The sequence below is a fragment of the Cupriavidus sp. FW305-27 genome (assembly GCF_058787995.1).
This window is the reverse complement of sequence record NZ_JBYTAG010000064.1, coordinates 1-42,392: the sequence shown is the minus strand read 5'-3', so window position 1 is coordinate 42,392 and position 42,392 is coordinate 1. Positions and strand designations below refer to the sequence as shown.

The 42,392-nt window shown below is 66.6% G+C and carries 41 protein-coding genes and 1 pseudogene; 15 read left to right on the top strand and 27 right to left on the bottom strand.

The genetic code is table 11. From position 1 onward, the window contains the following. Nucleotides 1–179, bottom strand: a 179-nt coding sequence (locus tag AC3WRI_RS25930; RefSeq protein ID WP_492294343.1) for a citrate/2-methylcitrate synthase, incomplete at its 3' end; no start/stop codon positions are given. A gap of 87 nt (nt 180–266) precedes the next feature. Further along, nucleotides 267–1,175, bottom strand: coding sequence for a methylisocitrate lyase (gene prpB / locus AC3WRI_RS25925; RefSeq protein ID WP_010812107.1), 909 nt, complete (start codon nt 1,173–1,175; stop codon nt 267–269). Between the two features lie 281 nt (nt 1,176–1,456). Here prpB and prpR point away from each other — a divergent pair, with 281 nt between their 5' ends. After that, on the top strand, nt 1,457–3,430 hold the full coding sequence (prpR, locus tag AC3WRI_RS25920; protein WP_492294341.1) for a propionate catabolism operon regulatory protein PrpR: 1,974 nt from the start codon (nt 1,457–1,459) through the stop codon (nt 3,428–3,430). A gap of 13 nt (nt 3,431–3,443) precedes the next feature. Here prpR and AC3WRI_RS25915 read toward each other — a convergent pair whose 3' ends face one another. Beyond that, complete coding sequence (locus tag AC3WRI_RS25915; protein ID WP_010812105.1) at nt 3,444–4,445, bottom strand: cysteine synthase A; 1,002 nt, start codon at nt 4,443–4,445, stop codon at nt 3,444–3,446. 115 nt (nt 4,446–4,560) lie between these two features. Then, nucleotides 4,561–4,854, bottom strand: coding sequence for a putative quinol monooxygenase (locus AC3WRI_RS25910; protein WP_010812104.1), 294 nt, complete (start codon nt 4,852–4,854; stop codon nt 4,561–4,563). A 223-nt stretch (nt 4,855–5,077) separates the two neighbouring features. On the opposite strand from AC3WRI_RS25910, the gene AC3WRI_RS25905 reads away from it, so the two are divergent. After that, complete coding sequence (locus AC3WRI_RS25905; protein WP_037024475.1) at nt 5,078–6,295, top strand: HD-GYP domain-containing protein; 1,218 nt, start codon at nt 5,078–5,080, stop codon at nt 6,293–6,295. A 16-nt stretch (nt 6,296–6,311) separates the two neighbouring features. Here AC3WRI_RS25905 and AC3WRI_RS25900 read toward each other — a convergent pair whose 3' ends face one another. Next, nucleotides 6,312–7,220 (bottom strand): LysR family transcriptional regulator, encoded by a 909-nt coding sequence (locus AC3WRI_RS25900; protein WP_492294339.1) that lies wholly within the window; start codon nt 7,218–7,220, stop codon nt 6,312–6,314. 115 nt (nt 7,221–7,335) lie between these two features. Between AC3WRI_RS25900 and AC3WRI_RS25895 the strand changes: the two genes are divergently transcribed. After that, the gene (locus tag AC3WRI_RS25895; protein WP_010812101.1) at nt 7,336–7,653 is read left to right on the top strand and encodes a DMT family transporter; all 318 of its coding nucleotides are present in this window, start codon (nt 7,336–7,338) and stop codon (nt 7,651–7,653) included. A gap of 24 nt (nt 7,654–7,677) precedes the next feature. Here the strand turns inward: AC3WRI_RS25895 and AC3WRI_RS25890 are convergent. The 6 genes and pseudogenes from AC3WRI_RS25890 to AC3WRI_RS25865 form a co-directional block, all read right to left on the bottom strand. Continuing rightward, a pseudogene (locus AC3WRI_RS25890) lies at nt 7,678–7,803 on the bottom strand (acyl-CoA dehydrogenase family protein); the annotation flags it as partial. Nucleotides 7,804–7,957: 154 nt separating this feature from the next. Continuing rightward, on the bottom strand, nt 7,958–8,557 hold the full coding sequence (locus tag AC3WRI_RS25885) for a 2-hydroxychromene-2-carboxylate isomerase (RefSeq protein ID WP_011615384.1): 600 nt from the start codon (nt 8,555–8,557) through the stop codon (nt 7,958–7,960). After that, nucleotides 8,554–9,861, bottom strand: coding sequence for an MFS transporter (locus AC3WRI_RS25880; RefSeq protein WP_492294338.1), 1,308 nt, complete (start codon nt 9,859–9,861; stop codon nt 8,554–8,556). Before AC3WRI_RS25880 ends, AC3WRI_RS25885 begins: the two co-directional genes overlap by 4 nt. A 356-nt stretch (nt 9,862–10,217) precedes the next feature. After that, on the bottom strand, nt 10,218–10,970 hold the full coding sequence (locus tag AC3WRI_RS25875; protein WP_010812098.1) for an aldolase: 753 nt from the start codon (nt 10,968–10,970) through the stop codon (nt 10,218–10,220). A gap of 199 nt (nt 10,971–11,169) precedes the next feature. Then, nucleotides 11,170–12,042: a LysR family transcriptional regulator gene (locus tag AC3WRI_RS25870; RefSeq protein WP_058698774.1), complete on the bottom strand. Its 873-nt coding sequence runs from the start codon at nt 12,040–12,042 to the stop codon at nt 11,170–11,172. A 173-nt stretch (nt 12,043–12,215) separates the two neighbouring features. After that, nucleotides 12,216–12,452 (bottom strand): hypothetical protein, encoded by a 237-nt coding sequence (locus tag AC3WRI_RS25865; protein WP_439671755.1) that lies wholly within the window; start codon nt 12,450–12,452, stop codon nt 12,216–12,218. A 152-nt stretch (nt 12,453–12,604) separates the two neighbouring features. Here AC3WRI_RS25865 and AC3WRI_RS25860 point away from each other — a divergent pair, with 152 nt between their 5' ends. Beyond that, entirely contained in the window at nt 12,605–13,936 is a 1,332-nt protein-coding gene (locus AC3WRI_RS25860; protein ID WP_492294336.1) for a mechanosensitive ion channel family protein, read from the top strand. Between the two features lie 14 nt (nt 13,937–13,950). On the opposite strand, the gene purT is transcribed toward AC3WRI_RS25860, so the two are convergent. The 6 genes from purT to AC3WRI_RS25830 all read right to left on the bottom strand — a co-directional run bounded on the left by purT (nt 13,951) and on the right by AC3WRI_RS25830 (nt 20,746). Then, on the bottom strand, nt 13,951–15,156 hold the full coding sequence (gene purT / locus AC3WRI_RS25855; protein WP_010812094.1) for a formate-dependent phosphoribosylglycinamide formyltransferase: 1,206 nt from the start codon (nt 15,154–15,156) through the stop codon (nt 13,951–13,953). 262 nt (nt 15,157–15,418) lie between these two features. Further along, the gene (locus AC3WRI_RS25850; protein ID WP_010812093.1) at nt 15,419–16,663 is read right to left on the bottom strand and encodes an MFS transporter; all 1,245 of its coding nucleotides are present in this window, start codon (nt 16,661–16,663) and stop codon (nt 15,419–15,421) included. A 181-nt stretch (nt 16,664–16,844) separates the two neighbouring features. Beyond that, complete coding sequence (locus tag AC3WRI_RS25845; RefSeq protein ID WP_492294334.1) at nt 16,845–17,837, bottom strand: Bug family tripartite tricarboxylate transporter substrate binding protein; 993 nt, start codon at nt 17,835–17,837, stop codon at nt 16,845–16,847. 118 nt (nt 17,838–17,955) lie between these two features. After that, a complete protein-coding gene (locus AC3WRI_RS25840; RefSeq protein WP_010812091.1) occupies nt 17,956–18,720 on the bottom strand; it encodes a crotonase/enoyl-CoA hydratase family protein in 765 nt (254 codons plus the stop codon). A 43-nt stretch (nt 18,721–18,763) separates the two neighbouring features. After that, nucleotides 18,764–19,528: an SDR family NAD(P)-dependent oxidoreductase gene (locus AC3WRI_RS25835; protein ID WP_010812090.1), complete on the bottom strand. Its 765-nt coding sequence runs from the start codon at nt 19,526–19,528 to the stop codon at nt 18,764–18,766. Between the two features lie 39 nt (nt 19,529–19,567). Further along, nucleotides 19,568–20,746 (bottom strand): thiolase family protein, encoded by a 1,179-nt coding sequence (locus tag AC3WRI_RS25830; RefSeq protein WP_010812089.1) that lies wholly within the window; start codon nt 20,744–20,746, stop codon nt 19,568–19,570. 216 nt (nt 20,747–20,962) lie between these two features. Between AC3WRI_RS25830 and AC3WRI_RS25825 the strand changes: the two genes are divergently transcribed. Further along, on the top strand, nt 20,963–21,778 hold the full coding sequence (locus AC3WRI_RS25825; RefSeq protein ID WP_010812088.1) for an IclR family transcriptional regulator: 816 nt from the start codon (nt 20,963–20,965) through the stop codon (nt 21,776–21,778). Between the two features lie 32 nt (nt 21,779–21,810). Here the strand turns inward: AC3WRI_RS25825 and AC3WRI_RS25820 are convergent, their stop codons facing one another. Beyond that, nucleotides 21,811–22,608, bottom strand: a complete 798-nt coding sequence (locus AC3WRI_RS25820) for a crotonase/enoyl-CoA hydratase family protein (RefSeq protein WP_010812087.1) — start codon at nt 22,606–22,608, stop codon at nt 21,811–21,813. Nucleotides 22,609–22,906: 298 nt separating this feature from the next. Between AC3WRI_RS25820 and AC3WRI_RS25815 the strand changes: the two genes are divergently transcribed. Then, complete coding sequence (locus tag AC3WRI_RS25815; protein ID WP_058698768.1) at nt 22,907–25,066, top strand: PQQ-dependent dehydrogenase, methanol/ethanol family; 2,160 nt, start codon at nt 22,907–22,909, stop codon at nt 25,064–25,066. Nucleotides 25,067–25,081: 15 nt separating this feature from the next. Here AC3WRI_RS25815 and AC3WRI_RS25810 read toward each other — a convergent pair whose 3' ends face one another. The 3 genes from AC3WRI_RS25810 to AC3WRI_RS25800 all read right to left on the bottom strand — a co-directional run bounded on the left by AC3WRI_RS25810 (nt 25,082) and on the right by AC3WRI_RS25800 (nt 28,082). After that, nucleotides 25,082–26,035, bottom strand: a complete 954-nt coding sequence (locus AC3WRI_RS25810) for a Bug family tripartite tricarboxylate transporter substrate binding protein (RefSeq protein ID WP_011615374.1) — start codon at nt 26,033–26,035, stop codon at nt 25,082–25,084. Nucleotides 26,036–26,103: 68 nt separating this feature from the next. Then, on the bottom strand, nt 26,104–27,531 hold the full coding sequence (locus tag AC3WRI_RS25805; protein ID WP_439669001.1) for an amidase: 1,428 nt from the start codon (nt 27,529–27,531) through the stop codon (nt 26,104–26,106). 158 nt (nt 27,532–27,689) lie between these two features. Further along, nucleotides 27,690–28,082: an EAL domain-containing protein gene (locus tag AC3WRI_RS25800; RefSeq protein ID WP_081645133.1), complete on the bottom strand. Its 393-nt coding sequence runs from the start codon at nt 28,080–28,082 to the stop codon at nt 27,690–27,692. 93 nt (nt 28,083–28,175) lie between these two features. Here AC3WRI_RS25800 and AC3WRI_RS25795 point away from each other — a divergent pair, with 93 nt between their 5' ends. The 7 genes from AC3WRI_RS25795 to AC3WRI_RS25765 all read left to right on the top strand — a co-directional run bounded on the left by AC3WRI_RS25795 (nt 28,176) and on the right by AC3WRI_RS25765 (nt 34,922). Beyond that, nucleotides 28,176–30,980, top strand: a complete 2,805-nt coding sequence (locus AC3WRI_RS25795; RefSeq protein ID WP_439669000.1) for a monovalent cation/H+ antiporter subunit A — start codon at nt 28,176–28,178, stop codon at nt 30,978–30,980. Then, nucleotides 30,980–31,348 (top strand): Na+/H+ antiporter subunit C, encoded by a 369-nt coding sequence (locus AC3WRI_RS25790; RefSeq protein ID WP_011615371.1) that lies wholly within the window; start codon nt 30,980–30,982, stop codon nt 31,346–31,348. The genes AC3WRI_RS25795 and AC3WRI_RS25790 overlap by 1 nt, the downstream gene beginning before the upstream one ends. Beyond that, entirely contained in the window at nt 31,345–32,886 is a 1,542-nt protein-coding gene (locus tag AC3WRI_RS25785) for a monovalent cation/H+ antiporter subunit D (protein ID WP_492294332.1), read from the top strand. Before AC3WRI_RS25790 ends, AC3WRI_RS25785 begins: the two co-directional genes overlap by 4 nt. A 3-nt stretch (nt 32,887–32,889) precedes the next feature. Continuing rightward, entirely contained in the window at nt 32,890–33,393 is a 504-nt protein-coding gene (locus tag AC3WRI_RS25780; protein WP_010812079.1) for a Na+/H+ antiporter subunit E, read from the top strand. Next, entirely contained in the window at nt 33,378–33,650 is a 273-nt protein-coding gene (locus tag AC3WRI_RS25775; RefSeq protein ID WP_010812078.1) for a K+/H+ antiporter subunit F, read from the top strand. Before AC3WRI_RS25780 ends, AC3WRI_RS25775 begins: the two co-directional genes overlap by 16 nt. A gap of 10 nt (nt 33,651–33,660) precedes the next feature. Then, nucleotides 33,661–34,005 (top strand): Na+/H+ antiporter subunit G, encoded by a 345-nt coding sequence (locus AC3WRI_RS25770; RefSeq protein ID WP_010812077.1) that lies wholly within the window; start codon nt 33,661–33,663, stop codon nt 34,003–34,005. Between the two features lie 89 nt (nt 34,006–34,094). Further along, a complete protein-coding gene (locus AC3WRI_RS25765; RefSeq protein WP_439671751.1) occupies nt 34,095–34,922 on the top strand; it encodes a class I SAM-dependent methyltransferase in 828 nt (275 codons plus the stop codon). An 84-nt stretch (nt 34,923–35,006) separates the two neighbouring features. On the opposite strand, the gene AC3WRI_RS25760 is transcribed toward AC3WRI_RS25765, so the two are convergent. Beyond that, nucleotides 35,007–35,261: a hypothetical protein gene (locus AC3WRI_RS25760; protein ID WP_492294331.1), complete on the bottom strand. Its 255-nt coding sequence runs from the start codon at nt 35,259–35,261 to the stop codon at nt 35,007–35,009. An 85-nt stretch (nt 35,262–35,346) separates the two neighbouring features. On the opposite strand from AC3WRI_RS25760, the gene AC3WRI_RS25755 reads away from it, so the two are divergent. Next, complete coding sequence (locus tag AC3WRI_RS25755) at nt 35,347–36,975, top strand: c-type cytochrome (protein ID WP_246840221.1); 1,629 nt, start codon at nt 35,347–35,349, stop codon at nt 36,973–36,975. A gap of 6 nt (nt 36,976–36,981) precedes the next feature. Here AC3WRI_RS25755 and AC3WRI_RS25750 read toward each other — a convergent pair whose 3' ends face one another. The 5 genes from AC3WRI_RS25750 to AC3WRI_RS25730 are packed head-to-tail and all read right to left on the bottom strand — an operon-like array spanning nt 36,982 to nt 42,161. Then, a complete protein-coding gene (locus AC3WRI_RS25750; protein WP_492294329.1) occupies nt 36,982–37,989 on the bottom strand; it encodes a nitroreductase family protein in 1,008 nt (335 codons plus the stop codon). A 4-nt stretch (nt 37,990–37,993) separates the two neighbouring features. Further along, nucleotides 37,994–39,103: a GNAT family N-acetyltransferase gene (locus tag AC3WRI_RS25745; RefSeq protein WP_492294328.1), complete on the bottom strand. Its 1,110-nt coding sequence runs from the start codon at nt 39,101–39,103 to the stop codon at nt 37,994–37,996. Further along, nucleotides 39,100–40,323, bottom strand: coding sequence for a hypothetical protein (locus AC3WRI_RS25740; protein ID WP_011615364.1), 1,224 nt, complete (start codon nt 40,321–40,323; stop codon nt 39,100–39,102). Before AC3WRI_RS25740 ends, AC3WRI_RS25745 begins: the two co-directional genes overlap by 4 nt. A gap of 3 nt (nt 40,324–40,326) precedes the next feature. Continuing rightward, entirely contained in the window at nt 40,327–41,211 is an 885-nt protein-coding gene (locus AC3WRI_RS25735; protein ID WP_492294326.1) for a HesA/MoeB/ThiF family protein, read from the bottom strand. Next, nucleotides 41,208–42,161: a hypothetical protein gene (locus AC3WRI_RS25730; RefSeq protein WP_492294324.1), complete on the bottom strand. Its 954-nt coding sequence runs from the start codon at nt 42,159–42,161 to the stop codon at nt 41,208–41,210. Before AC3WRI_RS25730 ends, AC3WRI_RS25735 begins: the two co-directional genes overlap by 4 nt. On the opposite strand from AC3WRI_RS25730, the gene AC3WRI_RS25725 reads away from it, so the two are divergent. Then, on the top strand, nt 42,141–42,392 hold a 252-nt coding region (locus AC3WRI_RS25725; protein WP_492294322.1), incomplete at its 3' end, for a hypothetical protein. The two genes, AC3WRI_RS25730 and AC3WRI_RS25725, sit on opposite strands and share 21 nt — an antisense overlap.

Here is a 42,392-nt window from a genome sequence, read left to right as displayed (position 1 = left end):
AGGTGGGCGATTTCCTCGAACTCGCAGGTCTCGGCGATGTCGAGGATGTCGTAGCCGCGGTAGTGCAGGTCGTTGCCAGTGCGGCCGACGGTGCACAGCGCGGTATTGCCGGCGGTCACGCCCGACAGGGCGACGGATTTCTTGGGCTTGGGAGTGACGAGCGGTTGCGCTTCGGACATCTGGGTCTCCTTTATGTGATGCCTGGTATTGCCTGTCTGTTGTCGTGCAAGCGGCCGGGACAAAGCCCGGCCGCGCGTGAGTCTTGCTTACTTGCCCTTGCCTTGTGCGAAGAGCGCGTCAAGCTTCTGCTCGAAGTCATGGTAGCCGATGCTCTCGTAGAGCTCGGCGCGGGTCTGCATGGTATCGACCACGTTCTTCTGCGTGCCGTCGCGGCGGATGGCCGCGTAGACGTTTTCCGCCGCCTTGTTCATGGCGCGGAAGGCCGACAGCGGGTACAGCACCATCGACACGCCGGCGCCGCCGAGTTCCTCGGTGGTGAACAGCGGCGTGGCGCCGAATTCGGTGATATTGGCCAGCACCGGCACCTTCACCGCATCGACAAACTTGCGGTACATGGCCAGGTCGGTCATGGCTTCCGGGAAGATGGCGTCGGCGCCGGCTTCCGCGCACGCGACGGCGCGCTCGATGGCCTTGTCCAGGCCTTCGACGGCGAGCGCGTCGGTGCGGGCCATGATGACGAAGTTCTCGTCGGTGCGGGCGTCGACGGCGGCCCGGATGCGGTCGACCATTTCACCCTGCGTGACGATTTCCTTGTTGGGACGGTGGCCGCAGCGCTTGGCGCCGACCTGGTCTTCGATGTGCATGGCCGCCGCGCCGAACTTGATCAGCGACTTGGTGGTGCGGGCCACGTTGAAGGCCGAGGCGCCGAAGCCGGTGTCGACGTCCACCAGCAGCGGCGTGTCGCACACGTCGGTGATGCGGCGGATATCGGTCAGCACGTCGTCCAGGTTCGAGATGCCCAGGTCCGGCAGGCCCAGCGAGCCGGCCGCAACGCCGCCGCCCGACAGGTAGATGGCCCGGTAGCCGGCGCGCTTGGCCAGCAGGGCATGGTTGGCATTGATGGTGCCGACTACCTGCAGCGGATGCTCGTCGGCAAGCGCCTGGCGGAAGCGGGCGCCAGCGGAGCGCGCGAGGTCGGAAGCGGAGTAGGTCATGGCGTATGCGTTGGTGAACAGGACGGGCCCAATACAGCAAGGGGTGTGCCAAGCCCTTGGACGGGATCTCGGAAAATCCGCCAGCCCTTGTCAGCGCTGGGCTGGCGGGCAGGGTGGCTGACCTCGCCGCCGATTTCATGTCATCTTTTCAGCACAATTGAATTTCAAAATCCCAAGTTTGGAATTCAAAGTTGAAATCCCGGGCTGCGTGGCGGACAATGTGCCAGCACTGTACGCCTGTTCGTCCCGGGTTTCATCACGCATTCCTTCCGCATTGCACCATGGCTCCTCCCGTTTCCACGCAAGCCCGTCCGCGCATCTGGGCCATCGGCATCAGCCGCCTGGCACGCGCCTTTGCCGACCTGATTCCGGCCTACGCCGACCGGGCCGAATTCCGCATCGTCGGCAAGGGTTTCGAGGCCGCCGCCAGCGCCGTGGCGCGCGAGGCGCGCGAGGGCCGGCTCGACGTGGTGGTGGCGGGCGGCTCCAACGGCGCCTACCTGCGCCAGCACGTGGACGTGCCGGTGGTGCTGGTCAAGGTCACGGGCTTTGACGTGATGAGCGCGCTGGCCACCGCGCGGCGCATCTCGCCGCGGGTGGCGCTGGTCACGCACGCGTCGACGTATGCCGAGGTGGATGAATTCGTGCGTGCGTTCTCGCTGTCGGTCCCGGCCTATACCTACCTGACCGAGGACGATGCCGTGGCGCGCGTGAAGGCGCTCAAGCAGGAGGGCATCCAGGTCGTGGTCGGCCCCGGCCTGGTGACCGACCTGGCCGACCGCTATGGCCTGACCGGCGTGTTCCTGTACTCCGGCAACTCGGTGCGCATGGCGCTCGAAGACGCGATCGAGGCTGCGCGCCTGCGCCGCATCGAGGCCACCCGGCGCGACTACGTCAACACCATCCTGGCGCACCTGAACGAGGGCGTGGCGGCCGTGGATGCCGAAGGGCGCATCCAGTCGTTCAACCCGGCGATGGAGCGTTTTCTCGGCACTTCCGTTGCTGCCGCGGTCGGGCGCAAGCTGCAGACGCTGGCGCCAAACCTGGCGCTCGAAGGCGTGATGCAGAGCGGCGACAAGGAGCTGGAAGCGATCCACAAGCTCGGCGACAAGATGGTGGTGGTCAACCGCATCCCCATTATCGGCGAGGCCGGGACCACCGGCGCGGTGCTGACCATCCAGGACGCCAGCGCGATCCAGCGCGTGGACCGCAACCTGCGCTCGCGCGCGCGCACGCGGCCAGCCGGGGTGCGCTACAGCCTGGACGACCTGGCCGGCACCTCCGCGGCCATGACCGAGCTGCGCGAGCTGGCGCGGCGCTATGCGGCGGTGGATTCCACCGTGCTGATCGGCGGCGAGAGCGGCACCGGCAAGGAGGTGCTGGCGCAGGGCATGCACGACGCCAGCCCGCGCCGCGCCTTCCCGTTCGTGGCGGTCAATTGCGCGGCCTTCCCCGAGGCGCTGCTGGAGAGCGAGCTGTTCGGCTATGAAGAGGGCGCCTTCACCGGCGCGCGCCGCGGCGGCAAGGCCGGCCTGTTCGAATCGGCCCACAACGGCACGCTGTTCCTCGACGAGGTGGGCGACATGCCGTCCGCGCTGCAGACGCGCCTGCTGCGCGTGCTGCAGGAAAAGCAGGTGCTGCCGATCGGCGGGCTCGACGCGGTGCCGGTCAACGTGCGCGTGATCGGCGCCACCCACCGCGACCTGGCCGCGATGGTGCGCGATGGTTCCTTCCGGCAGGACCTGTACTACCGCCTCAATATCCTGCGCATCGAGATGCCGCCGCTGCGCGACCGCTCCGAAGACCTGCAGGAGCTGGCCGAGCTGCTGTACCGGCGCGCCCAGGAGCGCCTGGGCATGGACCGGCCGCAGCGCCGCCTGCCCGCCGCGGCCCGCGCGCGGCTGGCGCGCTACCGCTGGCCGGGCAATATCCGCGAGCTGGAAAACGTGACCGAACGGATCGCCGTGCTGGTGGCCGGGCGCCGGCTGGACAGCGAGGCGCTGCAGCGCGAGCTGCAGGCGGCCGTGCCGGAGCTGTTCGGCGATGGCATGCTGGCGCCGGCCGAGGCCGAGGCCGACGCTGAGCCCGCCGCGCCGGCAACACGCCCGCGTCGTTCACTGGCCGGCGTGAAGCAGTCCAGCGAAGTCGAGCATATCCGGCGCGTGCTGGCCGAGTGCGGCGGCGACCGCGCCGCGGCCTGCCATATCCTTGGCATCAGCCCGACCACACTGTGGCGGCGGCTCAAGGCAGCGTGAACCGCGCTGGCATTTACCCGGCTGGGCCGGCGCGCCGGAACGGAATCGGCTGCAACCCCTTGCCCTCCAGCCAGGTTTCATTGAACAGCCGTGCCATGTACAGGTCGCCGCGGTCGCAGAGCAGCGTGACGATGGTATGGCCCGGCCCCATCTCGCGCGCCAGCGCCACCGCGGCGCCGACGTTGATTCCCGACGACCCGCCCAGGAACAAGCCCTCCTCGCGCAGCAGGCGGTAGACCATGTCCACGCAGGTCTGGTCGTCGATCCGCACCGCATCGTCGATGGGCGTGTCCTGCAGGTTGGCGGTGACGCGGCTGGTGCCGATGCCCTCGGTGATCGAACTGCCCTCGGCCTTGAGCTCGCGGTGTTTGACGAAGTTATAGAGAGCGCTGCCGTGCGGGTCGGCCAGCACGATGCGCACGCCGGGCTTGTGCTCTTTCAGGCAGCGCGCGATGCCGGCCAGCGATCCGCCGGTGCCGGTCGAGCAGGTGAAGGCATCGATATGCCCGCCGGTGGCGTGCCAGATCTCGGGGCCGGTGGTCTCGTAGTGGGCCTGGCGGTTGGCCAGGTTGTCGAACTGGTTGGCCCAGATCGCGTTGTCGGTCTCGTCGGCCAGCCGGCCGGCAATCTTCTGGTAGTTGTCCGGATCGGCGTAAGGCTTGGCGGGCACCGCGCGGACCTCGGCGCCGAGCATGCGCAGCCGCTCCATTTTCTCGGGCGACTGCGTATCGGGTATCACGACGATGCAGCGGTAGCCGCGCGCCGCGCACAGGTGGGCCAGGCCGATGCCGGTATTGCCCGCGGTGCCTTCGATGACCGTGCCGCCGGGCGTCAGCAGCCCGCGCCGTTCGGCATCACGGATGATGTAGAGTGCCGCGCGGTCCTTGACCGAGCCGCCAGGATTGAGGAATTCCGCCTTGCCGTAGATATCGCAGCCGGTCTCGGCGCTCAGGCCGGCCAGCCGGATCAGCGGGGTGTGGCCGATGGTGCCGGCAAATCCATCCCTGACTTCCATGGTGCACTCCTGCCGTGCCCGCTGCGGGCGTCACATTGAGTGATAGATCGGTGCGGCGGGAATGACAAGCAGGGGGATGGCCGAAAGTGATCGGGATTGCCCGTGGCCGGGCGGATCAGGCGGCGTTGAGCCAGCGGAAACTGAAATCGCCTTCGACGAAATCCGCGCGCGATGCGTGGAAATCGCGCATATAGGGCCGGTTCAGGTGCGATTCGAGCGCGCGCTTGGAGTCCCAGACCATGTAGATCACGAATACCCGCGCATCTTCGGCGTCTTGCCCGACGTGGTAGTCCAGGCAGCCGGGCTCGGTCAGCCCGCGCGAGCGCAGCGTGGTGAGCTGGGATACCAGCGCCTCGCGGCGGTGGGTCTTGGCACGGGCGATGCCGACTAGCGTGTACGTTCCGGACATGGGTGAACGGGGGCGACTGGCTGGCGTCTGTGAGCACTGGGCAGGCCATTGTAGCGCCGGCGGTACCGCCCCCGGCAATGCCCGAGGACGCCGTCCGGGCATTCGGGCAGCGCTTGACAAGGGCGGGCGGCACGGTTCTCCCCGCAACGGGGGCTAAAGTCCTGCCGGCGGCTGCCGATATCCGGATCGAAAACAAGAAAACCATCATCCGAGGGGGTAGCGCATGTTGAGACGCATACGGTCGGAACAACTGCAGGTCGGGATGTTTGTCGCCAGGCTTGGCGGCCCGTGGATCAGCCATCCGTTCTGGCGCGCCAGGTTCCTGGTCGCCAATGAGGAGCAGGTTCGGCAGATACAGTCGGCAGGGGTGCAGGAGGTCTGGATCGACATCCTGAAGGGCCGCAACGTAGCCGCGCCGGACACGCCGGAAATGCCCGGACCGGTCCCGCAGTCCGCGCCCGACCCCATGGACCCGGCCACCGCGCCGCCACCCGCCGCCACCCTTGATGCCGAGATTGTCCGCGCGCGCGAGCTGCTGCAATCCGGCAAGGCCGTGATCGGCTCGATGTTCGCCGACATCCGCATGGGCCGGGCGCTGGAGGTCAACGGCGCGCTGCTGCTGGTCGATTCCGCCTCACGTTCGCTGTCGCGCCATGGGCAGGCGTTGCTGGCGCTGGCGCGGCTCAAGGCGCGTGGCGACGAAAACTACCTGCACGCCTTCGCCGTCTGCGCGCTGATGATCGCCGTCGGCCGCACGCTGGGCCTGCCCGACGACGAGGTGCGCGAGCTCGGCCTGGCCGGCCTGGTCCACGACATCGGCAAGCTGACGCTGCCCGATACTCCGGTGCACAAGGCCAGCGAACGCACGCCCGAGGAAGAGGAGATCTACCGCCGGCACCCTTCGGCTGGCTACCGCATCCTGAACGAGGCCCGGCTCTATTCGAACATCCCGCTCGATGTCTGCGTCCACCATCACGAACGCGTGGACGGGCGCGGCTTCCCCTACGGCCTGGCGGGGAGCGAACTGAGCGTGCACGCCAAGATCGGCGCAATCTGCGATGCCTATGACTCGCTCACTTCCAGCCGCCCGGGCCACCAGCCGTGGTCGCCGGCCCGCGCCATGGAATACATGGCCGTGCGTGTCGACACGCTGTTCGACCGGCGCGTGTTCAAGGCCTTCACCCGTACCGTCGGCATCTACCCGCTCGGCACCGTGCTGCGGCTGCGTTCGAACCGGCTGGCGGTGGTCTGCGCGCAGAACGAGGCCGATCCGCTGCGGCCGAAGGTGATGGCGTTCTATTCCGTGTCGCAGTCAAGGCCGACTCCCACCGAACTGATCGACCTGCGCCACAGCGACGAAACGGTGGTGGCGTTCGAGAATGCCGCTGACTGGGGGTATGCGGATGAGCAGCTGATGGAGATGTATGCGGCGGCGGCATGAACCGGGGGGCAAGTCTTCAGCCCGCCACCCATTCCCCTTGCCTGAGCCGCTCATACAGGAAATCGCCCAGCACCCGCACGCGCGCGCTGTGCCTGAGATCCGGATGCGTCAGCACCCATAAATCGGTATCCATGGCTACATCGACTGGCGCCAGCCGCACCAGCTCTGGGTCGGCCCCGGCCAGCAGGCACAGCAGCATGCCGGCGCCCATGCCGTGCCGCACGGCATCCGCCATCGCCACCAGGCTGTCGGCGCTGACGGCGCGGCGGGGTTCGGGCACGTGGTCGCGTATCCAGCGCGCCTGGGCAAGGTGTGACAGCGCTTCGTCCGGCACGACCCAGTCATAGGCCGACCAGTCCGCCAGCCGCGGATGGTCGGCTTCCGTTGGCAGGCCGAGCTGCTGCAGGTAGCGCCGCGCCGCGTATGGTGCCGTCTGCAGCCGCCCGATACGGCGGCCCACCAGGTACTCCGGCGGCGCATTCGCCGGCCGGATCGCCACATCGGCCTCGCGCCGGCTCAGGCTCAGGAAGCTGTTGTTGATGACGATCTGCAGCTGGATGCGCGGGTGCATCGACCGGAATTCCGCAAACAGGGGCATCAGCAGTCCACCCAGCAGCGTGTCGGTCGTGGTCACGCGCAACGGGCCGCTCAGCTGGCTGTCGAGGCCGGACAGCTGGCGCTGGGCCGCATCGATCTGCTCGCCGACGCCGGCAAGGCGGTGCGCCAGGGCCTCGCCGGCGGCGGTCATGGCGTAGCCGGTGGCATGGCGTTCGAAGAGCAGGGTGCCCAGGGTCTCTTCCAGCCGCGCCAGCCGGCGCAGCACCGTGGAATGGTTGACATGCAGGGCGCGCGCGGCGCCGGCGAGCGAGCCGGACTGGCCCACGGCAAGGAAATACTTCAGGTCGTCCCAGTCTGCTTCCTGCATGTTTGCATAGCCCCTTTGCGGAATTCGCCAGTTCTCGTGCTGATCTGCACAGCCTACAGTGGCGTGGCGTGCCCGGCAATGGGTCGGGCCGCAGACCTGGACGAAAGACATGGCAATGGCGTGGATGCTGCTGGTGCTGGCGGGCCTGATCGAGATCGTGATGGCGCTGGCGCTCAAACATACCGACGGCTGGACGCGGCCCGGGCCGACGGCACTGGGCATCGGGGCGGCGCTGGCCAGCATCTTCCTGCTCAGCGCGGCGCTGCGGCACCTGCCGGTCGGGACGGCGTACGCAATCTGGACCGGGATCGGGGCGATCGGGGTGACGGTGGTTGGCATCCTGTTCCTGGGCGAAAGCGCGGCGCCGATGCGGCTGGTGTTGATCGGGCTGATCTTCGTCGGGATTGGCGGCTTGAAGCTGCTGCCGGCCTGAGCCCCGGCCCTGGCCGTGCCGCGCTCAGGCGTGTTGTGCCCCAAGGCTGGCGCCCGGCCTGAGCACCTCGCGGGCGATGATCAGCTGCTGCACTTCGGTGGCGCCTTCGCAGATGCGCAAGGCGCGGATCTCGCGATAGAGGCTTTCCAGCCTGGAAGCCCCAGCTGATGGGGCGCGTCAACGAAGAGCAGCGGGCCCGCCTAACGACATGATCCAGCTGCGCGACCGCTAAGAAAAGCTGTTCGTGCGGCAGATCACCCAGCCTGGAGCCCATCGTCTGCCTTGCACTTAAGCCGCCCCATTCTTAGGTGCAGGCCAGGGTGTCCTCAAGGAAATCGAGGCGATCCTGGCCCCAGAACACTTCTCCACGGTAGACGTATGCAGGCGAGCCGAAGACACCGGCTGAGATAGCGTTGTCGGTGTATTGTCTGTACTCCGCTTTGATTACTGGAGATGCGGCTTGGCAGAGAAGCGCCTCGCCATCCAAGTCCAGCGAGCGGGCGATGGTTTGCAGCGTCTCTGGTGAGGAGATGTCCTGGTCCTCCAACCATTCGGCATGAAGAATCGCTTGGGCCAAGGTGCCTTCGCAAAGTCCCGCGTGCTTCGCAGAAATGACCATGCACGAAGCGAGATCACCGTTCGGGCACATGTATCTAGGCTGCGGATTGACCGGAATCCCTAGCCGCTTGCACCAACGGGCGAGTTCGGTGATCCGGTAAGCCTGCCTTTCCTGAGAGCGCTGCCCAAGCAAAATGCCCCCCGTCTGCGAGTAAACGTACGGCAGGTCCACAGGCATATAGTTGATCGCGGCGCCTTGGCGTTTGGCAAGTTCCACAAGACGGCCGTGTCCGAGATAGGCCCAGTCCGAATTGATCCAAAAGTAATAGTCAATTGCCTTGGTCATTGCTCAGTTGCCTTCATGCGAGATACACAGAAGATCGACAAGCACCCCAGGGCAGTGAGGTAGCCGGCGAGATACAGCGGACTACCTTGGCCGAGCTTAAGCAGCCAGGTCGCCACCAGCGGGGCCAGTCCGCCACCGATAGCACCCGAGACTTGCACGGCAAGGGAAATACCACTGTAGCGAACTTCCGGGGGAAATTGCACAGAGAATAGGCTACCTTCGGGGCCGTACAGCACGGCGTAGATAAGGCCGATGGCGATCACCATGGCGAGATATACCGCGCCGACGCTTCCCGAGCCAAGAAGCTTAAAAAACGCGAACCCGAAGAGGCAAATTCCGACCGATCCGACCACAAAGATCTTCCTATGCCCGATCTTATCCCCGAGCAAGCCAGTGAGAGGCATTGTGAACAGTGCGACGGCAGCACCCGCGATCACGGCATTCAGCATCATCGTCTTGGGTAAGCCAAGTGTTACCGTACCGTAGGTCAGGGCAAAGGTAGCGACCGTGTAGAACCACGTGACTTCCGCCATCCGCGCGCCTGATACCTTGAGCAACGACAACCAGTGGTGTTTGACGACATGGACCACCGGCACCTCGACCTCATGGCCTCTTTGCTTGACCTTTTCAAAGTCGGGGGACTCGGCGACGCGGATGCGGATGAACCATCCGACAGCCAGAAGCAACACACTGGCCAGGAACGGAAGGCGCCAGCCCCAACTCAACATATCCGCCTCAGGCAGTCTCGCAACGCTTGCCATTGCCAACGATGAGAGGATAAGGCCAGGAGCGACGCCGGTTTGAGGAAGGCTACCGAAGAAGCCTTTCTTGCCTTCGGGGGCATGTTCCACGGCCATGAGAACGGCGCCGCCCCATTCGCCACCGACGGCGAGCCCCTGGAGAAAGCGCATCAATACGAGGATCACGGCGGCCCAGTAACCAATTTGCTCGTAGGTCGGAATGAGGCCGATGATGATGGTCGGGATACCCATCATCATCAACGTGATCAGCAGCATGGATTTTCGCCCAACCTTGTCACCAAAGTGGCCGAAGACAATGCCTCCAAGGGGCCGGGCGAAGAAGCCGACGGAGTAGGTCGCGAACGCGGCGAGGGTCCCGCTGATCGGATCGAAGCTGGGAAAGAAGATCTTGTTGAAAATTAACGCGGCGGCAGTTCCGTAAATGAAGAAGTCGTACCACTCGATAGTCGTGCCGAGCATGCTGGCAATGCCTGCGACGGTGTGCTGCTTGGCCGTCCCGGCATTTGCGCTGGCGATGCCTGCTTGTGAATTGGCGGGATACATAGAATGCCTCTGTGACTTGCTTGATGGGGGCGATGTGCTCGAGCGTGGTCACTCAAATGCACGCTTCTTTGCTGGGGGGATATGTACTGCGCCGGTGGTGGTCGATGTTTGCCCTTACGGGGTTATTCATTGCGTCTCCGGTGGTGACTAGCGGCATCTGTGCGTGCCAATCTCGGTATGACCCTGTCCCGCTTCCGAAGGACCAGCCGCTCGCTACCGAAAAAAATCGGGTTGGCTGGTAGTGCCAGTCGGGCCAAGATGGCCATGGGAACACTTGCCACCTTTGCTAACGGGGCAAAATCATGCTGGAGGTCGTCGGCTCGTCTTTTGGGACCGAAGGCTGAAGGTGGTGCGACTCAACGCTCCGTCTGACGGCACCAGTAATCAAAAGTACCGTTGACGATCGAAGGCTTGAGCAGGTAGTCGTGAGCTTCACGGGCGAGATCGTCGGGTAGCGAGGTAAGCGGCCCGAAGGTACGGGCGCGCACCTGCATGCGGGCAGCGCGCTCCATGTAGACAGAAAGATAGGTCGCTTCTTGCACGCTACAGCCGGTGCTCAACTGACCGTGGCTGGCCAGCAGGATCGAGCGGTTGCTGCCCAGAGCGCCGGATATGATCACGCCCTCCTGGTCAGCGATGGGAACGCCAGGCCATTCCGCAAGGAACGCGCAATCGTTGTGAAACGGCGTCATGTCCATTTGCGAGACGATTAGCGGTTGCTTGGCCGCGGCAAGTGCCGACACATACGGAGAATGCGTATGAATGATGCTATGGGTGTTGGGGCGATCGGCATAAACCCACAGATGGAACCGCGTTGCCGGATTAGCCATCCCAGTGCCGCTGAGGGTATTCAGGTCTTGGTCGACTTCTATAAAGTCGGCTTCGGTGGCTTCGTCAAAACCCAGACCGAAGCGCAGGGTCCAGTAGGCGCCTGGGCGCTCCGAGCGTGCACTGATCTGGCCAGCCAAGCCAGCTTCCTGCCCGGTCATGGCCAGGATGCGGCAAGCATAGGCCAGCGTTTGCTGCAGCGTGCGCTTGCGAGGCTTGAGATGGGCACGCATCTCCTGCGTTGCGCGTTCGTCGAAGTATTCCTTAGAGCGAAGTTCCATTTTGTTTCCAGTCGTATTGGTTGCCGGGCGTAGACTGGGCCCGGCGACTCCAGAACGCCTCTGCTGCCCCCCGTGGGGAGCACACTTTGGCGCCATCCCGACTTGGCCGGTGGGATGTCGGTACGACTGGATTATGGGAAGTCAGAAGGGGCTGAGATAGCGCGGAGCGCTCATACTTCCTATGACTGGGCGTACTACCTCAGACCGTTTGAGCGATCTTCAGCATGTGTTTTATCAGCGCTGTTTGAGCTCTTTCTCGCTTGGTAATGGCGACAACGCGCCGACTGAGACGAGGGTTTATTATGCGCACTCGTGACAGCCCATAGTTCTCGAGCAGTTGCGTCGGTACTCGGTCTGGCAAAACGCACTGACCGCCGGTTGATGCGACGAGCCTGAGCATCGCATCGACCGTGTCCACTTCCGCCACGACATTTGTGTCCAATCTCTTCCTGTGCAGCATTCGTCTTAGCGCATAGTGCTCAGGAAAAGCGACAAGCGGTACTCTTTGCGCCTCTAGGTCGACCCCTTCGAGTGCGGCCAAGGGCGAATTTTGGCTGACGATCAACGTCATGACATCGTCGAATAGCGGCACGATTTCCACGGCATCCGAGGCTACCGCTACGTCGTAAACAAAGCCTATATCCGCTTTGCCCGTCTCCACCAGCTCTACAACTTCCGGTGAACTCCGCCCCATGAGCGAGACGTTGGCATTTGGGCGCTGGCTCATGAATCGGGAGACAACATCTGGCATGAAGTAGTAGCTGAGGGTATGAATAACAGCCACTCGGAGGTTGCCTTGGCTGACTCCCTGCTCCTCGCACAACTGGAGAATCGTATTGTCGATAACGTCATATGCGGTCTGGGCGGCAGCCTGCAGTTTGTGGCCTGCGTCAGTAAGGGCGACCCCGCGCCCGTGGCGTTCGCACAATTTTTGACCTACTGCTGCCTCGAGGTGGGCCAGCTGACGGCTTAAGCCGGATTGGGTTAGACCAAGCGTCATTGCAGCGCCTGAAATGGAGCGGGCCTGCGCTATCGCCAGGAATAGCCTTATCTGAGCATCTAAAGCCTTCATAATTTTGGGGGTGTCCCTCTTCGGCTAGTTATGACGTTCAACCGCTCCGCCATTTCGAACCGACGTGGCTTCAGCGCTTTCCCGGTCGGAGCCCGCCATCCACTAGACTTTGGGCGTCAATGGATCCCGCTGTGGAGATCTTGCTGGATCCATCGCTCAACAGGCATCCGGCATTAACGCAAGTTCCGCACCATATGTGTATTGGTACTATGCCCGGTTTGATAGTCGACGACGGCGATGTATCCCGGCATGTTCCATTCCTTGCCGTTCGATCCGATCAAGGACTTCGTGCCAGTCGGCATCTTCGTCATTGCGCCGATGGTAGTGGTCGGGCCCGGCTCGCCCATCGCCAGCTTCAAGGGCATGCGCGCGAACGCCTCTGCCTTGCGGCCGTGCAGCAGCGCATGCATGCCTACTGCGTCGAGCCGAGCAAGCTGACGGGGGGCCGCGAGACACGCCGTGTGCGGGGCGATTCGCGGTGCCGGTAGAGGCGGAACGAGCAGGGTGTCAGGCGCGTTTTGTACACTATCAGGTCGATTCACCCGGCTGCAGACGCCCCCCTATGAGTTTCGATGCCCTGCTGGAGTTGTTCCAGCAACGTATTCCAGCCCATCCGTGGGCCCAGATTGCCTCGTACCTGCTGGTGCTGGTGCTGATCGCCGTGGTCGCGCAGTGGCTGTTCGGCCACGTGATGTCGCGCATCGCCCATCGCTTGCTGACGGTCTGGGGCAAGGCGCCCTGGAGCAAGGCGCTGACGCGATATCGTGCCTATCGGCGCTTCGGCTATGCGGTCGGGTTCGGGGTGATCACCATCGGCATCGGCGAAGTGCCGCACATGGGCCGCTATGCGCTGGCCATCGAGCGCCTGGCCCATGCCGGCCTGTGGATCTGCTTCTTCCTGATGCTTGGCGGCGTGCTGAGTGCCTGGCAGGACGTATACGCCAGCAGCCGCCAGGCGCAGACGCGCTCGATCAAGGGCTATATCCAGGTGGGGCGCCTCGGGCTGGGGCTGGTGTGCTCGGTGCTGGTGCTGTCGATCCTGATCAACCGCTCGCCGCTGTGGATGCTGTCTGGCCTGGGCGCGCTGTCGGCGGTGCTGCTGCTGGTGTTCAAGGACACGCTGCTGTCGCTGGTGGCCAGTACTCAGCTGACCTCCAACGACATGCTGCGCATCGGCGACTGGATCGAGATGCCCCAGTGCAATGCCGACGGCTACGTCAAGGACATCGCGCTGCATACCGTCAAGGTGCAGAACTGGGACAACACCGTGACCACGGTGCCGACCTACAAGCTGTTCTCCGAGAGCTACCGCAACTACCGGCAGATGTTCGAATCCGGCGCGCGGCGCATCAAGCGCACGTTGCGGCTGGATGCGGGCAGCGTGCGCTTCCTGGAGGACCGGGAAGTGCAGGCGCTGATGCGCTTCCGGCTGCTGCACGACTACCTGGAGGAGAAGCAGGCCGAGGTCGACGAGGCCAACCGCCTGCTGATTGCCGCCGGCAATGACCCGGTCAACCGGCGCCGGCTGACCAATGTCGGCACCTTCCGCGCCTATGGCATTGCCTACCTGAAGGCGCACCCGGAGATCCACCACGATCTGCTGCTGAACGTGCGCATGATGGAGCCCGATTCGCAGGGCATCCCGGTGGAGATCTATTGCTTTACCGCGCTGACCGCGTGGATGGACTATGAGCGCATCCAGGGCGATGTCTTCGACCACCTGCTGGCGATCCTGCCCGAGCTGGGCCTGCGCCTGTACCAGGCGCCTTCAGGCGCGGACCTGACCGGCGTGCGCATCTCGCCGGTGCTGGCCGCGGCGCAGGTGGCGGCGGCACAGGCCGCCGTCCATCATGCGCCTGCCCACGGCGCCGCCGCGAGCAGCCATCCGATCTGAGCTGCGCCTGACGCTCAGCCGACCGCGCGCGGACGCACGCGGCTGGCGGCTTCCTTGGCGCGGGTGCGGGCGGTGTCGACATCGTCGGCGTACGCCAGCGCCACGCCCATGCGGCGCTTGACGAAGCTCTCGGGCTTGCCGAACAGGCGCACCTCGGTCTGCGGCACGCTCAGTGCCTGGTCCACGCCATCGAAGACCACCCCCTGGGCATCCACGCCGCCGTAGATCACGGCGCTGGCGCCGGGGCTGCGCAGCGTGGTGTCGACCGGCAGGCCCAGGATGGCGCGGGCATGCAGCTCGAACTCGTTCTGCCATTGCGTGGCCATGGTGACCATGCCGGTGTCGTGCGGGCGCGGGCTGACTTCGCTGAACCAGACCTGCTCGCCCTTTACGAACAGCTCCACGCCGAACAGGCCCATGCCGCCCAGGTCTGCCGTGACCGCCTGCGCGATGCGCTGGGCGGTTTCCAGCGCGGCGGGGTGCATCGGCTGCGGCTGCCAGCTTTCGACGTAGTCGCCGCTGACCTGGACGTGGCCGATCGGAGCGCAGAACTGCGTTTCCACCTGGCCGCTGGCGCCCATGGCGCGCACGGTCAGCAGCGTGATCTCGTAGTCGAAATCGATAAAGCCTTCCACGATCACGCGGCCGTGGCTGACGCGGCCGCCGGCCATGGCGTAGTCCCAGGCCGCCTTGACGCCCTCGGGGCCGTCGATCTTGCTCTGGCCCTTGCCGGAGCTGCTCATCACCGGCTTGACCACGCACGGGTAGCCGATGCCGCCGTCGATGGCAGCCTGCAGTTCATCCAGCGAATCGCAGAACTTGTACGGGCTGGTGGGCAGGCCGAGCGATTCGGCGGCCAGGCGGCGGATGCCTTCGCGGTCCATGGTCAGGCGCGCGGCGCGGGCGGTGGGGATCACACGCACGGTGCCGGCGGCTTCCAGGGTTTCCAGCATGGGCGTGGCGATGGCCTCGATCTCGGGCACGACCAGGTGCGGCTTTTCCGCCTCGATCAGCGCCTTGAGCTGGTCCGGGTCGCTCATGGCGATGGTGCGCGCGTGGTGGGCTACCTGCTGGCCGGGGGCATTGTCATAGCGGTCGACGGCGATGGTTTCCACGCCCAGGCGCTGCAATGCAATCAGCACTTCCTTGCCCAGCTCGCCGGAGCCGAGCAGCATCACTTTGGTGGCAGAGGGGGAGAGAGGCGTTCCGAGTGTGGTCATGGCAGCGGATGGGGCGGGAAGGAAAGCCGAGATTGTACGTGTTAGGGGGCTGTCTTTGGCGCCGGCGAGCGCGCATATTGGTATGGGCCAGGGAAGGGCGCCTGGCGCGCGTGCCACCCAATTCAGCGACGAACCATAAAAAAACCCGCGCGGGGGCGGGCTTGAAAAGGCCTGAGGATCCAAGACCGGACCGCTCAGTGTTCATGCTAGGTGCTAAGCGCGCGCTCCGCATCCCCCGTTCGGGGCGGCCCGGCACAGTGTTTCAGGACGTGGCCATCAGCGGCGGGCGCCGCCGCGTGGCCACGGCAAATGCAATTTGCGCCAGACCCGCGGCCAGCCCCAGCGTCACGCCGACCTGCCACGCCACGGTGTAGGAACCCAGCGCGTCGTAGACCAGCCCACCGCCGAAGGCGCCGAAAAAGCTGCCGATCTGGTGGCTGAAGAACGCCACGCCGCCCAGCATGGCCTGCCAGCGCAGGCCGAAGGTCTCGGCGATCCAGCCCGATACCAGCGGCGCCACGCCCAGCCACAGGAAGCCCATTACCGCGGCGAACACCAGCGTGCTCTGCGGCGTGGGCGCGGACGTGAAGTACCAGGTCAGCGCCAGCGAGCGAATCGTATAGATGCCGCCCAGCAGCATCAGCTTGTTGAAGCGGCCGCCGGCCCAGCCGAAGAAGATGCTGCCCAGCACGTTGAAGCCGCCGATCACGCCCAGCGCCTGCGCGCTCAGCATCGGGTCCATGCCGCACACGTCCAGATACGACGGCAGGTGCGTGGTCAGGAAGACCAGCTGCATGCCGCAGACGAAATACGCCAGCGCCATCACCACGAACGGCGCGTGCCGCAGCGCGGTGCCCAGCGCTTCACGCGCGCTGTCCTGGCCGCGCCCTGCGGGCGACACCAGCGGCAGCCGGTCCACGCGGCCGGCAAACCACGCCGCGGGCAGCATCACCAGCGCCAGCAGCACGAACGCTGCCAGCCCGGCGCGCCAGCCGTAGGCCTGCGTCACCATCTGCCCGATCGGCGCCGCCAGCAGCGCGCCCAGCGAGCCCGCGCCAGACACCAGCCCCAGCACCGTGCTGCGCAGCGCCGCCGACACCGGCCGCGCCGCCACCGCCATCGCCAGGGCGCTGCCGGTGCAGGCCATCGACGCGCCGATGGCCACGCCCGCGCCCAGCGTGACGCCGACCATGCTGTGCGCGGTCGCCAGCAGCACCAGTCCGGTCACATAGAGCAGCGAGCCGGCCAGCATCAGCGGCCGGAAGCCGATCCGCGTGGCCCAGGCCCCGGCCAGCGGCTGCAGCAGGCCCCACGCCAGGTTCTGTACCGCGATGGCGATGGTGAAATCCGATACCGAGATGCCGATGTCCCGCGTCAGCGGCGGCATGAAGATGCCAAGGCTCTGGCGCAGGCCCATGGCCAGGCTGAGCATCACGGAGGCGCCGATCAGGATCGGCAAGGCCGGGCGCAGGGCTTCGTAGCGGGAAGGCGCGGTGGGGGTAGGCACGGTGTGGTCTCGTCGCTTGTCGTTATCGTTGTGAGCCCCGGGGCGCTTTCCATGTCTTTACATTTAAGCGTGCGCTGAATATACCGCAGGGTAGGGCGAGCGTATGCGCCAGGCCCAACCGTGTCAATTTGGCTTTGGGCGGGTCCGCCTTCCGCTTTGCCAAAGGCGGCCCCACACCTCGCTAGTCCAGACTGACCTTGGATGCCCGGATGGTCTCGCCCCAGCGCTTGATGTCGCCGCTGACCAGCGCGGCGAACTTCGGCTGCGGTTCGCCGCCAGGGATACCGCCCATGTCGCGGAACCTGGCCACCACCTCGGGCTCGTGCATGGCCTTGCCCAGCGCTTCCTGCAGCGTGGCGGCAATGGCCGGCGGGGTCCTGGCCGGCGCAAAGAAGCCCAGCCAGCCCATCACCACGAAATCCTTCACGCCGGCCTGCGCCATCGTCGGCACGTCCGGCAGTGCCGGCAGGCGTTCGGCGCTGGTCACCGCAAGCGCGCGCAGCTTGCCGGCGCGGATCTGCGGCAGCGCCTGCGTCAGGTTGTCGAACATGAAGGTGGTTTCGCCCGCCAGCACCGAGGTGGTGGCGGGTGTCGACCCCTTGTACGGCACGTGAATTACTTCGGTGCCAGTGCGCAGCCGGAACAGTTCCGCCGTCAGGTGCGTGGTCTGCCCGATGCCGGCCGAGGCGTAGGAATACTTCCCCGGGGACTGCTTGAGCTGCGCCACCAGCTCGGACACGCTGCGCACCGGCGCCTGCGCGCCGACCACCAGCACGTTGGCGAACGAGATCAGGTCCGTCAGCGGCATGAAGTCCTGTGGCTGGTAGGGCAACTGCTTGTAGGCGCTGTAGTTGATTGCGTGTGAGCCGGTATTGCCGACCAGCAGCGTGTAGCCGTCCGGCGCCGCGCGCATGAAGGCCTGCGTGCCGATGATGCCGCCGCTGCCGGGCTTGTTGTCGACCACCACCGGCTGGCCCAGGATGGCCGACAGCTTCTGCGCCACCAGGCGCGTCGGGATGTCGGTGGTGCCGCCCGGCGCGCCGGGCACGATGATGGTGATGGGGCGCTCAGGCCAGGACGCGGCGCTGGCGGGCAGCGGCAGCGTGGCGGCGGCGGTCGCCAGCAGCAGGGCCGCGGACGTGTTGAGCAGCGATTCTGGCAGCTTGTGTTTCATGGGTCTCCTCCATGTTCTGGTCTGTGTGCTGCTTGGCATGTGCGAACGGCCGGCTTGCGGCCGGCCGTTCTCTAGCCCAGGGCGGATGACTTCGATGCCCTCGGTCTGGCGTGGGCCATCACTTGCCCGTCCACACCGGCTTGCGCTTCTCGGCGAATGCGGCGGCACCCTCGCGGGCATCGGCCGAGGTGAACACCGGCGCCAGCAGCGGGCGCTGGCGCTCGAACATCTCCTCGGCGCTCCAGTCGGCGGACTCGGCCACGATCTGCTTGCTGACCGCAACCGCCAGCGGGCCGTTGGCGCCGATCTCTTCGGCCAGCGCCAGCGCGCCTGCCAGCGCCTGGCCTGGTTCGGTCAGGCGGTTGATCAGGCCATAGGCGTGGGCCTGTTCGGCGCCCAGCATATTGCCGGTCAGCGCGTATTCCATGGCGATGTGGTACGGCACGCGGCGCGGCAGGCGCATCAGGCCGCCGGCGCCGGCCACCAGCCCGCGCTTGACTTCAGGCAGGCCGAACCTGGCCGCGTTCGACGACACGATCAGGTCGCACGCCAGCGCCAGCTCGAAGCCGCCGGCCAGCGCATAGCCTTCGACGGCGGCGATCAGCACCTTGCGCGGCGGCTTCTCGGTCAGCCCGCCAAAGCCGCGGCCAGGCAGGCTGGGACGCTTGCCTTCCAGGAAGCCCTTCAGGTCCATGCCCGAGCAGAAGGTGCCGCCCGCGCCGGTCAGGATGGCCACGCTCAGGTCGTCGCGGCTTTCCAGCTGGTCGATGGCGGCGGCCAGCGCGGTCGCGGTCTCGAAGTCCATGGCGTTTTTCGCCTGGGGCCGGTTCATGGTGATCAGCAGCGTATTGCCGCGGGTTTCCAGTTGCAGCGTGTCGCTCATGCGGGATTCCTTGTCAGAAGTCGGTATCGGTGCAGCGCGCGGCTCAGCGCGGTGCCATGCGGATGGCGCCGTCCAGGCGGATGGTTTCGCCGTTGAGCATGGGGTTCTCCAGGATGTGCAGCGCGGTGGACGCGTATTCATCCGGTGCGCCCAGGCGGGGCGGGTGCGGCACCATGGCGCCGAGCGAGGCGCGCACGTTCTCCGGCAGCTTGGCCAGCAGCGGGGTGTCGAACAGTCCCGGGGCGATGGTGCAGACGCGGATCGCGCGCTGTGCCAGGTCGCGCGCGGCCACCAGGGTCATGCCGACGATGCCGGCCTTGGCCGAGGCATAGGGAATCTGGCCGATCTGGCCTTCGTAGGCGGCCACCGACGCGGTCAGCACGCACGCGCCGCGCTCGCCGTCGATCAGTTCGTTCTTGGCCATGCGCGCGGCCCCCAGGCGCAGCGCGTTGAAGGTGCCGATCAGGTTGATGCGCACGATCGACTCGTACTTTTCCAGCGAACCCGGCGAGCCGTCCTTCTCGACCACGCGCACCGGGCCGCCCAGGCCGGCGCAATGGATCAGCGCGCGCAGCGGGGCAATGGCTTCGGCGGCGTCGTAGACGGCGTTCATCTGGTCGGTGTCGGTCACGTCGGCCTTGAGGAAGCGGACCTTGCCGCTGAACTCGTCGACCGCGGCATTGCCGCGCTCTTCCGACAGGTCGGCGATCACGACGTCGACGCCGCGTTCCACCAGGCGCCGCACGCAGGCCAGGCCCAGGCCGGAAGCGCCGCCGGTCACGACGGCGGACATATTGGTCAGTTTCATGCTGTGTCTCCTTGACTGGATGTCTGGTTCAGGCGCCGCTTACAGGCGCTCGATGATGGTGGCGTTGGCCATGCCGCCGGCCTCGCACATCGACTGCAGGCCATAGCGCTGGCCGCTGTCTTCCAGTGCATGCAGCATGGTGGTCATCAGCCGCACGCCGGAGGCGCCCAGCGGATGGCCCAGCGCAATGGCGCCGCCGCGCGGGTTCAGGCGTGCCGGGTCGGCGCCGAGCGCGCGCTGCCAGGCCAGCGGCACGCAGGCAAAGGCTTCGTTGATCTCGTAGTGGTCGATCTGGTCCAGCTTCAGGCCGCTCTTCTTGATCGCGCGCTGGCTGGCGGGGATCGGGGCGGTCAGCATCATGACCGGATCGTCGCCGCACACGTCGAACGCCACGAAGCGAGCGCGCGGCTTCAGGCCCAGGCGCTGCGCCATGGATTCGCTCATCAGCAGCATGGCGGAGGCGCCGTCACTGATCTGCGAGGCATTGCCCGCGGTCACGTTCCAGCCGATCTGCGGGAAGCGCGCGCTGAGTTCGTCATTGCGGAACGAGGCCTGCAGCGTGCCCAGCTTCTCCACCGAGGTGCCCGGGCGGATGGTTTCATCCTGCTCGACCAGCCCGTTGGGCGTGCTGATGCCCAGGATCTCGCGGCGGAAGGCACCGCTTTCGCGCGCGGTGGCGGCCAGCTCGTGCGAGCGGGCCGAATAGCTGTCCATGTCGTGGCGCGACAGTTCGTACTTGGCGGCCACCAGCTCGGCCGCAACACCCTGTGACACCAAACCCGGCGCATAGCGCGCTTCCATCGACGGGCCGTACGGGTTCTGGCCAATGCGGGCCGAGCCCATCGGCACACGGCTCATCGACTCGATGCCGCAGGCGATGACGATGTCATAGGCGCCGGCCATGATGCCCTGCGCGGCGAAATGCACCGCCTGCTGGCTGGAGCCGCACTTGCGGTCGATGGTGGTGGCCGGCACGTGGTCAGGAAAGCCTGCCGCCAGCCACGCCACCCGGCCCGGGCCGGCGGACTGCTCGCCCGCCTGGGTCACGCAGCCGGTGATGACGTCGTCGACCAAACCCGGGTCCAGCTTGTTGCGCTCGACCAGGCCCTTGATGACCTGGGCCAGCAACTCGGTGGCATGGAGTTCGGTAAAGGCCGAGCCTGGCTTGGAGCGGCCCATCGGGCTGCGGATGGCGTCGACGATGACGGCTTGTTGCATGCGGTGTCTCCTGAAAAGGCTGAACGTTGCGAGTCGTGGCTGGGATATTGAGACGTCTGTACCGAAATGTGATCGTCCAATACGATGAATTGGGATTCTGGCTTCGTCAAATCGCTCTGTAAACTCAAAAGCCCCGGTTTGACTTTGGAAAAGGCGAAGGGCAACATCCGGGTTTTGAGACGCACGTATCAAAAAACCTTGAATCAAGGCAATAACATGACGAATGCACCACACGCATCCCTGACCCCGCCGCCCGCCGATGCCGACGGCGAGGCGCGCCTTGTCAGCGCGCTGGCGCGGGGCATTTCGATCCTCAACTGCTTTTCGCCGACAGTGCAGGAGCTCAGCAGCCGCGAACTGATGGAACGCACCGGCCTGGCCAAGCCGACCCTGTTCCGCCTGCTCGACACCTTGTGCGAGCTGGGCCTGCTGCACTATTCGGAGCGCTTGTCGCGCTACGTGCCCGGGGTCGGGCTGATCAACCTGGCCGCACCCGCGCTGGCACGCATGACGATCCGCCAGCTGGCGCGGCCGGCCATGCAGGAGCTGGCGGACCACATCGCCGGGCAGGTGGAGCTGATCGTCGGCAGCGGCAATGCGCTGACCTACGTCGAAATCGCCCAGGGCGTGGGCAGTCATGTGTTCCGGCCCGAGGTCGGCACGCGCGTGTCGGTCTCGCGCACGGGTTCCGGACGCGGCTACCTGATGCTGTTGACCGAGGCCGAGCGCGAGGCGTATCTCGCCCAGCTCCGCGCCGCCGATCCCCAGCGCGCCGACTGGCTGCAGGAACGCCTGGCCGATGCCGCCCGCGACCTGCAAGACCACGGCTTCTGCCGCGGCCACCGCGACCTGCACCGCGAGGTGGAGTCGGTTGCCGTGCCGATGCGCACCCGCCGCGACGGCGAGGCGTGGATCTTTGCCGCCTCGGTGCCGGTGTTCAGCCAGCAGAGCAAGCAGATGGAGGAAGACATCGGCCCGCGCCTGGTGAGCCTGGTGCGCAATGTAGAGGGAGCGCTGGGCGTGGCAGGCTGAGCGGCACAGCAGTCCGCCTGACGCTCAGCTGGTCAGTTGCCTGTGAACACCGGCGTGCGCTTGTCCAGGAACGCCTGCACTGCCTCACGGTGGTCGGCGGTCTGGTGCGACAGCGCCTGGAAGCCGGCGGACAGTTCCAGCAGCGTATCCAGGCGGGTATGCATGGCCTCGCGCATCAGGCGCTTGGCCAGGCGCACCGCGTGCGGCGGGTTGGCGGCGATGCGGCCGGCCAGCTCATAGGCCGTGGGCAGCAGCGCCTCGGGCGCGACCACGCGCGACACCAGGTTCCATTCCAGCGCCAGCCTGGCATCGATCGGCTGGCCGGTGAAGGTCATCTCCGCCGCCCGGGACAGGCCGATCACGCGCGGCAGCAGCCATGCGCCGCCGTCGCCGGGGATGATGCCGAGCTTGACAAAGGACTCGGCAAACTGCGCCCGCTCCGAGGCAATGCGGATGTCGCACATGCACGCCAGGTCCAGCCCCGCGCCCATGGCCGCGCCATTGACCGCGGCGATGACCGGCACTTCCAGGTTGAACAGCGCCAGCGGCAGCCGCTGGATGCCGCAGCGGTAGTCCTGACGGATTTCCATGCCCGGCACTGCGCCGGAGGCCTGGCGTTCCATGTCCTTGATATTGCCGCCAGACGAGAACGCCGTGCCCGCGCCGGTAATGACCACCGCGCGCACGCTGCGGTCGCCGTGGATGCGGTCGATCGCGGCCAGGAACTCCGCCACGGCGGTATTGCCGGTCAGCGGGTTGCGGCGCTCGGGCTCGTTCATCGTCAGGGTGACGATATGGTCCTGCTGCTCGTAGAGAAGGAAGTTGCTCATGGTGGTGTCTCCGGATGCGCGATGCAGGCTGGTTGCCTGCCTTGGCGCCAAGGCTAAGCCACCGGCGCCCGCACCGTCCAATATTCATTTCTTCATCAGCAATATCCTGCACATATCGCTGGGCAGGCTCGGGACGCCAGCCATCTTGCGCCGGCGGCGCGATTTTCTGCGGGTAATCCCTGTACCCATAATCGAATCGCTCACCGATTATCTATAGGCCCCGGCCACCGCCCGGCATCGCGCAGTTCCGTAATCCTGCAGTCCCGAATTCCAACAAGAATGCCCTACAGGAGACGATATGAGCCATGCGTTGACGCAGGCGACGGACCCCGTTGCCCCCGATGTTGCAATGCACCCCCACCGCACCATGAGGCGCGCCACAGGCTTCCTGGCAGCGGCCCTGGCGCTGGTGATGCAGGTCTTGCCCGCCGGCGCCGCGGCGCCGCGCAATGCGGCCGCCAAGGTTGACGGCGCCTTTATCAGTGCCAACGCCAGCACCGCCCGCGACTGGCCCAGCCACGGCCTGGACTATGCCGAGACCCGCTTCAGCCGGCTCAGGCAGATCGATGCCGCCAACGTGCGCGACCTGGGGCTGGTGTGGACCTACAACCTGGAGTCGACCCGCGGCGTGGAGGCAACCCCGCTGGTGGTGGACGGCGTGATGTACGTCACCGCGTCATGGAGCGTGGTGCATGCGGTCGATGCGCGCACCGGCAAGCGGCTCTGGACCTTCGATCCCAAGGTGGACCGCTCGCTCGGCTATCGCGGCTGCTGCGACGTGGTCAACCGCGGCGTGGCGCTGTACCAGGGCAAGGTGTTCGTGGCCGCCTACGATGGCCGGCTGATCGCGCTGGATGCCGCCAGCGGCCGCAAGCTGTGGGAGAAAGACACCATCATCGACCGCAAGTACTCGTACACCATCACCGGCGCGCCGCGCGTGTTCAAGGGCAAGGTCATCATCGGCAACGGCGGCGCCGAATATGGCGTGCGCGGCTACATCACCGCCTATGACGCCGGCACCGGCGAGCAGAAGTGGCGCTGGTTCACGGTGCCGGGCGACCCCTCCAAGCCGTTCGAGGATGAGTCGATGGCTGCGGCGGCCAAGACCTGGGACCCCAGCGGCAAATACTGGGAGGCGGGCGGCGGCGGCACGGCCTGGGACACGCTGGCCTTCGACCCCGAGCTGAACCTGATGTACGTGGGCACCGGCAACGGCGCGCCATGGTCGCGCAGCAAGCGCAGCCCGGCCGGCGGCGACAACCTCTACCTGGCATCGATCGTCGCGCTCGATCCCGACACCGGCAAATACGTCTGGCACTACCAGGAGACCCCGGGCGACAACTGGGACTACACCTCGACCCAGCCGATGATCCTGGCCGACCTGAAGCTCGATGGCCAGATGCGCAAGGTCATCCTGCACGCGCCCAAGAACGGCTTCTTCTTCGTCATCGACCGCACCAACGGCAAGTTCATCTCGGCAAAGAACTTTGTCGACGTGAACTGGGCCACCGGCTATGACGCCAATGGCCGCCCCATCGAGCGGCCCGAGGCGCGCGCCACCGACAAGCCTTATGACTCGGTCCCCGGTCCGTACGGCGCGCACAACTGGCATCCGATGTCGTTCAACCCGCAGACCGGGCTGGTCTACCTGCCGGCGCAGAACGTGCCGATCAACCTGATGGACGACAAGGCCTGGAACTTCAATGAAGGCAAACCCGGCACGCCGCATGGCAACGTGGGCTGGAACACCGCCAAATTCCTGAACGCCGAGCCGCCCAAGGGCAAGCCCTTCGGCCGGCTGATTGCGTGGGACCCGGTGCAGCAGAAGGCCGCGTGGACGCAGGAACATGTGTCGCCGTGGAACGGCGGCACGCTGACCACGGCCGGCAACCTGGTGTTCCAGGGCACCGCCGACGGCCGCTTTGTCGCCTATGACGCGCGCAGCGGCGACAAGCTGTGGGAGTCGCCCACCGGCACCGGCGTGGTGGCGGCGCCGGTCAGCTTCGAGTTGAACGGCAAGCAGTATGTGTCGGTGGCAGTGGGTTGGGGCGGGGTCTACGGGCAGGCCCAGCGCGCCACCAACCGGCAGGGGCCGGGCACGGTCTACACCTTCGCCCTCGGTGGCAAGGCACCGCTGCCGGCCTTTGCCGAGTACCGCACCGCCAAGCTGCTGCAGGGCGTGAAATATGACCCGGCGCAGGTCAAGGCGGGCACCGGCCTGTACGTCAGCAACTGCGTCCTGTGCCACGGCGTTCCCGGCGTGGACCGCGGCGGCAATATCCCCAACCTGGGCTATATCGATGCCGCCTATATCGAGAACCTGGACAAGGTGGTCTTCAAGGGGCCGGCGATGGCGCGCGGCATGCCTGACTTCACCGGCAAGCTGACGCCGGACGATGTCGAGAAGATCAAGGCCTTCATCCAGGGGACCGCTGACGCGGTGCGGCCCAAGCCCTGAGGGCAGGGCCGGGCCTCAGTCCTCGGCCTGGAAGCCGGTCGCCTCCACGATCGGCTTCCAGGCGGCGCGTTCCAGCTGGATGCGGCGGCGGCCTTCGTGGCCGGGGCGCGCCACCACTTCCAGGCCCAGCGCTTCCAGCTTGGCCGCGGTGGCGGCGTTGGCCGAGGCCGCGAGGAACATCTTTTCCACTTGCGCCACCACGTCAGGCTGGGTGCCTGCCGGGACGAACACGCCGTACCAGCTGGTGGCGTGGTCGTACTGGCTGAAGCCCTGTTCCTTCATGGTGGGCACTTCGGGCAGCGCCTTGGCGCGGCGCGTGCCGCTCACGCCAAGGAAGCGCAGCTTGCCGCCCTTGTACAGCGGCATCATGCTGGCCACGGCATCCCAGCCGATCGACACATTGCCGCTGACCACATCCACCAGCATCGGCGATGCGCCGCGATACGCCGCGGGCGTGATGGCGATGCCTTCGGCCTTGCCCAGCGCCACCGTGCCGAGGTGGCCGGCGCTGCCGATGGTGGCCAGCCCCAGGCTGGCGCCGCCCGGGTTGCGCCTGGCCCAGCTCACGTATTCCTTCATGTTCTGGTAAGGCTGCTGCACGCCGGTCGCGACCGCGGTCGGCACATCGGTCAGTACCGCTGCGGGCACAAGGTCCTTGTCGGCGTCGTAAGACAGCTTCTTGTAGGTCAGCGGAAAGATCGTGAACAGGGGCGAGGGGCCGATGAACACGGTCTTGCCATCGGGCCTGGCGCGCTTCACGTAGTCGAGCGCCAGGCGCGCCGACGCGCCGGGGCGGTTTTCGACCACCACCGTGCCGTGGCCGTCCTGGCGCAGCTGCTCGGCATACAGGCGGGCAAGGCTGTCGGCGGCGCCGCCGGGGGCGTAGCCGACGATGATATGCATCGGCTCGGCATCGGCCGCGCTAGCCGGAGCGGTCATGGCGAAGGTGGCGGCAGCGACGGCGGTCATGGCCAGCAGCCGGCGCGTCAATCGGACTTGATCAGTCATGGCAGTCAGGGAACGATGTTGAGAGAGTGTCAGGGCAGGGTGGGCCACTGGCCCGTGAGGTCATGGACCGATTCATACAAGGCCGCCACACGCAGCAGCTGCGCGTCGCCGCGGAACTGCCCGACCAGCTGCAGCCCGATCGGCAGCCCGTCGCCACCAAAGCCGCAGGGCAGGCTGATGGCCGGATGCCCAGTCATATTGAACGGCATGGTCCACGGGAACCAGTTCGCGCGCACATCGGGATAGTCCTGGCCGTCGATTTCGATCTGGCCGAACAGGTCTTGCTCCAGCGGCAGCGCGGTGCGTGTGATGGTGGGCATTGCGAGCAGGTCGGCGCGTCCCAGCAGCGCCTGCACGCGCAGGAACAGTTGCGAGCGCTCGAACATCGCCTGCTGGTATTCCACTGCGGTGAATGCGGCGGCGGATTCCACCTGGCGCACGAAGGTCGGGCTCAGCGCCTCGCGGTGCTGGGCCACGATCGGCGCAAAGCGCGTGCGCCATACGGTGTGGTTGATGGCACGCCAGACGGGCTCGACGTCGAACCCCTCGCCGCCGAACGGCTCCAGTTCGGCGCCCAGTGCGCGCAGCTTGTCCAGGCTGGCCTCGAACGCGCGCGCCACGTCCGCCGACACCGGACGGCCCGGCGGCGCCAGGCAATACAGGATGCACCGGCCACGCAGGTCGCCCTGCGGCTGCGCTGCGGCCACGTAGTCGGCGGCGGGCACTCCGATCGACCACGGGTCGCACGGGTGTTCGCCGGCCATGGCCTGCAGCATCAGGCCGGTGTCGGCCACCGTGCGCGTGGTCGGCGTCACGTAGGTCTGGTTGCCGAACAGGTCCTGCGCCTGGCTGTGCGGAATCACCCCCTGGCTCTGCTTGATGCCCACCACGCCATTGCAGGCGGCAGGAATGCGCGTGGAGCCGCCGCCATCGGTCGCCACCGCCAGCGGCGCGATGCCGCTGGCCACTGCCACCGCGGCGCCGCCGCTGGAGCCGCCACTGGTGCGCTCGGCGTGCCAGGCATTGCGGGTGCGCCCGAACAGCGGCGAATCGGTCAGGCTTTTGGAGCCGAATTCCGGCGTGGTGGTCTTGCCGACCAGGATCGCGCCCTGCGCGCGCAACCGCGCCACCGCCACGGCGTCTTCGGCCGGCACGTTGTCGCGCATCGGCACGGCGCCAAAGGTCGTGCGCACGCCGCGCGTGTTGACGATGTCCTTGGCGGTAAACGGAATGCCGTGCAGCGGAGGCAGCGGCCGGCCGGACATCACTTCCGCTTCCGCCGCGCGCGCCGCGGCCATGGCCTCGTCCGCGCACAGCGTGATAAAGCAGTTCAGCACCGGCTGCAGCCGCTCGGCGCGCGCCAGCACCGCAGCGGTCAGTTCCACCGGCGAGATTTCCTTGCGCCGGATGCGCTGCTGCAGTTCGGCGGCGCTGGCAAGACAAAGCGCTTCGCTCATTGGACGGGCGTCTCCTGAAGATGGCCGCGCGTGCCGGTATCGGCGCGCGCAGGCGTGATGGCGATACGCTGGCATCTTACAACCGGCCCGCGCACGCGGGGACTATCGCCGCCAAGTGCCGTCGGCGAGGAAGCGTTCGGCCAGCTACGCGTTGCCGTTCAGGGGCGCGCCGGCGATGACAGGTAGGCCTGCAGGCCGTCTGCCGGCAAGGCGCGTGAAAACAGCCACCCCTGGCCGAACTGCGCGCCGCGCTCTCGCAGGAAGCGCGCCTGCTCTTCATGCTCGATGCCCTCGGCCACGACCTCGAATCCCAGCGCCTCCGCCATGGCGATGATGTGCGGCGCCACCGAGCTGGAAGCCGCCTCGCGGCCGATGGTACTACGCGGCGGCGCTGCTGCGCAGCACGCGCCGTCGCCGCGCGTATTCAGATTCCTTTTGCAAGGCGATGAATTTTTTCGTGCGCCGCGCAATAAGGCACGCATGACTTGCGCAATGCCGGCAGAATCCGGAAAGTAGGGGGAACGACTGCCCGCACAGAGGACCTGGCCCATGACCACCGCCCCATTTGCAAGACCCACACCATCGGCCCGGCTTGCCGCCCGGCACACGCCGGCCGTGATCCCGGGCAACGGCTAGGGGGGCGCATGGCGCTGGTGCTGCTGATCGCGCTGCCTCTGCTGGCCGCGGCGCTGACGTGGTTGATCGGCATGCGCGCCGCGCGCATGCTGGCGCCTGTCATCATCGGCTTGCCGCTGGCCGCGCTGGTGCTGCTGCTGAGCCTGCGCGGCGCGGTCTTCGAGCAGCCGGGGCATGCGCTGGGCTGGCGCGTGGCGTGGCTGCCGCAGCTCGGGCTGGACCTGTCGCTGCGGCTGGACGGCCTGTCGTACCTGTTTGCGCTGCTGGTGCTCGGCGTGGGCCTGCTGGTGATCCTGTACGCGCGCTACTACCTCGCGCGCAATGAATCCGCGGTGCGCTTCTTCTGCCTGCTGCTGCTGTTCATGGCGGCCATGCTGGGCGTGGTGCTGGCAGGCAACCTGCTGCTGCTGGTGGTGTTCTGGGAGCTGACCAGCATCCTGTCGTTCCTCCTGATCGGCTTCTGGTCATGGCGCACCGATGCGCGCCAGGGCGCGCGCATGGCGCTGGCGGTCACGGGCGGCGGCGGGCTGGCGCTGCTGGCCGGGGTGCTGCTGCTGGGCCATATCTGCGGCAGCTTCGAGCTGTCCGTGGTGCTGGCGCAGGCCGGCAAGGTGCAGCACCACCCGCTCTACCTGCCGATGCTGGTGCTGGTCCTGCTGGCAGTCTTCACCAAGTCAGCGCAGTTCCCGTTCAGCTTCTGGCTGCCGCATGCCATGGCCGCGCCCACGCCGGTCTCGGCCTACCTGCACTCGGCCACCATGGTCAAGGCCGGCGTGTTCCTGCTGGCGCGGCTCTATCCGGTGCTGGACGGCACCAACAGCTGGTTCTACCTGGTCAGCATGACCGGGCTGGCCACGCTCATCGTGGGCGCCGGCCTGGCGCTGCTGCAGCGGGACCTGAAAGGGCTGCTGGCTTATTCCACCATCAGCCACCTGGGCCTGATCACGCTGCTGTTCGGGCTCGATACCCAGCTCAGCACGGTGGCGGCCATCTTCCATATCATCAACCACGCCGTGTTCAAGGCGTCGCTGTTCATGGCGGCCGGCATCATCGACCATGAGACCGGCACGCGCGACCTCGACCGCCTGCACGGGCTGGCGCGCTACATGCCGCACACCGCAGTGCTGGCCATCGTGGCATCGCTGTCGATGGCGGGGGTGCCGTTGTTCAACGGCTTCCTCAGCAAGGAAATGTTCTTCGGCGAGACCCTGGCGCAGGGCCTGCTGGGCGACTTCAACTGGGTGATCCCGACCGCGGCGACGCTGGCGGGGGCGCTGACGATGGCCTATTCGCTGCGCTTTATCTACGGCGTGTTCTTCGGTGCCCGGCAGCCCGACGTGCCCAACTATCCGCCGCACGAGCCGCCGCGCTTCATGAAGGTGCCGGTGGAGTTCCTGGTGGTGATCTGCCTGGTGGTCGGGCTGGTGCCGGCCTATACCGTGGGCGACCTGCTGGCGGCGGCTTCGCTTGCCACGCTGCGCGCGCCCCTGCCAGAGTACAGCCTGAACCTGTGGCACGGGGTCAATTTGCCGCTGCTGATGAGCCTGGTGTCGATGGCCGGCGGCGCGGCGCTGTTCTTCCTGCGCCGCGACGCGCTGCGGCGCCTGCAGCAGGCAATCGACCACCTGAGCGCGCGCCAGTCGTTCGAGCGTGGCATGCATGCGCTGGAACGCTTTGCCGCTGCCGTCACGCGCTGGCTCGAGAACGGCTCGCTGCAGACCTATGTCGCCTGGATGCTGCTGGCGCTGCTGGCCGTGCCGGCATACTTCCTGGCCGACCTGGAATGGCTCGGCGGCAGCGTGCCGGCGGGCGCCATCGACCTGATCGGGGCTGCCACGCTGGCGCTGCTCGGGCTGTGCGCGGTGGGCGTGGTGGTGACGCACCGCCAGCGGCTGCTCGCGCTGGTGCTGCTGGGCGGCTGCGGGTTGATGGTGTCGATGGCGTTCCTGCGGTTCTCCGCGCCGGACCTGGCGCTGACGCAGATCTCGGTTGAGGTGGTGACGATCCTGCTGCTGGTGCTGGCGCTGTTCTACCTCCCGCGCGAGACGCCGGAGCGCGCCGGGGCTGCGCGCCGCGGGCGGGATGCGGTGCTGGCGCTCGGCGGTGGCACCTTGCTGGCAGTGGCGGCTTACGCCGTGATGACGCGGCCGTATGACCCGGTGTCTGCCTTCTACATCGACCAGTCCGTGCCCGGCGGCGGCGGGCACAACGTGGTCAACGTGCTGCTGGTGGATTTCCGGGGCTTCGACACCATGGGCGAGATCTGCGTGCTGCTGATTGCAGGGCTGGCGGTGCAGGCGCTGCTCAAGGGCATGCGGCTGGACACGCCGTCGGCAGCGCCCGATGGCCTGCCGTGGAGCAGCCAGGCGCATCCGCTGCTGCTGGCCATGCTGGCGCGGCTGATGCTGCCGCTGACGCTGCTGGTGGCGGTCTTTATCCTGCTGCGCGGGCACAACCTGCCGGGCGGCGGCTTTGTCGCGGCGCTGATCACATCGGTGGCGCTGCTGCTGCAGTACGTTGCCAGCGGCGTGCGCTGGACCGAAGCGCGCATTGCGCCGGACTATCGCGCCATTGCCGGCGGGGGCATTCTGCTGGCGGGTCTGACCGGACTGGGCAGCCTGGCCTTCGGCTATCCGTTCCTGACCACCGCCTTCGGGCATTTCCACATACCGGGCATCGGCGAGGTGGAACTGGCCACGGCGATGATCTTCGACCTGGGAGTCTTCTGCACCGTGACGGGAACCACGCTGGTGATCGTATCGCACCTGGGCGTGCGCAACCTGCCGCCGGCACAGGCCGCGGAGGACGCCTGATGGCCGCGCTCTACGCCATCACCATCGGCATCCTTGCCGCGGGCGGCATCTACCTGCTGCTGCGCGAGCGCGTCTTCACCGTGGTGCTGGGGCTGACGCTGCTGTCGTATGCGGTCAGCCTGTTCCTGCTGGGCATGGGGCGCCTGTCGATCGGGCGGCCGCCGGTGATCGTGGCGGGCGCCAGCTATGCCGATCCGCTGCCCCAGGCGCTGGTGCTGACCGCCATCGTGATCGCGTTCGGCATGACGGCGTTCGCGGTAGTGCTGGCGCTGCGCTCGCTGGGGCTTACCGGCAGCGACCATGTCGACGCCGCCGGCCAGCCCGACGAGCGCGCCGCCGATGGCGGCAAGCAGGATCCGCGGCCATGAACCACGCCGTGCTGCTGCCCATCCTGATCCCCATGTTTGCCGGTGCGCTGCTGACCGCGATGCCGGCCCAGCAGCTGCGCGCGCAGCGCATCGTCTGCGCCGCGGCCACGCTGTTGCTGGCGCCAGTGGCAGTGCACCTGCTGCGCCAGGCCGCTACCGGCGAGATCGTGGTCTACGCGATGGGCAACTGGTCGGCCCCGTTCGGCATCGTGCTGCAGCTGGACCGCACCGGTGCGATAATGCTGGCCCTGACCGTGGTGCTGGCCGTCGCCGCGCTGGCGGCGGCGGGAGAGGGCACGGCCCGGCAGGGCCGGCATTTCCATGCGCTGTTCCAGTTCCAGCTGATGGGCCTGAACGGCGCCTTCCTGGCGGGCGACCTGTTCAACCTGTTCGTCTTCTTCGAGATCCTGCTGATCGCGTCCTATGCCCTGCTGGTGCATGGGGCAGGGCGGGCGCGCATCGGCGCCGGGCTGCACTATGTGATCCTGAACCTGGTGGCGTCGTCATTCTTCCTGGTGGCGGTTGGCGTGCTGTACGGGCTGTCGGGCACGCTGAACATGGCGCACCTGGGCCTGCGCCTGGCCGGCTTGCCGGCCCAGGACCTGCCGCTTGCGGTGGCCGCCGGCGCCATGCTGATGCTGGTCTTTGCGCTGAAGGCGGCGCTGTTCCCGCTGTATTTCTGGCTGCCGCGCGCCTACGCCAGCGCCACCGGCCCGGTCGCGGCGCTGTTTGCCATCATGACCAAGGTCGGCATCTACGCGATGCTGCGTTGCGATGCGCTGATCTTCGGCGGCCCGCAAGGGCTGCTGGGACCGTTCCTGCATGACTGGGTGTTCTTGCTGGCGCTGATCACGCTCGCGGTCGGCGCGCTGGGCGCCGTCGCCGCCGGCACGCTGCGCGCGATGACCAGCTACCTGGTGGTGGCATCGGTCGGGTTGCTGGCCGCCTGCGTATCGATGCAGACGCAAGCCGGCTGGGCCGCGGCGATGTTCTACCTGCTCAGCACCACGCTGTGCACTGCCGCGCTGTTCCTGCTGGCCGACGCGCTGGAGCCGGAGCCTGGGCGCGAGGACGGGGCTCCGGTCAGTGCCTCGCGGCTGGCCGGGCTGCTGTACCTGGTGGGCGTAGTGGCAGCGGTGGGGCTGCCGCCGCTGTCGGGCTTCCTCGGCAAGGCCATGGTGCTGCGCGCGACCCCGCCGCCGTGGGTGCCGGCGCTGTGGTCCGCGGTGCTGGTGTCGGGCCTGCTGCTGCTGGTTGCCGTGTCCCGCACCGGCACGCGGCTGCTGTGGCGGCTGCCGCATGAGGCCGAGCACGTGCCGGAAGGGAATGAGTACTTAGACGAAGACCATCCCGGCGCGGCACGCGTGCGCGTGCGGCCCGATGCGCGCAAGCTGGCCTGCTGCGCACTGCTGCTGGCGGGCAATATCGCGCTGACGGCATGCGCGCGGCCGGTCAGCGACTATGTGGCCGACGCGGCGGCGCAGTTGCTGGACCGCGCCGCCTATCTCCGGGCAGTGCTGCCCGGGCAGCCGGGGTAAGCCATGCTGCAGCGTCTGCTTCCCCATCCGTGGCTGAGCCTGATCCTGATGATCATGTGGCTGTTGCTGACCAACAGCCTGGCCCCCGGGCACTGGTTGCTGGGGGCGCTGCTGGGCTGGGCCATCGGCCGGCTGGCCGACCGCTGGCTGGTGCTGGGCGCGTTCCGCCTGTCGCGGCCCGACCTGATCCTGCGGCTCAGCATCCATGTGCTGTTCGATATCGTGAAAGCCAACGTGGAAGTGGCCATCATGGTGCTGGGTCCCACCGCGCGCCTGCGCCCCGCCTTTATCGTGGTGCCGCTCGATGTCGAGCACGAGCTTGCCACCACCGCGCTGATCAGCATCGTCTCGCTCAGCCCCGGCACGCTGTGCGCAGAACTGAGCGACGACCGCCGCGCCTTGCTCGTGCACGTGCTGGACCTGGAGGAAGAGGCCGCGCTGGTCGAGCTCATCAAGTCGCGCTATGAAACCCCGCTCAAGGAGATCTTCCAATGCTTGCCATCGTGATACCGGTCTGCCTGGTGATCCTGGGCCTGGCCTTCCTGCTGACCCTGGCGCGGCTGCTGCGCGGACCCAGCCTGCCGGACCGCATCGTGGCGCTGGACACGCTGAATATCAACGCCATCGCGCTGATCGTGGTGCTAGGCATCAGCCTGGATTCGGCGCTGTTCTTCGAGGCCGCGCTGCTGATCGGGGTGATGGGCTTCGTCGGCACCGTGGCGCTGTCCAAGTACCTGCAGCGCGGCGACATCATCGAATACTAGGGAACGCCAGATGCTGCATCCTGTTGCGGAATTCATCGTGTGCGCGCTGCTGCTGGTGGGCAGCGTGTTCATGCTGGTCGGGGCGGTCGGGCTGTTCCGGCTGCCGGACTTCTTCATGCGGCTGCATGGGCCGACCAAGTCGACCACGCTGGGCGTGGGCGGGGTAGTGCTGGCCTCGGTGGCGTACTTCAGCTTCCGGGGCGATGCCAGCCTGCATGAACTGCTGGTGACCGCCTTCCTGTTCCTGACCGCGCCGATCAGTGCCCACATGCTGGCCAAGGCCGCGCTGCAGCGCCAGCTGCCGGTGGATCCGCGCACGCGCGGCAGCGGCTGGATGCCGCGCATCCGCGACTAGGTATGGCCGCGACGGTTTACTTTCGCCGCAATGTGTCCTACACCCAGTCAGGCGATGCCGGCATCTTCCACGCCAGGGCAGGGGGTTTCATGGACTTGCAACACTCGGACAAAGTCTTCGCGGGCGCGATTCCGGAAGTCTATGAGGCCCTGATGGTGCCGATGATCTTTGCGCCATACGCTGCCGACATGGCTGCCCGCATCGCCGCGCTGCAGCCGCGCCGGGTGCTGGAACTGGCCGCCGGCACCGGCGTGCTGACCCGGGAAATCGCCGGGCGGCTGCCGGCCGATACCCTGATCGTTGCCACCGACCTCAACGCGCCGATGCTGGCGCGGGCGGAGCAGGCCGGCACGAGCCGCCCGGTGCACTGGCGCGAGGCCGACGCCATGGCGCTGCCGTTCGCCGATGCCAGCTTCGATATGGTCGCCTGCCAGTTTGGCGTGATGTTCTTCCCCGAAAAGGGCCGCGCCTTCGCCGAAGCCCGCCGCGTGCTGGTGCCGGGCGGCACCCTGATCTTCAATGTCTGGGACCAGCTGGAATTCAACGCCTTTGCCCGCGATGTCACCGGGGCACTCGCCACGCTGTTTCCCGACGCACCGCCCGAGTTCATGGCCCGCGTACCGCATGGCTACCACAGCCAGGCCGCGATCGAGCAGGACCTGCGCCTTGGCGGATTCCAGTCCTCCCCGGTCTTTGAAACCGTCGCGGCAACCAGCCGCGCCAGCGCCGCCCGCATCCCGGCGGTGGCATTCTGCCAGGGCACGCCGCTGCGCGCCGACCTGGAGCGGCGCGGGCCGGATGCGCTCGGCCGGGCAACCGACCATTGCGAACAGGCGCTCCTGGAGGCTTATGGCGACGGGCCATTGGCCGGTCCGATGCAGGCGCACGTGGTGATGGTAACGGCGCCCGCCGGATAAAGCTGCCCGCCAGTTTGTCGCAGGTCATCGCTGGGCGTGCGCAAATCGCCGCTTGCGCCGATACTGTAGCCAGGCTCATGACGACTACAGGACCCTTGGGCGGTGGCCATGGACTCTATGATCATTTCCGCATCGGTGGCACTGGGCATCGGCCTGGCGATCGGGCTGGAGCGCGAGCGCAGCCAGGCAGCCGACGGCGGCGAGGTCGCCGCCGGGAAAGATCGTGGCATCCGTGGCGGGCGGCCTGCGCTTCACCGTGCCGGTCGCGATCGGATTGGTGCTGTCGACCAGCGCCACCTGGGCAGTGGCCTGGCTGCAGCGCTTGGATTGAGGCAGCATGCATGGTCGGCTACCATCAGCGCGGCGCGGTCCGGATTCCCCTGGCGCGCATTGTCGGACGATGACTACGATGCCCCTTGTACGCGTGCTCGCGATCGGTCTGCTGTTAGGTTTGCTGGCGGGATGCGATTTCCTGCGCGGCTACGCTGAGGGCGAATCCGAGGTCATGCGGGACTTCCGGGCCGGGGATCGTGCCGATGACCTCGGGGCGGCGCGCTTTGTCTTCGATGACTTCGGCGGCCTGAGCACCGATACCCTTGAGACCAATGCGCTACCGTGGAAGCTGGCAACGACCGCACTGCTGCTGGCCGGCGGCCCCAACGTTCCGGTCACTCAGGACGCCTTGCGCCGGGCCCTGCGCGAGTTTGGCTTCATCTATCCCGATGCGATCCGCAACTGGCCGCGCCAGCAACAGCCCAGGTTCGACAAGCCCCTGGGCGTGGTCAGCGGAGTGATCGGCCGGGATCTCCCGAAGATCCGCCTGGAAGTGTCCAACCTGGGATGCGCATCGTGCCATGCGGGCATCACCTACGACATGGACGGGCGTCCCACCAACGATGTCTGGCTGGGCCTGCCGAATACCTCCCTCAACCTCGATGCCTTCGTCACCGCGGTCTATCAGGCGGTGAAGCAGGTGAAATCCGATCCGGAAAAGCTCCTCTCCGCCATCCACCAGCTTTACCCCGAAACCAGCAACGAGGAACTGGATACCATCCGGAAATTCGTCTGGCCGCGGCTGGTAAAACGGGTGGCGGAACTCGAAGCCAGCGGTGACGAGCCGCTGCCGTTCAGCAACGGCGCGGCCGGCAGCACCAATGGGGTCGCGGCACTCAAGTTCCAGTTTCATCTGCTCTCGGCGGGCACGGCCGCCAGTGGTTCCACCTCGATTCCGGAACTGGGCTACCGCAGCCTGCGCTCATCGCTGCTCTATGACGGCGTCTATACCAGCAAGGGCGCGCCGCGCTTTGCGCCAGTGGCACCCGGTGCCGCCAACGATGCCGGGCGGCTGGCGCATATCGTGGCCTTCTTCACCGTGCCGACCATGGGCATGCCACCGGATCGCGCCGTCCGTGCGATTCCGCAGGTGGAAGACGTCATGCGGTTCATGGCGGGCTACACCCCGCCGCCGTTTCCGGGGCCGGTTGACCGCTCCCGCGCCGCGCGCGGCCGCGCCGTCTTTGATGCCAACTGCGCCCAGTGCCATGGCAGCTACAGCCAGGACCCAGAGCGCCCGCGCCTTGTCAGCTTCCCCAACCGGCTGGTGGCACAGGCGGATATCGGGACTGACCCGACGCGCTGGCAAGCAATCGATCCCGGCCTGCTGCAAGCCATCTCGCGCTCCGAGCTGGGCAGGCATATCGACGCGGCAAACACCAGTGGCTATGTCGCGCCCATCCTCTCCGGCGTGTGGGCGACGGCACCATACCTTCATAACGGCTCCGTGCCCACGCTCTGGCATCTCATGCATCCGCAGGCGCGGCCCAGGCGCTTCTGGGTCGGAGGCCATGCCCTGGACTACGGCAAGCTGGGCATCGCCGGCAGGCTCGATGCGGCCGGTACCTGGACCTATCCGGCCAGCTACCGGCCGTGGTCGAAACCCGTGCTCTACGACACGGCGACGGCGGGGCGCGACAACCGCGGCCACGAGAAGGAATTCTCGACCCTTGCCGAAAGCGACAAGGATGCGCTGCTGGAATTCCTGAAATTGCTCTAGCTGCCGTCAGGAATCCTGCAGCAGTTCCGCGACTGGGAGCCGGGCGCTTTGCGCAATGCCACGGTCCGGCACCGGCCCGAAGCGCATCACATTGACGAGCCGATTCCCCCGCGGCAAGCGCTGGCTTTCGGCAAGCATGGCGGCATGGCCAGGTGAATCGGCCAGCGCCGACATCGGCACGCCGGCAAAGCCCCTGGCAGTCATGGCCAGCCAGAACCGGTACCAGCGGCGCCCGATATCAAAGCTCGTGACCTCGGGTGCGGCATGGATCAGGACGATCCGCGCCGCGCTCTTCACTTTTGCGCTTTCCGATGTCAGCAGGCGGGTCAGCGAAAGCGCCGAGAGCAGCCGGAGCACACGAGGTCTCAGCGCAATTGACGCGCCCCAGGCTTCCCACCGCGACAGTGCCATGCATTCGGCCGAAAGCCCGTCGCGCGGCCAGCCTGGATCGTGCGGTGACAAGCGCAGCCAGTGGTAAAGCTCCTCGGCAAACCGCGGGTCATTCAATCCCGCAGCCGCGGCGTCGTCATACCATCTGGCGATTTGCGCCGTGCTGTTCTCGCTGGCCAGCGTGACGAACTCCGCGTGGGCCGCAGCGCATTCGCCCAACGACTTGATCTGCGCCGGGGTCGCACGGAGAAACTTGCCTCGATAGGCGCGGCGCGCGTCCACGAAGGCGGCAAGGGGATCCGGGCTTGCGCCGGATGTGATCAGGCCGGATGCGGCCGGGCGCAGACCCTGGGCAGCGGGAGGGTAGGGCAGGCCGGAGACCACGGGCTGCGTGAGCCCCAACCCGAGCGTCGACAACGCCATGGCCATGCCTTCCCAGGCCATGCCCAGGGCGATCTGGTTGTCCCGCCCGGTGGGGTCGCCCACGGACAGCCATCGCGCAGGGTCTTCAAACAGTTCAACCTTGTCGCCGGCAAAGCGCCAGCGCGCGGGCTGGATATTGTGCGCGCTGGGAGCGCGGCCAGCCTGTGCAAGCAGGGTGAGATGCTGATCGCGCGTGAGCATGTCGCTAGATGGCCTTTTTGAAGAGATGCAGCCGATGCAGTGGCCTGGCGCCCATCTTCTCCATTTGCTTCTGGCTGGCGCCATTCGAATCCGACACCCAGCTGATGCCCAGGTGCGAGTATCCGGCACCGCGCATCGCCGTGAGCAGATGGTGCAGCATGACGCCGTTGACGCCGCGGCTGTGGTAGTCCCTGCGCACGGAAAAGAAGATGATCGCCGCACGCTTGCGGCTGGCGCGGAACCTGATCAGATGCCAGAGCGTGGACAGCTTCAGGCGGAAGCCGGTGGCGCGCAGAAACGGGTTGAGATCCGGCACGCACAGCAGCACCCCGATCGGCTCCCCGTTGAAATAAGCGGTATAGGACAGCCGCTCGTCGATGATCCACATCATGCCGGCGCAGGGAAACAGGAATTCCTCCTCCGTCAGCGGCACGAACATCGGGTTGCCGGAGAAACCATCGTTCAGGACAGCGCATGCCTCCAGCAGGCGCCGGTCAAAGCCGCGCCGCCGGATCGGCTTGAATTGCCAGGCGGGATCATCCAGCAGCGCGCGTTGCTTGTTGCCGATCAACTGCTGCGGATCGTAGCTGCGCACGTCGAGCTCGAACGTGCGCATCGGAAAGAACGGCTCGAAGCCGCATGCCCGGAGCAGCCTGGCAATATGCGGCGGCGTGTATTCCTGGTAGGTGTATGGCGGATGCTCGAAGCCCTCGGTGACGATGCCGATCATCTGCGTGATCGTCAGGTTGAAGCTGCCAGCCAGTTCGTCACAGCCGTTGCGCTTCACCCAGGCCGCCGCCGCGTCGAGCAGCGCTTGCGCGACCTCCACGTCATCGACGCAGTCGAACATGCCGAAGCAGCCGCGCTTCTGAGCGTATTGCTGGTTGGATGCATCGTGGATATGGGCCAGGATACGGCCCACGATCCGCCCGTCCCGATGGGCGGTGAACCAGGTGCGGCGCGCAAACTGCCGGAACAGCGGGTTCTTCGCCGGGTCCAGCGCGCGCGCAAGATCCCCCTTCATCGGCGAGACAAAATGCGTATCACGGCCATAGCAGGCAAACGGCGCCTCGAAGAACGCGTCGAAATCGCCTTCACGCAGCACGGTTGTCATGCCGCCTCCCGCTGCCCGAGATGGCGCGCCAGCCGCAGGATCACCGCCGCGCGCAGCTCGCCGATCGCCGCGTTGGCGCCTTGCGGCAGGTTCAGCAGCACCACCTGCGCGGGCTGGCGCGCGATCAGCAGGGCATGGGTCATTTCATGGCGCTCGAGCAGGTCTACCAGCTGTTCCGCGGCCTCGACCCGATCGCCTTCCCGGATCCTGGTCCACGCCCTGGCGTCGCCGATCGACACGGGCTCCCGCCGCTTTCCGGCCAGGTCGAACAGCGCGTCGAGGGCGTAATCAGCAAGCTCCGTGTTGCCGAGCACCACATGGTCGGCGGTTTGCGGCAGGCGCCTGAGCGAATGCAGGAAACCCTCTGGCGTATCCAGCCGGGCATGGAGCAGCCAGCGCAGGAACGCGTTGCCATCACCGGCCAGCGAAACGGCGCGAATGCGGACAAAAATGGCCGTCAGCAGCACCCATGCAATGGCAACCGGCATGCTGCGCAGGCCCGCCTCGGCAAAGCCCGGGCCGGGCCCGCGCGAAGCCAGCGCCATCACGCTGGCCAGCACGACGGCGAAGAGCAGGGCGGCTGCGATATGCACCAGCAGCCCGCGCACGACCCGCCGCGATTCCGACAGGTTCAGGAACACATAGACGAATGCCAGCGCCCCGAGCGCCCCCAGGCGAACCGGCACATGGCCGAGCTCCTCGCGGAAGTCGGTGGCCGCGAGCGGGACGGCCAGGGCCACGACCACCACTACCGCCCGGGCCAGGCGTGCCTCGTTGTCGGACAGCTCGGCATCGCGCAGCCACAGCAGGAACCAGCCATTGCTTGCGGTCACCACGGCGAAGCAGCCAAGGAACATCAGCAGCAGCGGCGTATTGCCCGACAGATCGGTAAAGAGATTGATGACGAAGAACACCACCGACACGCCCAGCGCCAGCAGCTTAAGCCACAACGGGTGGTGGCGCCGCACCAGGTGCTCGGCAAACAGGGTCATGGCAATGGGCAACAGGGTTGCCGCTGCAAACACCAGTTGCGCCAGCAGCGTGCCGCCAATCAGCCAGGAAAAGCCCCGGACTGCCAGCAGTGCCGTCAGCACCCCGAACAGGAACAGGCCCGTGCCGGCCCCGGCCTCGCGCCGGGACCAAAGGAAATGCAGGCAGAGCCCGCAGCCCACCGCGCCGAGCCAGGTAACGGCGACATCGCTTGCCAGGGCGTCAATCACGCGTCAATCCTCATCTCGCATCAACCTCGCCATGAAGCGCCGTACCAGCGCGCGCACGGCCCATGCCGTCAGCGCATTGCGCGGTGTCTCGACACGCATGGTCCAGGGATTGAAGAAGTAGCCTCGCACACCGGCCAGCCGCCGCCGACCGAGCACCAGCTTGATCACCTCGAACGCCATCAGGTTGCCGGTGGTGATCACCATCGGCGCAAACGACATGCGCTTGCGCTTGCCGGTCAGCAGGTCCTTGGCGATGCCAAGCTCAACATGCCGGACCGAACTCGAGTTGACCATCACATATTCCAGTTCCTTGCCCAGGCATTCCTGCCTGAGCTCCGGCGTCAGGGACTTCCAGTCAATGCCGGCCGTGGGATAGGAAAGACGCTCCTCGGGCCTGGGATCTTGCGGACGAACAACCGTGACGGAGGGCAGGGGAGCGGTATAGGCGTCGATGACGGTCGCACCATGCTCCCGCGCCTTGCGATAGAGCGCGATGCTCGCGGCCATGTCATCCATGCCGTTGACCACGATCTTGTAACGGCTCAGCAGGTCATCGAGCTTGTCGGTCCACTCCGCGCCGAAGGTTTCGATGGCAAGTTCCGGGTTGATGCGCCGGATCTGCGCCACGGTGGCCTCGACCTTGTTCACGCCAACGGTATCCAGGCTGGCAAACACCTGGCGGTTCAGGTTCGACACGTCGAACGCATCGAAGTCCGCCAGCGCAAAGACGCCAATGCCCACCCGTGCCAGCGCCTGCAGGCAGGCGCCGCCCATGCCGCCGACGCCACAGATCAGCACCCGTGCATTGCGCAATTGCTGCTGTTCCGCGTCGGTCACGAAACCGATGTTGCGGGTCGTGAATTCCTCGTAGGAGAAGGGTGGAATCATTGACTCTTCCTAGCGCGCAGGTCTCCCAGCGGCTCGCGCGGATTCAGCCAGTGGAACAATGGCAGGACGATCCGACCGACAGCCAGGAACGCAATCTGATAAAGGATGGCGGGCAACGAGTCCCGAGGCACTTCCCGCAACAGGTATTTCCGCGCGCTGGCCAGGTCCAGGCAGGCGACCTGCAGGAAATCGTCGCCGCGCTGGTAATCGAGTTCCCGCCGGCAGAGTTCGTTGGCGCGCTCGTCCCGATGCTTCGGCGCCTGCTCGAACGTTTTCTTGAGATTGTCCGAGCCGCCGGTATAGGCATCGGTAATCACGAACCGCGTCTCGTCAAATCCCGCCGCCCCGTCAACGCCAAAGACATGCCGATGCGATTTCATGATCTCGCGGGCCACGCTCAGGTGTTCAAAGCTGCGCCGCGACGGCTCAAAGGGATTGGGATAGGCCGTGACAAAGACCTCGGCGACCTTGCCGATAATGGCCGGCACCTGCGTCACATTGCTGATCCAGATCGGGCGCAGGCCGCGGCGGAAGAAAAGCAGGATGCAGGTAAGCCCGTACAGCACCCAGGACAGTCCTTGCGTGCGATAGCCCGGATCAACCATCACCAGCCCAAGGTGAATCGCCTCGACCGGGCGGGCCTTGACCTCGATCGGCATGACCGACAGCGCATTGAACGCAATCGGCTGGCCGCTGTCCCGGTCATAAAGCAGCGTGATCACGGCCCGCCGCAGCCTTTCAGGATCGCCGGAAAGCACCCCGTAATCGAGGTCCTTGCCGATTCCCCGCTGCACGATGCCGCGCATCTCGGCCAGCATGGCCTCAAGCTGCCGGGCATCCATCCACAAGCCAGGCCGCTCGACGACCCGGATCCGCACAGACCGGCTGGCCTTCAGGCTCAGGTCCAGGTAGCGCAGCCGCCGTCGAAAATGCCCGATGAATTTGAACATGCAGGTTTGGCTGATGCCTTGTTCTTGTGTGCCGGACTGAAGGGCAAGCGTGGCTTGGAGCATATAACAGCCAGTCTGTGGTGTCACGGGCATGGTCACGGGAAGAAAGCCGACAGCAGGTCAGTTTTGGGCAAGGGGTATGACATGTCTAATTCGGGTCATGCCAAGATAAAGCCAATCCGCTATCACAAGCCCTGTGGTTATATAGAAAGAAACGAACCGCTTCATTCC

Bases quoted from the DNA above. Each gene is read 5' to 3' on its own strand.
- prpB (WP_010812107.1), bottom strand. From the start codon at position 1,175: ATGACCTACTCCGCTTCCGACCTCGCGCGCTCCGCTGGCGCCCGCTTC.
- prpR (WP_492294341.1), top strand. From the start codon at position 1,457: ATGGCTCCTCCCGTTTCCACGCAAGCCCGTCCGCGCATCTGGGCCATC.
- AC3WRI_RS25915 (WP_010812105.1), bottom strand. From the start codon at position 4,445: ATGGAAGTCAGGGATGGATTTGCCGGCACCATCGGCCACACCCCGCTG.
- AC3WRI_RS25910 (WP_010812104.1), bottom strand. From the start codon at position 4,854: ATGTCCGGAACGTACACGCTAGTCGGCATCGCCCGTGCCAAGACCCAC.
- AC3WRI_RS25905 (WP_037024475.1), top strand. From the start codon at position 5,078: ATGTTGAGACGCATACGGTCGGAACAACTGCAGGTCGGGATGTTTGTC.
- AC3WRI_RS25900 (WP_492294339.1), bottom strand. From the start codon at position 7,220: ATGCAGGAAGCAGACTGGGACGACCTGAAGTATTTCCTTGCCGTGGGC.
- AC3WRI_RS25895 (WP_010812101.1), top strand. From the start codon at position 7,336: ATGGCGTGGATGCTGCTGGTGCTGGCGGGCCTGATCGAGATCGTGATG.
- AC3WRI_RS25885 (WP_011615384.1), bottom strand. From the start codon at position 8,557: ATGACCAAGGCAATTGACTATTACTTTTGGATCAATTCGGACTGGGCC.
- AC3WRI_RS25880 (WP_492294338.1), bottom strand. From the start codon at position 9,861: ATGTATCCCGCCAATTCACAAGCAGGCATCGCCAGCGCAAATGCCGGG.
- AC3WRI_RS25875 (WP_010812098.1), bottom strand. From the start codon at position 10,970: ATGGAACTTCGCTCTAAGGAATACTTCGACGAACGCGCAACGCAGGAG.
- AC3WRI_RS25870 (WP_058698774.1), bottom strand. From the start codon at position 12,042: ATGAAGGCTTTAGATGCTCAGATAAGGCTATTCCTGGCGATAGCGCAG.
- AC3WRI_RS25865 (WP_439671755.1), bottom strand. From the start codon at position 12,452: ATGCATGCGCTGCTGCACGGCCGCAAGGCAGAGGCGTTCGCGCGCATG.
- AC3WRI_RS25860 (WP_492294336.1), top strand. From the start codon at position 12,605: ATGAGTTTCGATGCCCTGCTGGAGTTGTTCCAGCAACGTATTCCAGCC.
- purT (WP_010812094.1), bottom strand. From the start codon at position 15,156: ATGACCACACTCGGAACGCCTCTCTCCCCCTCTGCCACCAAAGTGATG.
- AC3WRI_RS25845 (WP_492294334.1), bottom strand. From the start codon at position 17,837: ATGAAACACAAGCTGCCAGAATCGCTGCTCAACACGTCCGCGGCCCTG.
- AC3WRI_RS25840 (WP_010812091.1), bottom strand. From the start codon at position 18,720: ATGAGCGACACGCTGCAACTGGAAACCCGCGGCAATACGCTGCTGATC.
- AC3WRI_RS25835 (WP_010812090.1), bottom strand. From the start codon at position 19,528: ATGAAACTGACCAATATGTCCGCCGTCGTGACCGGCGGCGCTTCCGGC.
- AC3WRI_RS25830 (WP_010812089.1), bottom strand. From the start codon at position 20,746: ATGCAACAAGCCGTCATCGTCGACGCCATCCGCAGCCCGATGGGCCGC.
- AC3WRI_RS25825 (WP_010812088.1), top strand. From the start codon at position 20,963: ATGACGAATGCACCACACGCATCCCTGACCCCGCCGCCCGCCGATGCC.
- AC3WRI_RS25820 (WP_010812087.1), bottom strand. From the start codon at position 22,608: ATGAGCAACTTCCTTCTCTACGAGCAGCAGGACCATATCGTCACCCTG.
- AC3WRI_RS25815 (WP_058698768.1), top strand. From the start codon at position 22,907: ATGAGCCATGCGTTGACGCAGGCGACGGACCCCGTTGCCCCCGATGTT.
- AC3WRI_RS25810 (WP_011615374.1), bottom strand. From the start codon at position 26,035: ATGACCGCCGTCGCTGCCGCCACCTTCGCCATGACCGCTCCGGCTAGC.
- AC3WRI_RS25805 (WP_439669001.1), bottom strand. From the start codon at position 27,531: ATGAGCGAAGCGCTTTGTCTTGCCAGCGCCGCCGAACTGCAGCAGCGC.
- AC3WRI_RS25800 (WP_081645133.1), bottom strand. From the start codon at position 28,082: ATGGGCCAGGTCCTCTGTGCGGGCAGTCGTTCCCCCTACTTTCCGGAT.
- AC3WRI_RS25795 (WP_439669000.1), top strand. From the start codon at position 28,176: ATGGCGCTGGTGCTGCTGATCGCGCTGCCTCTGCTGGCCGCGGCGCTG.
- AC3WRI_RS25790 (WP_011615371.1), top strand. From the start codon at position 30,980: ATGGCCGCGCTCTACGCCATCACCATCGGCATCCTTGCCGCGGGCGGC.
- AC3WRI_RS25785 (WP_492294332.1), top strand. From the start codon at position 31,345: ATGAACCACGCCGTGCTGCTGCCCATCCTGATCCCCATGTTTGCCGGT.
- AC3WRI_RS25780 (WP_010812079.1), top strand. From the start codon at position 32,890: ATGCTGCAGCGTCTGCTTCCCCATCCGTGGCTGAGCCTGATCCTGATG.
- AC3WRI_RS25775 (WP_010812078.1), top strand. From the start codon at position 33,378: ATGCTTGCCATCGTGATACCGGTCTGCCTGGTGATCCTGGGCCTGGCC.
- AC3WRI_RS25770 (WP_010812077.1), top strand. From the start codon at position 33,661: ATGCTGCATCCTGTTGCGGAATTCATCGTGTGCGCGCTGCTGCTGGTG.
- AC3WRI_RS25765 (WP_439671751.1), top strand. From the start codon at position 34,095: ATGGACTTGCAACACTCGGACAAAGTCTTCGCGGGCGCGATTCCGGAA.
- AC3WRI_RS25760 (WP_492294331.1), bottom strand. From the start codon at position 35,261: ATGCTGCCTCAATCCAAGCGCTGCAGCCAGGCCACTGCCCAGGTGGCG.
- AC3WRI_RS25750 (WP_492294329.1), bottom strand. From the start codon at position 37,989: ATGCTCACGCGCGATCAGCATCTCACCCTGCTTGCACAGGCTGGCCGC.
- AC3WRI_RS25745 (WP_492294328.1), bottom strand. From the start codon at position 39,103: ATGACAACCGTGCTGCGTGAAGGCGATTTCGACGCGTTCTTCGAGGCG.
- AC3WRI_RS25735 (WP_492294326.1), bottom strand. From the start codon at position 41,211: ATGATTCCACCCTTCTCCTACGAGGAATTCACGACCCGCAACATCGGT.
- AC3WRI_RS25730 (WP_492294324.1), bottom strand. From the start codon at position 42,161: ATGTTCAAATTCATCGGGCATTTTCGACGGCGGCTGCGCTACCTGGAC.